Genomic DNA, 53545 nt, shown 5'->3' with positions numbered 1-53545 from the left:
CCCCTGCTTGAGCTAGCGCCCAGCCCCTGGCCTGCTCACAGGTTGCGCTTGATCTCGGCGATGTGCTCCGGGCCGATGCCACAGCAGCCACCGATCAGGCTCGCCCCACGCGCACGCCAGTCGCGGGCCCATACCAGGTAGCCTGGCGGGTCGAGGTCTTCGCGCAGCTCGCTCAGGCCATCGTTGGCGGTCGCTTCTTTCGATTGCGGCGGGAAGGCATTGGCATAGGCACCGATGGCGATATCCGCCTGGCGGGCCTCGATCACCGCGCGCGCCACATCCAGCGCCGCGCCGATGACTTCAGGCTGGCTGCAGTTGAACAGCACCGCCACCACCCCGAGGTCGGCCACCGCATTGATGGCATCGGCCACCGGCTCACCCGAACGCAGGCGCGGCACGCTGTCGACGTCTTCGTCCTGCAAGGTGAACGACACCCAGAACGGCTTGCCGTCCGCTGGCAGATGGCTGTGAATGGCCCGCACTTCGGCAATCGAGCTCTGGGTTTCCGCCAGCCACAGGTCCACATGGGGCGCCAGCCCCTGCAGCAACGGCGTCAGCACCTCAGTCACCCGCTGCGGCTGGAACAGGTCCGGCCGGTAGGAGCCGAACAACGGTGGCAACGAGCCCGCCACCTGCACAGGTTGCGCACTGGCATCGGCCGCCTGACGTGCCAGTTGCCCCGCCACCGTGGCCAGTTCCAGGCCCTCCCGGGCGAAACGCTCTTCACCGATATGGAACGGCACCACCGCATAGTTGTTGCTGGTGATCACCTGTGCACCGGCAGCGATGAACGCCGCATGCACGCCGACTACCGCCCCGGGGGCCTCGCTCAAGGCCAGCGCCGACCACTCGGGCTGGCGGAACGGCGCACCGCTGCGCTGCAATTCCCGCCCCATGCCACCGTCCAGAACCACCAACGCTCGCTGTGTCATATAACGTTCCTAAAGGTGCTTATGAATAAAATTCATTATGTTTGGTTTATTTATAACTATTTAATACCTCTTGTCCCGTTTTGCCAACACTTCAGGTATTTACATGCGCATCCCAGCCCTGCTCGGCGCCAGCCTTCTGTTACTCGCTACCGCCACTCAAACCTTTGCCGGCACCACCCTTGAGCGCGTCGAGTCGAACAAGGAACTGGTAAACGTGCTGATGGAAAGCTACCCACCGTTCTCGTTCCTCAACGAGCAGAACCAGCTCGACGGCTTCGATGTGGACGTGGCCAAGGCGGTGGCGAAGAAGCTTGGCGTCAAGCTGCGCCTTGAAACCCCGTCCTGGGACGTGATCGCCGCCGGCCGCTGGAGCGGCCGCTACGACATCTGCATCTGCTCGATGACCCCGAGCAAGGCCCGCGCCGAAGTGTTCGCCTTCCCGGTGGAATACTACGCTTCGCCCGCCGTCATCGTGGTCAACGCCAAGGATGAGCGCATCCACGGCGCCAAGGACCTGGACGGTCGCAAGGTCGGCCTGACCGCCGCCTCCAGCTACGAAAGCTACCTGAACAAGAACCTGGTGATCGAAGGCGCCGAAGACCGGCACATCGACTACCCGTTCGAGGCCGTGCAGATCGCCCCCTACGACACCGACAACGTCGCCTTTCAGGACCTGGGCCTGGGCGCCGGCGTGCGCCTGGACGCCATCCTCACCAACCTGGTGACCGCCAAGCCGCGCCTGGACCAGGACAACCGCTTCAAGCTGGCCGGCGCCCCGCTGTATGAAGAACCCAACTCGGTAGCCATCGAAAAAGGCGACCCCGAGTGGGACGCCAAGGTGCGCCAGGTGTTCGCCGAGCTGAAGGCTGACGGCACGCTGGCGCAGATCTCGCAGAAATGGATCGGCGCCGACATCAGCAAATGAGCACCTTCCCCCCTGCCCCCAAACCCGTGGCCCGCGCCACGGGCGCACGCCTGTTCGGTTTTCGCACCCGGCTGTACCTGACCTGGCTGGCGCTGTTCGCCCTGTTCGTGGCGTTCTTCCTCAGCTTCGATTTGAAGTTCGCGATCATTGTGGAGAAATTCCCCAACCTCGCCGGCTTCAAGCTCGGGCCCAACGGCTTTTTGCAGGGCGCGGCGCTGACCCTGTTCCTGTGCCTGTGCTCGATGGTGGTGTCGGTGGCGTTCGGCTTTGCCGCAGCACTGGCGCGGCTTTCGAACAGCGCGGTGCTGGTGGGCATCGCCAGCTTCTACACCTCGTTCTTCCGCGGCACCCCGCTGCTGATCCAGATCCTGCTCATCTACCTGGGGCTGCCGCAATTGGGCCTGGTGCCCGGCGCCATCAGCGCCGGCATCATTGCGTTGTCGTTGAACTACGGTGCGTACCTGAGCGAGATCTTCCGCGCCGGCATCCTCGGCGTGGCCCGCGGCCAGCGCGAAGCAGCCCTGGCGCTGGGCATGCGGCCGGTGCAGATCTTCTGCAGCATCGTGCTGCCCCAGGCCATGCGGGTGATCATTCCGCCTACGGCCAACCAGTTCATCTCGATGCTCAAGGACTCGTCGCTGATCTCGGTGATGGGGGTTTGGGAAGTGATGTTCCTGGCGCAGTCGTATGGCCGATCGAGCTATCGGTACCTGGAGATGCTGACCACGGCGGCGGTGATCTACTGGGTGTTGTCGATCCTGCTGGAGCTGGTGCAGGCACGGCTCGAACGGCATTTTGGCAAGGCCTACCAGCGCTGACCTACCCGCAATCCGCACCGTCCCCCCTGTAGGAGCGGATTTATCCGCGATGGGCCGCAAAGCGGCCCCCGCTACAACAACCAAATACCGCACCAATCATCACTCAGCGCCTGGCGGAATACCGTCCTTGTTCTTGTCCTTGAGCCGCGCTTTTTCCTCTTCGGTCGAGTGAGCAGGCACTTCGGATTGTTGTTGCTGATCCTGTTTCTGGTCTGTCATGGCATAGCCCTCAGGAGTGGTCACTAAACTGTGAATGCGCGGACCGGCCAGTGGTTCCTGAATAAACCGCAGCGCTTGTTATTTCATCGCCAACACCGCCGGTAATAGCCGCGTGGGCTTGATGGAATGCTGACGGCGCCAGCAGAAGCCGGGCATCGCTGATGTCACTCGCATAACCGCCAAAGAGGAGCAAGCGCCATGGTGTCCCGTTGGCAACGCAAACAGGCACAGACATGAATTCTGGCTGTTGGCCAGTTCTTTCAGTTATCCTGCGCGGCCAAATTAATTCAAATTGTAAGGGACTACAATGAAACACCTGCGCCAGCTATTGGCGGCAGTGTTGCTCTGCGCAACCGCTTTGCCCGCCATTGCCGCCAGCACGCCCGCGTCTGCGCCAACCACCACCGAACAACCGCAGCAGACCGCCGAACAGTGGCTGGCCACGCTCAAGCCACAGCACGGCAACATCACCCTGCCCAGTGGCATCGCCAGCCTGCAACTCAACAACGAGTTCTACTACCTGTCGCCGGACGATACCGAGCGCCTGCTGACCGAAGGCTGGGGCAACCCACCGGGCTTCAAGACCCTCGGCATGATCATCCCGACCGCCGTCAACCCACTGGCCGACAACGGCTGGGGCGTGATCATCAGCTACAAGAACGACGGCCACATTTCCGACGATGACGCCGCCAAGATCGACTACGCCGAGCTGCTCGAGCAGATGAAGGCCGATGACGAGGAAGACAACAAGGCGCGTCGCAAGCAAGGCTATGCCGGCCTGACACTGCTGGGCTGGGCCGAGCCACCGAGCTACGATCAGGCGACCCACAAGATGTACTGGGCGCGCGAGTTGAAGGCCGAAGACGCCGACCAGACCACGCTAAACTACAGCATCCGCGTGCTGGGCCGCGAAGGCGTGCTGGAACTCAACGCCGTGGCGGCGATGGCCGACCTACAGACCATCAAGCAGGAAACGCCGAAGATCCTCGCCTTCACCAACTTCACCGACGGCAACCGCTACGCCGACTACGACGCCAAGACCGACAAGCTGGCGCCATACGGCCTGGCCGCCCTGGTCGCCGGTGGCATCGCTGCCAAGGCGGGGCTGTTTGCCAAGATTGGGGTTGCCTTGCTGGCGTTCAAGAAGTTTATCGTGCTGGGGTTGGTGGCCATTGCTGGCTTCATTGGCAAGTTGTTCAAGCGCAAGCGGGCCTGATTATGAGCTGGCTCACCTTTGCTGGGTGGGCCATTACCGCGATGGGTGAATCAGCTCCGCTGCGACGTTGGTTGAGAGAGATGTACGAGCCGGTTTATGGGGCTGAGCAGTCACATATTGTTACGCCCTTTGGCTAAATAAATCAGATTTAGCCCCTTCCTTGTAGGACCTTTCCCAAAGATACTGCCGACGCCTGTTTTTCGTTGCATACGCTAATAGTGGACTCTAGTCTCGGGACGTCGTTGTCATGCAACGACCGGGTTTAGCCGCCCGATATCGTCGGACACCACAGCCATGCAAGACCGAGCAATCGGCATTAGCGCCTTTATGGCGGCTGTGCGCGGGGCACCTTCGGGTGCGCCGGGTGCCTGACGTCCCGGTCGGCTAACCCGCGTACAGCTGCCACCTAATCGTTTAGCCGCGGTTGGTGGTTGCTCCATTACGACAGGAGCCACACCATGCTGAAGATCGTTCCCGATCCGCCCCACAATCTCCACTCCCTTGAAGACACGCTGATGATGGCGGCTGACTACGCACTATGTGCCGAAGTAGTTGCCCAGCAGGCGATGTTGATGCAGCCCAAGTCACCCGTGTCGCTGTTGATCATGACCTCAATGCACGAACTCGAAACCCTGCGCAAATTGCTCGAATCAGCGCTGGTTCAAATTCAAAAGCCAGCCGATCCGCAGACGCTGCATTAATCCGCATCATGATTTGCCTGGCCTGACGCTTTCGAAGGCTCGCACCCTCGCACAGCACCACCCCTGAGGTTGTAGACGACCCTTAGGCGTCTGGTGAACCTGCGCGATCCCGGCTTGCCGGCGATAGGGCCAGCCCAGGCAGTTACAACTTCAGGGAGATCAACCAATGGCCACAGAAGAAACCCAATTCACAGTCGGCAAAACCACCTTCTACCAAGGCGAAAACCAGTCCCATCCCCTATTCCGCATCGAACCCGGCATCCCCTGCCAAAGCGCCCGCGAACAGGCCTCTGAACTGATGGGCTACGTCCGCGACCTGACCATCGACGGCCTGATGGAAGACAAACCCCAGCTGCTCTGGGCCTCTCACTACCTCAGCGCCCTGGCAAAAGCCCTGCTCGATGATGCCGAACTGGGCATGATGAAAGACTAAAGTCGTGCCACCCGCCCCTGTGGGAGCCGCGCTTGCCGGCGATGGGCCGCAAAGCGGCCCCAACAATCTAAGCCCCTGCTCCCAACTCCAGGAGAATTAACCAATGCTCCAAATCAACACCCCGAGCAGTTCGAGCGACCAACCTCCGCACCATCGCTTCGGCCCTCCACAACAACTGCTCTCCGCCATCCCTGGATTACCCACCACCCAAGCCAAAGAACAAGCCACGAAACTGTTGGACTGCGCCCGCTACCTCAACCACACCGGCGTCATGCTAGGCGACCATCGAAGGGTCGCTGCCTCCCACTATATCAATATGATGGTTCGCGCCCTTTTTGATGAACTAGAACACAGCCGCCCCCATTCCCGAAGCCAAGCTGATCGGTAGTAACGCCGCCCCAGTTCGGCCACAATCGGCTGCTCAGTTCAAGCTGGGACGCATCGGATGCTCACCACCTTCGCCATCGGCAACTACCGCTCGATCAATCACCTTGTGTTGCCACTAGGCCAACTCAACCTGGTGACGGGTGCCAACGGCAGCGGTAAATCCAATGTCTACAAAGCCCTGCGCCTGCTCGCCGAAACCGCCCAGGGCGGCGTGATCGAAGCACTTGCCCGGAAGGCGGACTGGATTCGACCTGGTGGGCCGGGCCTGAGATGAGTGCGCGCATGAAGCGTGGTGAAGTGCCCATCCAAGGCCAGCATCCGAGCGACGTCAAACGCCTGCGCTTGGGTTTTGCCACCGAGGATTTCGGCTTTGCCATCTCGCTCGGCCTGCCGATTCCCCTGCCCTATCCAACTGCATTCATGCTCGACCCCGAGATCAAGTCTGAAGCCATCTGGGGTGCTGGAGCCTACCGTCCCTCTTCCTTATTGGTAGAGCGCAAGAACGCCATGGTGCGCGCCCGGGAGGGCAACAGCTGGACGGTGCTCGATCAGCATGCCGATAGTTGTGAGAGCTTCTTCAACATCGTCGGACGCCCCCGCCAGGCGCCAGAGATCGGCGAGCTGCGTGCGTTCATCAACAACTGGCGGTTCTACGACCACTTCCGCATCGACCGCGATGCGCCCTGCCGTCAGCCCCAGCTGGGCACCCGCTCGCCAGTGCTGCACCACGATGGCCGCAACCTCGCTTCGGCGCTGCAGACCATCATCGAGATTGGAGAGGTGGAAGACCTCGTGGCCGCGCTGGAGGATGCATTCCCCGGCAGCCGCCTGGAGATCGACGCGCCACCGGGTGGCCTGTTCAGCGTGCGGCTGCACCAGCACGGGCTGCTGCGTCCGCTGGGAGGCGCCGAGTTGTAGGACGGGACCCTGCGCTACCTGTTGCTGTAGGCCGCGCTGCTGACGCCTCGGCCGCCATCGCTGATGGTGCTCAACGAACCGGAGACCAGCCTGCATGCTGATCTGCTCCCGGCGCTGGCGCGGCTGATCATTCGTGCTTCGCAGCGTAGCCAGGTGTGGGTGGTGTCGCATAGCAGGCCGCTGATTGAGGCGTAGACGGCGTGCGAGGGGTGCAATGTGCTGGAGCTGGAGAAGCACCAGGGGCAGACGCAGTTGCGGGGGGTTGGGTTGCTGGATGAGCCGTTGTGGCGGTGGGTGGACTGAGGGTGCGACAACCCCCGGTCTATCCCGTTTCAGTTGCCGGTGCACACGGCGTGCGGCATCCGCTCCGTCAGTTAGATGTGTGCAAATGTAAAAATTGTGATGGCACTATGCCTCGTTAACCGGCAAAATCCACACGTTCCCAACGGATTTGAAGGACCGGTTTCGATGACATGGCCAGTCACGCTGCAAATTGACAGCGCCGCCTACCCGCTGGGCGTGGTGCAACGCGCTGCTTACGCCTTGGCTGACACCGTCGCGATCCAGATCGGTATTGAAGCCAGCAAGATCTGCCTCACGGCTTTCCCCACTACAGCAAAACTGGCACTTCCCCCGCAGCAGGCGCATTCGCTGATCCTCCAGCATCTGAATGACTTCGCCCTGCGCGACCACATCAACCGCGAAACGACGGGGTTACGCGAAGTGCTAGCCCGAGCCGCACTCGCTGGATGCGGGATTTAGCAGTGACACTGATTGCAACCGATGCCAAGCACTACCGCTTGCTGCCCTTCCGATTCATGCGCATGAACACGGGAAATGAACGTGACATTCTGCTCACCGCCGATACCGGGGAGTACTTGCACGTGAACGACGCGCAGTTACAGGCCCTCAGCTACTTCGACGTTGAAGCGGGCACACCGTTTTACAAAGACCTGCTGGCCCGTCACTTCATCTACGAACCAGGCCACCACGATCCGTTTCCGGAAATGGCCGCGCAGTATCGCAGCCGCAAGGACTTTCTATTCCAAGGCCCGGCACTGCACTTGTTCGTGGTCACATTGCGCTGCAACCATACCTGTCAGTACTGCCAAGTGTCGCGGGCCCCGATGGGCGGCTCGGGCCACGACCTCCAGGAGGCAGATGCCAGGGCTGCGGTCGATCGCCTTTTCGAATCGAACGCCCCCGCCCTGACCGTGGAGTTTCAGGGTGGCGAGCCGCTTCTGGCCTTCGAGCGCGTACGCCAGATTGTCGAATGGATAGTTGAACGAAACGTGGTCGAGCAGCGGGACATCCAGTTCGTCATTACTACGACGCTGCATCACCTGACTGAAGAAATCCTCGACGTCGCAAAGCAGCATCGCATCCAGTTTTCGACGTCGCTCGATGGGCCGGCGCCTTTGCACAATGCCAACCGCCCAACACCATCGCGAGATTCCTACGAGCGCACTGTAAAAGGCATCCAATGGGTCCGTGAACGCCTAGGCCATGAGGCGGTGTCGGCATTGACCACACTGACTTCAAGAAGCCTCGAACAGCCTGAAGCGATCATCGACGAGTATGTGAACCAAGGTTTCTCCAGCATCTCACTCCGACCACTGAGCCCTTATGGGTTCGCCACCAAGAGTGCCCATCGCCTTGACTACCCGATCGAGCGATATCTGGCCTTCTACCAGAAAGCACTGGCCTATTTGCTGGACATCAACCAGCAAGGCGTATATTTGTCGGAGAGTTACACGAGCCTGTTGCTCAAGAATATCCTCACACCCTTCTCCTCCGGCTACGTAGACCTCCGCTCTCCTGCCGGCGCGGGTACTGCTGCGCTGGTCTACAACTATGACGGTTACGTCTATCCGTCGGACGAAGCCCGCATGTTGCTGGAGATGGGCGAAGATGGCTTGAGGCTTGGTCGGGTCCAGCAACCTTTACCGGAACTGCTGGCATCGCCCGTCATGGAGGCGTTGCTTAGCAGTGGTGTTGCGGAAGCATTACCCGGCTGCTCGGATTGTGCGCTGGTCCCTTACTGCGGCGCAGACCCCGTCGAGCACTTCGCACGCCTAGGTGACCCGATCGGGCACAGAGCGTTCAGCAGCTTCTGCAAGAAGAACATGGGGCTGCTGAAGCATTTGTTCGGCCTGCTTCGCGATGGCGACGACAACGTGCAGCGGGTGCTGCTGTCCTGGTTGAACAGGCGCGCCTACAGCGATGTTCGCCTTCCGGGTTACAGGGGCTGATGGCGATGCTGCGCAAAGATACCCACTTTGAAATCCAGCACCTGCACGAACCCAGACTACTCAAGGTCATCACTCTGGACGAGTTCATCGAACAGGGCCTGGCAGTGTGTGCCGGCAGTGCCGACTTCAATGACCTGCTACTTTGGCTGCCGAACGAAGAACGCCTAAGGAACCCGCACCTGCTTTCATTGCCAGTGGGTGGATTTCTGACACCGAAGCCGCTGGTTGGCGACTTCGAAAGCGAGAGGCTGCACCTTCACAGTCCCAAAGATGCAGAGGTCGTGCAGCCGGGCGATGTCATCGCCATTACACCAGGCAACACAATGGCGCGCGTGCTCTATCGACGAGGTTCGGACAGCAATCTGCTGTTCATGACCGATCGCTGCAACAGCCTCTGCTTGATGTGCTCGCAGCCGCCCAAGGATATCGATGACCGCTGGCACATCGAGGAAAACCTTCGGTTGATCGACCTGATGGACCCGATTGAGGAGAACCTGGGCATCAGCGGCGGTGAACCAACGCTTTATCGCGACGGCCTGCTCGAAATCCTTGCCAAGTGCAAAGCCGTTTTGCCGCGGAAGTCCGTTCATGTGCTCAGCAATGGGCGCCTGTTCAAGGACCCGAGCTGGATCGAAGCACTCGCTGCCATCGGCCACCCGCAGTTGAGCTGGGGCATCCCGCTGTATGCCGACAATGCCGAGGACCATGACCATGTGGTGCAGGCGCCAGGCGCGTTCAGCGAAACCCTGCAAGGCCTTTACAACCTCGCCCGCGCCAAGCAGATCATCGAGATACGCGTGGTGCTGAACCGCCTGACCACTCCACGCTTACCTGAGCTGGCCCACTACGTGTTCAGAAACCTGCCCTTCGTGCGGCATGTTGCGCTGATGGGTATCGAAAGTACGGGCCTTGCCAGAAAGCACTATGAAGCGCTGTGGATCGACCCACTGGACTATCAGGAATCGTTGAGCCAGGCCACGTTCTTCCTGTTCAACCGCGGTGTGCCGGTCTCGATCTACAACCTGCCCCTGTGCCTGATCCCGGCCCACCTATCGCGCTTCGCCCGCCAGAGCATCTCGGACTGGAAGAACCTGTTCATCGATGCCTGCCAGCAATGCGCCGCCGTGAAACATTGCTCCGGCTTCTTCAAATCCCACACCGACCGCTGGCAAAGCCGCGGCGTAAAACAACTATCGCCCGAGACCTTTAGCGCCTACGCAAGGAGTGCACAGTGAAACTGCTAAACCGCTGGAAAATCCTGATCAGTGGGTTCAGCCTGCTGCCAATGGCAGGTGCCACCTTGGCACAGGCAGGCCACATGCCGCTCGCCGATGCGAACTGGAAGCCTGCTGACAAACTGCAGCCCCCGGTATTTACCAACACGCTCAACGCTTCAGACGCCGTGAACATTTATGCGGCACATCGCTCGCACAGTTCACATAGCTCCCATAGTTCGCACAGTTCTCACTACAGCAGCTCAGGGGGCTACAGCTCGCCTCGTTATTACAGCCCACCTGCTACCACTACCCGCAGTTACACCGCGCCGAGTACCTCAAGCAGCAATAGCCTATATCAATCGTCTGGCACTACCAGCGGTACAAGTGCAAGCAAGTCCACCGCACGTGCAACCAATGAGCAGAAAAGTAATCTGGTCACGCGTGTGCAGACTGCGCTGATGGTGCGCCAGTATTATCAGGGCGCGGTCGATGGGGTAATGGGCAAAGCGACACGTGGGGCGTTGATGGCCTTCCAGATGGACAGTGCACTGACCGTGAATGGCCGGATGGATACGCCAACGCTGAATGCGTTGGGGATCAAAATTCCATAAGCTGCCTTCGGTTGACCAGCAGATGACATCACCTCAGCATCCCGTTCGATTCGCACCCTGGGTGGGTGCCCGATACACCGAAGGCATCCACGGATTGCGCGTGCTGTTGGTATGCGAATCGCACTATGGAAACAAAGAACATGAGCGCCCGACCGTTACCCCGGAAATCATAAAGGCGCTTGCACTGAGGCAGGTGCATCCCCAGGCGACTCGCAAGCTGCGCAAGCATGCGCACTTTGCGAAAATCAGGACCGCGGTCACGAAAGCCAAGCCTGGTGTTGCTAGCCTGGACAGGCAGGCATTTTGGGAAAGCGTCGCCTACTACAACTACTTGCAGGAATTCGTCAGTGCCAATCGTCAGACTCCGCAAGACGGCGCGTGGGAGCGGAGCAGATCTGCCTTCTCGCAGGTAGTGAAGGTGTTGGCACCTCAGTTGATTGTCTGTTTCAGCATCCGCAACGGCAAACGGATCACATCCCTTTCGACAGGGATCCCGGTAGCAGTGGTAAATCATCCCTCGTCACGGTTTGCCTACAGCACTGTAACGCCAGCTATTGCCAAACAGATCGAGGAAGCACTTTTACGAGGTCAGCATGAATCTGGCTTCGTTAACAACCCTATTTATGACGCTTGGCGCAACGCCACGGTGTCTGCCATTCCAACCCCTGGCCCCCATCTTCCCGAGCCCCATGCCAACGAGCTTCATCAGTCACGGAAAGCCGCTATGGCGGCCCTCGACGAACTCCAGTCGCTCTCCCTTCGCTACGAGTGATAGCAGTCCACCCGATCTCGGCATACAGCTACGCTTTGACCTAGATCTACAGGTTACTCCGAATTCTCCTACACACTTTCTCATTTCGTCTGTAGGACGTATGGTGTCGAGCATCTGCAATGAAGGCTAAACGGTGGCTCCCATCAGCCCAGTTCGCCCGCCAACACAGGACGCTCTCGTGACAACCCCCACCGCTTCACCCCAGCTCGTCGACACCACCCGCCTGGCCCAGGCGCTCGAGCAATTTGCCGCCGACCGCAACTGGGCCCAGTTCCACTCGCCCAAGAACCTGGTCATGGCCCTGAGCGGCGAAGTCGGTGAACTCAACGAGATCTTCCAATGGCTCAGCGAGGACGCCTCCAAGTCCGCCGCCCATAACCCGGATACAGCGCAGGCCGTCGAGGAAGAGCTCGCCGACGTGCTCATGTACCTGGTACGCCTGGCCTCGGTCCTGGGCGTGGACCTGGACGCAGCGGCTAAACGCAAATTGCGCCTGAACGGCGAAAAGTACCCGGTAGAAAAAGCCCGCAATACCGCCAAGAAGTACGACCAACTCTGATTGCCAGCTTGAGTAAGGAAGAAGGACCTTGATCGTTTATCAAGCGACCAAATCGCAGTTTCTGCACGACTGCATCAACGACGATATCGAAGACGTGATTCTGGACAGTTACCAGTCCACGACCGGCAAACGGGTCGCCGCCTCAGAGATCAATTCGTGGAAGAATTCCCTTGGCAAAATGGCCAATGTGCTTCAAGCCCCCGGGCTGCCCGACTCAATGGGCGTAGCGATTGAGCTGCACATACCCCAGACCTCCAAGCGAATCGATATAACCCTCACCGGCTTCAACGCCGAGGGCCAGCGCAGCGTTCTATTGGTTGAACTCAAACAATGGAGCCAAGCGAAAGCCACCAGCAAAGATGCGATTGTCCGCACGGTACTGGGTGGCAAAGAACGCGAGACCGTTCATCCATCGTATCAAGCGTGGTCTTACGCCAGCCTGTTGCACGGTTTCAACGAAGCCGTGCATACCGGTGGCATCCAGGTGAAGGCATGCGCCTATCTACATAACTACGTAGCTGATGGCGTACTCAACGCAAAGCATTATCAGGATTACACAAGCAAGGCTCCGCTGTTCATGCGAGGCAAGGAGCAGCTGGAACAGCTGCGCACGTTCATCAAGCAACACATCGCCAGCGGCGATGAGAACAGCACGCTGCATGAACTAGTAAACAGCCCCATCCGTCCGTCCAAAGCGCTGGCAGATTCTCTGAAAGGCCTGCTCAAAGCGCAACCTGAATTCATTCTAATCGACGATCAGAAAGAGATCTTCGAAGCAGCGATGGCCGCAGGCACTGCCGCATCTACTGAAAAGCCGAGGGTAGTGATCATTCAAGGTGGCCCTGGCACCGGGAAGACAGTGGTCGCACTCAACCTGCTGGTGAAGCTCATCGGCCAAGGCCTGTACGGACGGTACGTCTCTAAGAACGCCGCACCTCGCAAAGTCTACGAAAGCAAACTGGCAGGCTCGATCACCCGCAGCCACTTCTCCAACCTGTTCGCTGGGTCGGGCGCCTTTGTCGATACCGCCGCGAATATCAATGACTTCCTGGTCGTCGACGAAGCTCATCGCCTCAACGAGAAAAGTGGCCTCTACGGCAACCTGGGCGAGAACCAGATCAAAGAGCTGGTCAATGCCTCGGCCTGCACCATTTTCTTCATCGACGAAGATCAGCGCGTCACCCTGAGCGACATCGGCAGCCGAGAAGCAATCCGCGCCTTTGCCGAAGCCAAAGGCGCACAGGTCGAGGAGTACACCCTCGCCTCCCAGTTTCGCTGCAACGGCTCGGACGGTTACCTGGCTTGGCTGGACGACGTGCTGCAAGTGCGCCCGACCGCCAACCGGCACCTGGACAGCAGTCTCTACGAGTTCAAGGTATTCGACACCCCCGAAGCCCTTCACGCGGCCATCGAACAGAAAAACAACCACAACAAGGCCCGCGTCGTCGCTGGCTATTGCTGGCCCTGGACCAGCAAGAAAGAACCTGCAGCCCATGACATCGTCATTGGCGACAATTACCGCCGCAAATGGAACCTCGACCAGGACGGCAGCCTGTGGATCATCGCGCAGAACTCGGTCGAGCAGGTCGGCTGCATTCACACCTGCCAAGGGCTGGAAGTCGATTACATTGGAGTGATCATCGGACCGGACCTCGTGATTCGCGATGGCCAGGTGTTGACCGACCCAAGCAAACGCGACAAGCAGGACCGATCCATACGGGGCTACAAGACTCGGATGAAAACGGCACCCGAAGAGACTCGTGAGCTGGTCGACCTCATCATCAAGAACACCTACAGAACCTTAATGACTCGTGGGATGAAGGGCTGCTACATCTACTGCAGCGACGAACAGACTGCGCAGTATTTCCGTAGCCGGGCGAGCCTGATCGACCTAATTGTGCCGAAGGCAGAAACAGAGTTGCTAGCATCCGTATCTTGAGCGGCGGGAATACAGGCCGGCTTGGTGAAAGCCAAACTGCTCAGACCCGATGCTGGATGAAAGCAAAAGTCCCAAGCGTGCTTTCAAGACGAAGCTTCGTGCGCATCCGACCAGATAACAGCCTGCGCCGCGATCACATCCTTTCCGCTGAACGTGAGTGCAGGCCCGCCACGGCGTTGATATCCCAGCTTTAAGGAATCACTGACCTTGTGGCAAAAGGAGGCATCCGGTGATGCTGCGTTGAGAACAGCCTCGAAGTGCTCATTTACCCCCCGTAAGCTCTGCTTCCTCAGCTGCCTCCGCCTTGCCTGAACTTCGTCTCAAGACTTTTCACACAGACCCTAGCGCCCCTCTAATGCTCAACCAGGTGCGTCACGCTCACCATAGCGGCGTCTAGCGTAGGAAATTTCCTTTCTCCAAGTAAGAATTCTCGCTAAAGTTAATGGCGACAGGCCATCACTTAGGACGCGAGATGCAATTCTTCTGGGTAAACCTCGGCGCAACCCATAAAGAGGCCAAGAACGGCCAATTTCTATGGGCACCACTTAGCTCACGATCCAAGACAGGAAAAAAGCAATTCCGGACCCACTGGGATAACGTGGCCAAGGTCCAGACAGGTGATTTGATTTTTTGCTACCACGACAATTACATTCGAGGCATCGCAACAGCTCGGCGCGACTCCTACAGAGCTGAACGACCTCCGCGTCCATCATTCAAAGAATGGCAGAATGAAGGGCATCGCGTAGATATCAGTTACGTCGAGCTGAAGCGCCCAGTACGCAGCGATGACATCGCCGAACTTTACATGATGCGATTTGACTCTCGCACGGAACCTCGACTATTCAATAGCGCGAGCGGCATCAATCAGATCTACATGGCTGCACTGCCTGCTGATGCTGGCCAATTTTTACTGGAACAAGCTGGGATCTTCGCTGAATATGAAGATCGAATGATTGACTCCGGTTCACCTCAGAAAGTGAGCAGTACAACCAGAACAGCACTGATCGAAGCCAGAATTGGTCAGGGCGGATTTCGGTCTGGGTTGCTAGGTCGCTGGGCTGGTAAGTGCGCCCTCACCGGCCTGCAAAACCCAAACCTTCTGGTTGCCTCCCATATCCATGCATGGAGCCTAGCTGATAATACCGCACGTCTAGATACCGAAAATGGTCTGCTGCTGGCTGCACACATCGATCGCCTGTTTGACTCGGGGCTGATTTCGTTTTCGCAAAATGGTGACCTTCTTATCAGCAACATGCTGAAAGAAGAAGAGCGCCACATTTTACGATTAGATGAATTCACAAAGATCGGCCAATTGAGCGATGGAAATCGGAGGTATCTTGCGATGCATCGAGAACGCTTTAGCTTCAGCTGAATAACCGTTAGAGCTTAGTGGTAAACAGAAGGACTTGATAAAAGACATCGCACGGGAGCCAATGGCTCCCAAAGACGCTACCACATTGGCCACCGAATTATTCTCAAGTACGAAATTCCGCAGGCCACAAAAAAGCCCAGTCGTGACCGACTGGGCTTTTTCATTCAATAATGGTCGGGACGGAGTGATTCGAACACTCGACCCCTTGCACCCCATGCAAGTGCGCTACCGGGCTGCGCTACGCCCCGACTGGGCTTGAAGCATGTTCTCAATCTTGCCGAGAACGTTGAAGAATGTACCCTAACCTCCTGATAAATGAAACCTTTTTCTCAAAAAATTTTCCACTCATCAGAAACCAGCCTATTTCTTCAACACCACCAACACATCCTCCAACTCGACAATCATCTGCCGAATCAGCTGCTTGTACTGGCTCGATTCATCCTTCACCTCATCACTGGAGAGCCGCAACCGCGCCCCGCCAATGGTGAACCCCTGGTCATACAGCAGCGCCCGGATCTGGCGAATCATCAGCACATCCTGCCGCTGATAATACCGCCGGTTCCCCCGCCGCTTCACAGGGTTGAGCTGAGGAAACTCCTGCTCCCAATACCGCAGCACGTGTGGCTTCACGGCACACAACTCGCTCACTTCACCAATGGTGAAGTAGCGTTTGCCCGGTATGGGGGGCAGTTCGTCGTTATGGCTTGGTTCCAGCATAGGCCTCAACCCGGGCCTTCAACTTCTGCCCTGGACGAAAGGTGACGACGCGCCGTGCGGTGATCGGGATCTCTTCCCCTGTCTTGGGGTTGCGGCCCGGCCGCTGGCGTTTGTCGCGAAGGTCGAAGTTGCCGAAACCGGACAACTTGACCTGCTCGTTCTCTTCAAGTGCGTGCCGAATTTCTTCAAAAAACAGCTCGACCAGCTCCTTGGCCTCACGCTTGTTAAGCCCCAGCTCCTCGTACAGCCTTTCGGCCATCTCAGCTTTCGTCAGAGCACCCATGCCGTTATTTCCTTAACGTGGTGTTCAACCTTTGTTCGAGCGAGGTGAGGATATTTTGCAGTGCGGCGTTCACCTCATCGTCGTTAAGAGTGCGCGATGGATGCTGCCAGGTCAAGCCGACGGCGAGGCTTTTTCTATCAGGATCAATACCTTTACCCTGGTAGACATCAAACAGCCTGAGGTCTGTGAGCCATTCGCCTGCATTGTCACGAATTACTTCAAGCACCGAGCTAGAAGCTACATCACGTCCTGCGATCAAGGCCAGGTCGCGACGGGTTTCCGGGAACTTGGAGAGTTCGCTGAATTTCGGCAGGCGACCTTCGACCACATCACCCAACACCAGCTCGAAGACGAACACCGGGCGGTCCAGGTCCAGGGCTTTGGCAAGCTCTGGGTGGAGGGCGCCGAGGTAGCCGACGTCCTTGCCGTCGCGCTGGATCACGGCGGTCTGGCCAGGGTGCAGGGCTGGGTGCTTGCCGGCGGCGAAGGTGAAGTCGCTCAGGGCGCCGCTGTAGCCCAGCAGGGCTTCGACGTCGGCCTTGACGTCGAAGAAGTCGATGGTGTCGCGACCGTTGGCCCAGCCTTCTGGCAGGCGGCTGCCGGTGACGACGCCGGCGATCATGGGCTGCTGCTGCAGGTTACCGAGCTGGCCGACGAAGCGCAGGCCGCTTTCGAACAGGCGCACGCGGTCTTGCTGGCGGTTGAGGTTGTGCTGCAGTGCCTTGACCAGGCCCGGCCACAACGAGGCGCGCATGGCGGCCATGTCGTTGGAGATCGGGTTGGCCAGCAGCAGCGGCTCGACGCCTGGGCTGAACAGCTCGAACAGTTTCGGGTCGATGAAGCTGTAGGTGATGGCTTCCTGGTAGCCGCGGGCGACCAGCAGGCGGCGCAGGTTTGGCAGCTCGCCGCGGGTTTCCGGGCGGGCTTGCGGCGCGAGGCGGGCTTGCGGGTAGCGCACTGGCAGGTTGTTGTAACCGTACAGGCGGGCCAGCTCTTCGATCAGGTCGACTTCCAGGCTGATGTCGAAGCGGTGGCTTGGGACGTTGACGGTCCACTGCCCTGCCCCTTCAGCTTTAGTCGCCAGGCCAAGGTTGTTGAGCAACTGCTCGACCTGGGCCGGGTCCATCTCCATGCCGAGCATCTGGGTGATGCGTTCGGCGCGCAGGGTGACCGGGGCGACGTTCGGCAGGTGCTGCTCGCTGACGGCTTCGACCACCGGGCCGGCTTCGCCGCCGACGATGTCGAGGATCAGCTGGGTGGCGCGTTCGATGGCTTCGCGGGCCAGCTGCGAGTCGACGCCGCGCTCGTAACGGTGCGAGGCATCGGTGTGCAGGCCGTAGGAACGGGCTTTACCGGCTACGGAGATCGGCTCGAAGAAGGCGCTTTCGAGGAACAGGTCGCGGGTTTTTTCGGTGTTCACACCGCTGTGCTCGCCACCCATGACGCCGGCGATGGCCAGGGCGCGGGTGTGGTCGGCGATGACCAGGGTGTCGGCACGCAGGGCCACTTCCTGGCCGTCGAGCAGCACCAGCTTCTCGCCCTCTTCAGCCATGCGCACGCGGATGCCGCCGTTGATTTCGGCGAGGTCGAAGGCGTGCATCGGCTGGCCGAGCTCGAGCATCACGTAGTTGGTGATGTCGACGGCGGCGTCGATGCTGCGCACGTCGCTGCGGCGCAGGCGCTCGACCATCCACAGCGGGGTCGGCTTGCTCAGGTCGACGTTGCGGATGACACGGCCCAGGTAGCGTGGGCAGGCCGCCGGGGCGCTGACTTCGACCGGGCGCACTTCGTCATGGGCCGGGGCAACGGCTGGGACCACCGGGCGGGTGACCGGCACGTCGTACAGGGCGCTGACGTCGCGGGCGAGGCCTGCGATGGACAGGCAGTCACCGCGGTTCGGGGTCAGGCCGATCTCGATGCTGGCGTCGTCCAGGCTCAGGTACTGGCGGATGTCTTCGCCCACCGGGGCGTCGGCAGCCAGTTCCAGCAGACCGTCGTTTTCTTCGCTGATCTGCAGCTCGGCGGCCGAGCAGAGCATGCCGAACGACTCGACGCCGCGCAGCTTGGCCTTCTTGATCTTGAAGTCGCCTGGCAGTTCGGCGCCGATCATGGCGAATGGGATCTTGATGCCTGGGCGGGCGTTAGGCGCGCCGCACACGACCTGGAAGGTTTCCTGGCCGTTGCTCACCTGGCACACGCGCAGTTTGTCGGCGTCCGGGTGTTGTTCGGTGGCGAGGATCTCGCCCACGACGATGCCGCTGAACTGGCCGGCAGCGGGGGTAACGCTGTCGACTTCAAGGCCGGCCATGGACAGGCGGGCGACCAGTTCGTCACGGGAGACTTGCGGGTTTACCCAACCGCGCAGCCACTGTTCACTGAATTTCATGCTGTTCTCCTGAAAGTTGCGTCGGGCATTGACTGAGTGACCTGTACGACCAACCCGCACGCCCAACTTCGGCACCAGGCTTCGCACCGCTGCGTTGCCACTCCTCGCCGTAGCTGGCTACGACTCGTCGTGGCGCCTTGCGGTGCAAAGCCTGGCGCACGAATTTGGGCGCGCGCCTTGGCCGCACAGCCCACTAACGGAATTGCGCGAGGAAGCGCAGGTCGTTGTCGAAGAACAGACGCAAATCGTTGACGCCATAGCGCAGCATGGCCAGGCGCTCGGCGCCCATGCCGAAGGCGAAGCCCTGGAATTCTTCAGGGTCGATGCCAGACATGCGCAGCACGTTCGGGTGCACCATGCCGCAGCCCATGACTTCCAGCCAGCCGGTCTGCTTGCACACGCGGCAGCCCTTGCCGGAACACATCACGCACTGGATGTCGACTTCGGCGGACGGCTCGGTGAAGGGGAAGAACGACGGGCGGAAGCGCACGGCCAGTTCTTTCTCGAAGAACACCCGCAGGAATTCTTCGATGGTGCCCTTGAGGTCGGCGAAGTTGATGCCGCGGTCGATCAGCAGGCCTTCGACCTGGTGGAACATCGGCGAGTGGGTGATATCCGAGTCGCAGCGGTACACGCGGCCCGGGCAGACAATGCGGATAGGCGGCTGGGTGGACTCCATGGTCCGCACCTGCACCGGCGAGGTGTGGGTGCGCAGCAGCATGTTGGCATTGAAGTAGAAGGTGTCGTGCATCGCCCGGGCCGGGTGGTGGCCAGGGATGTTGAGCGCTTCGAAGTTGTGGTAGTCGTCTTCGACCTCAGGGCCTTCGGCGATGCCGTAGCCGATGTGGGTGAAGAACTGCTCGATGCGCTCGAGAGTACGGGTGATCGGGTGCAGCCCGCCGGTGGTCTGGCCACGGCCTGGCAGGGTGACGTCGATGCATTCGGCAGCCAGGCGAGCGCTGAGCTCGGCTTCTTCGAAGGCGGCCTTGCGTGCGTTGAGCACGACGGTGACGCGCTCTTTGGCGTCGTTGATCAGCGCGCCGACTTTCGGGCGCTCGTCGGCTGGCAGGTTGCCCAGGGTCTTCATCACCTGGGTCAGTTCGCCCTTCTTGCCGAGGTACTGAACCCGGATCTGTTCCAGGGTATTGATGTCTTCAGCGCGCTCGACGGCCTCTAGGGCTTGGGAGACCAGCGCATCCAGGTTTTCCATGTACAGACTCCAGATACGAAAATAGGGGAAGAGCTTTGAAGGCTCTTCCCCTATCGATGACGTTCAATGCCCGGCGCCGCAAGCGCCGCCGGGTGATTGTCGCGGGTACTTAAGCCAGAACGGCTTTAGCTTTCTCGACAATCGCAGCAAACGCCGCTTTTTCGTTCACTGCCAGATCGGCCAGAACCTTACGGTCGATTTCGATCGAAGCCTTTTTCAGGCCAGCAATCAGACGGCTGTAGGACAGACCGTTGGTGCGGGCACCGGCGTTGATACGAGCGATCCACAGTGCGCGGAACTGACGCTTCTTCTGACGACGGTCACGGTAGGCATATTGACCAGCCTTGATGACAGCCTGCTTGGCAACGCGGAATACGCGCGAGCGTGCACCGTAGTAGCCTTTAGCCAGTTTCAGAATTTTCTTGTGACGCTTACGAGCGATGACGCCACGCTTAACACGAGCCATGAGTAACTTCCTCTATCTAAACCAGAATTAACGTACGCGCAGCATGCGCTCGACTTTTGCCACGTCAGACGGGTGCAGCAGGCTGGCACCGCGCAGTTGACGCTTACGCTTGGTCGACATTTTGGTCAGGATGTGGCTCTTGAAAGCGTGCTTGTGCTTGAAGCCGGAAGCGGTCTTCAGGAAGCGCTTCGCAGCACCGCTCTTGGTTTTCATTTTTGGCATGTTGGAACTCCGCATTCGATAAAATTACACAATAATCATCAGGCCTGCCGTGCCCGGGAGATTACTTCTTCTTTTTGGGGGCGATGACCATCATAAGCTGGCGTCCTTCCATCTTCGGATGCTGCTCAACGGTGCCGTATTCGGCGAGGTCGGTTTCGACCCGCTTCAACAGCTCCATGCCCAGCTCCTGGTGGGCCATCTCACGGCCGCGGAATCTCAGAGAGATCTTGGCCTTGTCCCCATCGGTAAGGAAACGTACCAGGTTGCGTAGTTTTACCTGGTAATCCCCTTCTTCCGTCCCTGGACGAAACTTGATTTCTTTAATCTGGATCTGCTTCTGGTTTTTCTTGGCTTCGTTGGCCTGCTTCTTCTTCTCGAAGAGGTGCTTGCCGTAGTCCATCACCTTGCAGACAGGCGGTACCGCGTCTGCAGAGATTTCCACCAGATCCAGCTTCGCTTCTTCAGCGATACGAAGCGCTTCATCAATCGAGACGATGCCAACCTGCTCGCCATCAGCGCCAATTAACCGAACCTCGCGGGCCGAGATATTCTCGTTGATCGGGGCCTTCGGTACAGCACGCTTATCGTTTCTCATTTCACGCTTAATAGTCATTACTCCGATTCTTGGCGTCCACGCCGGGAAACCGCTTGTGTCAGAAGCTCAACGAACTGGGCGACGGGCATGGAGCCCAGGTCTGCGCCTTCGCGAGTACGCACAGCGACGGTTCGTGTTTCGACTTCACGGTCCCCTATAACCAAAAGGTACGGGACCTTGAGCAAAGTATGCTCGCGGATTTTAAAGCCGATCTTCTCATTTCTCAAGTCCGACTTGGCACGGAAACCGCTACCGTTCAGGGCATTTTCCACTTCAAGGGCGAAATCGGCCTGCTTGTCGGTGATGTTCATGATCACCGCCTGGGTCGGTGCCAGCCACGCCGGGAACACGCCAGCGTAGTGCTCGATCAGCATGCCGATGAAGCGCTCGAACGAGCCGAGGATCGCACGGTGCAGCATGACTGGGCGAACCCGGCTGTTATCTTCGGCGATATAGCTGGCATCCAGGCGCTCTGGCAGGTTCGGGTCGTACTGCAGGGTACCGCACTGCCAGTTACGGCCGAGGCAGTCGCGCAGGGTGAACTCGATCTTCGGGCCGTAGAAGGCGCCCTCGCCCGGCTGGTATTCCCACTCAAGGCCCGACTCGTTCAGGGCGTCGGCCAGTGCGCCTTCGGCACGGTCCCACAGCTCTTCGGAGCCGACACGCTTGGCCGGACGGGTGGACAGCTTCATGGCGATATCGGTGAAGCCGAAGTCCTTGTACACGTCCAGGGTCAGCTTGATGAAGTCGGCGGCTTCTTTCTTCACCTGTTCTTCGGTGCAGAAGATGTGCGCGTCGTCCTGCACGAAGCCACGCACGCGCATGATGCCGTGCAGGGCGCCGGATGGCTCGTTACGATGGCAGGCGCCGAACTCGGCCAGGCGCAGCGGCAGGTCGCGGTAGCTCTTCAGGCCCTGGTTGAACACCTGCACGTGGCACGGGCAGTTCATCGGCTTGACCGCGTAGTCACGGCTTTCCGACGAGGTGGTGAACATGTTTTCGGCGTAGTTCGACCAGTGGCCGGAACGCTCCCAGAGGATGCGGTCGACGACTTGCGGGGTCTTGATTTCCTGGTAGCCGTTGACGCGCTGAACCTGGCGCATGTACTGCTCGAGCACCTGGTACACGGTCCAGCCGTTGGCGTGCCAGAACACCATGCCCGGGGCTTCTTCCTGCAGGTGGAAGAGGTCGAGCTGCTTGCCGATCTTGCGGTGGTCGCGTTTTTCGGCCTCTTCGATGCGCTGGATGTAGGCAGCCAGCTGCTTCTTGTCAGCCCAGGCGGTGCCGTACACGCGCTGCAGCTGCTCGTTCTTGGCATCGCCGCGCCAGTAGGCGCCGGACAGCTTGGTCAGCTTGAAGGCCTTGAGGAAACGCGTGTTCGGCACGTGCGGGCCACGGCACATGTCGACGTATTCTTCGTGGTAGTACAGGCCCATGGCCTGCTCGTCCGGCATGTCTTCGACCAGGCGCAGCTTGTAGTCTTCGCCACGGGCCTTGAACACTTCGATGACTTCGGCGCGCGGGGTCATCTTCTTGACCACGTCGTAGTCTTTTTCGATCAGCTCCATCATGCGCTTTTCGATGGCGGCCATGTCTTCAGGGGTGAAGGGGCGCTCGTAGGCGATGTCGTAATAGAAGCCTTCGTCGATCACCGGGCCGATCACCATCTTGGCGGTCGGGTACAGCTGCTTCACCGCGTGGCCGACCAGGTGGGCGCACGAGTGGCGGATGATCTCCAGTCCCTCTGCATCTTTAGGGGTGATGATCTGCAGGGTGGCATCGTGGTTGATCAGGTCGCAAGCATCGACCAGTTTGCCGTCGACCTTGCCGGCCACGGTGGCCTTGGCCAGGCCGGCGCCGATGGAAGCGGCGACGTCGGCAACGGATACGGCGTGATCAAACGAACGTTGACTGCCATCGGGAAGAGTAATAACGGGCATGGCGCCTCCTCTCCTAGTGGTGACCCCTACCAAAGGTCACGTGGGTTGGGATGAGCCAGTACAAGATCCGACCTGCCTTCCCTTCGGGGAAGCCTGCCTCACAGTGGCAGAAGCCTTTCGGCTTGCCAGGGACGAACCAGAGTGACTGGAAAGAAAAAAGATAGCTGCAAGCTGCACGTTGTCAGCTGCAAGCCGGGCATGCTAGCACGCGGGCTGCACGGCCCGTAGAAATATTTGGAAAATACGCCATTGCGGTGAACTATCGAGGAAAAATTCCTATCAGACCTTGGGAAGCAACCTACTCTTGTTGAGACCTTAACCCAAGGAGTAACTGGTTATGCGAGTACCGTCTCTTCTGGCTCTGGCGGCCGCTGGCGCCCTGCTGCTGCCGATGGCTGCCAACGCTGGCAACTTCCCTGCCGGGAAGGAAGGCCACTACATGACCCAGTGCCAACAGGCGGCCAGCGGCCAGGGCGTCGACGCCGCAGCTGCGAAAAAGCACTGTGAATGTGGTGCCCAGGCCATCAAGAAGAATTTCACCGACGCAGAGATTGCCGACCTGGACAGCACTGACGGCGTCGACGCCAAGCTGATGCAGAAGGCGCAAAGCGTCGTGAAAGAGGCCTGCGCGCCAAAGAGCTGAAACCTTAAAGCCAGAGCAGGCCAGGCATTATTTGCCCTGGATCAATATCCTGCGAAGGTAAAAGGCGCTAGATGCGCAGAATTAGACTATGATGTCCCCCGTGCTCCGTAGCCTCGGCCGCATTGCACCACTGAAAAAACTAAATGTTCTGGAGATTCACCTCATGTCCAATCGCCAACAAGGCACCGTCAAATGGTTCAATGATGAGAAAGGCTACGGCTTCATCACCCCAGCAGGCGGCGGCGACGACCTGTTCGTACACTTCAAAGCCATCGAATCCGACGGCTTCAAGAGCCTGAAAGAAGGCCAGACTGTTTCCTTCGTCGCCGAGCGCGGCCAGAAGGGCATGCAGGCTGCTCAGGTTCGTCCGGAGTAATTCGGGCAGCTGTAAAAAAACCCGCCACATGTGGCGGGTTTTTTTATGGGCGTTTGTCGCTGCCTGCCGGGACAGATTTCCCGTGGAAGCAACTAGAATCCAGCGCGCCCCCTGTGGGAGCGGGCTTGCCCCGCGAAGCAGGCAACGCGGCGCTTGGCACCGGCTCCGCCGGTGTTCGCGGGGCAAGCCCGCTCCCACACAATATTCACAGGGCAGGGAAATGCGCGACCTGCCATGCCAATCAACCGCAGTTGACGCGGGTCACCACACCTTGCTCATCCACGTTCAGGTTCAAGCGTTCGGAGCGGTACTCCAGGGTCACCACGTCGTGCGGCTTGAGCATGCGCGCCATCTGCGAACCACTGGCCTTGCGCGCCTGCTCCAGCAGCTCGGCACTACCGCGCTTGCCAATGGCGAAGTCGGCGCCGCTGGCCTCGCAGCGGCCATCATTGCCTGCCGACGCCTCAGGTGCCTTGCCGCCCCCCGAGTTACCGCCACTGCTGCAACCAGCCAGGACAGCAGCCACCGCCAGGGTTGCCAGGAAAGCACGGGTACGGAACATGAATCCTCCTAAATCGATCTGGGAACTGCCTGATGGGACAGCGCCTTCATTAATTCGTTGCAAAACCGCGCAAGTCTGCCTGAACTCAGCACGCCGAGGGCAAAGGCAATCGTGACCGAATTTTACCGCTCAACCGACGAGGCGCTTGGTGTGCGTTGCAAAGTCATGATTTACTTTAGGAAGTGAAGGCACAGTGCCTTCTTCGAACGCCAGGATCCGGTGTTCGCCCCTCCGCCCCGGGTCTTCCGCGAGAGCCTTTCATGAGCAGCCACAGCATCGACGCCGATATCAAGGTCAAATGGGCCGAGGGCCAGAGCGCCTACAGCCCCAGCACGCCCGAAGAGTTGCTGCTGATCGCCATCGACCTGCTGGTGCGCGACCGCGGCGGTGAAGCGGCGCGCAGTTTCATCGACCAGGTCTTCGAGCGCTACGCGCCGCACGCGGCTATTGCAATCGAGCCAGGCGCGCGCTGAGCAGATCGAAAAAGCCCTGGGCATCCGCCTCGTTGATCCACAGCACATTGGCAGGCTGCTTGAGCACGCCGTACCAATCGGCGATGGTCTGGCCAAAGGTCGGGCCTTCGCGGCTGTCGACGCGCATGTGGATGCGCCGGCCGCTGAACAGCTCAGGCTTGAGCAGATAGGCGATGACACTGGCGTCATGCACCGGGCCACCGGGCATGCCATACACGTCCATGTCATGCTTGATATAAGCCTGGAGGATGTCGACCACCTTCTTGCTGGCCTGGTTGTTCACGGCCGCCAGCTGCTTCAGGCGGGCATCGCTGGTGAGCACCTTGTGGGTGACGTCCAGTGGCAGGTAGGTCAGCTGCACCCCACTGGCCAGCACCACCTCGGCGGCATGCGGGTCGGCGTAGAGGTTGAACTCCGCCACCGGGGTCATGTTGCCGCCGTTGAAGTGGGCGCCGCCCATGATCACCACTTCCTTGATGCCCTTGACGATCTCCGGACGCTGGATCAGCGCCAGGGCCAGGTTGGTCTGCGGGCCGAGCATGGCGACGGTGATGCTGTGGGGCTTGGCGCTGCCCAGGGTGTCGACCAGGTACTGCACGGCATTGCCTTCGGCCAAGGGCTTTTTCGGCTCGTGCACCGGCACACCGGTGAGGCCTTCTTCGCCGTGCACATCGGCGGCGTAGATGGGCGGGCGCACCAGTGGCCGCCCTGCCCCGGCGTATACCGGGATGTCTTCGCGGCCAGCCCATTCGCGGGCCAGGCGGGCGTTGCGCGAGGTCTTTTCCAGGCGCACGTTGCCGGCGACGGTGGTGATGGCGCGGATGTTCAGTTCGTCGGGGGAGGCCATGGCCAGGAACAGTGCGACCACATCATCGGCGCCGGGGTCGGTGTCGATGATCAGGTCACGCGGGGCGGCCTGGAGGGTGGTGGTAGCGGCTGCGGCCATGAGGGTGAGTCCTTGTAGCAAGGGTTTGAGCATGGGGCACTCCTGTTGCCTTGGATACCTGTTTCCAAAGTATTACTGGCCCTTGTGGGAGCGGGCTTACCCGCGAAGAGACACCGCGCTGGATGGCACGGGCTTCGCCCGTGTTCGCGGGTAAACCCGCTCCCACAAGGACCTCGCCAGCTTTCAGAAATTGAACGATTAGAAGGTCACGCCGGAAACCAGGGCGATGTTGCTGTAGGGCTGGCACTCGCCGGTGCGCACGATCGCCCGGGCACTGCGCGACAGCACCTTGAAATCCTCATGGCTCAGCCACTCGCGCTTGCCCAGCTTGCCCTTCAGGCGCTCGATTTCGACCAGCGCCGGCGGCACCACCTTCTGCATCTCTTCAGCCAGCACATGCCGCTCCACCTGCAGCTCGCTCAACACCGCGCGCAGCACGCTGGCAAAATCCGGTATCCCCGCCGTCAACGCCAGATCGATCAGTTCGACCCCAGGCGGCACCGGCAACCCCGCGTCGCCAATCACCAGGATGTCGCCATGGCCCATCCCGGCGATGGTGCGCGACAGAGCGACGTTGAGCAGCGCAGTCTTTTTCATGGCGTCAGCTCCGCAAGATAAGGAATCGACGGTTGGGCACCGGCACGGGTAACGGATAACGCGGCGGCACGCTGGCCGAACGCGATGGCCTCGCCCTCCGCCTTGCCCTGCACCAGCGCAGCGGCAAAACCGCCGATGAAGGTGTCACCCGCCGCCGTGGTATCCAGCGGCTGAACCTGGGGCGCCGGGAAGTGCCGGCTGCCGTCACGGCTGACGAACAAAGCCCCCTGCGCGCCCAACGTGACGATCACCTTGCCGGCACCCAGTTGCAACAAGCGTTCGCCAGCACGGCGAGCGCTGTCCAGATCGTTGACCGGCAGGCCGGTCAGGGCCTCGGCTTCGCTTTCATTGGGCGTGAGGTAATCGATGTGGGCAAACCAGTCCGCCGGCAACGGGCCAGTGGCCGGTGCCGGGTTCAGGACCACCTGCTTGCCCAGTTCGCGCCCCCGGGCCAAGGTCCAGGCCACGGTTTCGGCCGGCACTTCGAGCTGGCAGATGATCACCTCGGCCGCCTGCAGCAAGGCATCGAAACGCTGCACCGACTCAGGCGTCAGCAGCCCGTTGCCGCCGGGGATGATGACGATGCAGTTCTGGCTGGCAGCGTCCACGGTGATCAGCGCCACGCCACTGGACACGCCCGGGCACACGCTGACCCCTTGGCAATCGATGCCTTCCACTTCCAGCGCCTGGCGCAACTGCTGGCCGTAGGCGTCATCCCCGACATTGCCCACCATCGCCACGCTGCCGCCCAGGCGCGCCACTGCCACCGCCTGGTTGGCACCCTTGCCGCCGGGCACGGTGAAAAAGCTCTCCCCCGCCAGTGTTTCACCGGGCCTCGGCAGCCGCTGGGCGCGGGCCACCAGGTCCATGTTGAGGCTGCCGACCACCACTACCTTGGCATTCATGGCGCAATTCCTTAGCGGTAATCGTTGAACAGGTCCGGGCGCGGCCCGGTGGATTCGCGCAGCACGATGCGCGGGGCGACGATGCGCTGTTCGGCCGCATCGCGACGGGGCGTGGCGATACGCGACAGCAGCAAGGCGGCAGCATTTTCGCCAAGCTCGCGAATCGATTGGCCGACCGTGGTCAGCGACGGGTACACATAGCGGCTCAGCTCGATATCGTCGAAGCCGATCACCGACAGCTCGCCCGGCACACTGATGTTGCGCTCGGCAGCGGCGCGCAACACACCGAAACCGATCATGTCGTTGCCGGCGAAGATCGCCGTCGGCCGCTCGCCCTCAAGCAACTGCACGGCGGCGGCATGGCCACCTGGGCTGGTGAAGTCGCAGTGCAATACCCGGCCTGGCAGCACCTGGGCCTCGGCTTCAGCCATCGCCCGGCGGAAGCCGCTCAGGCGCAATTGCGTGACGCCGGTCTCGGCGGGGCCGCCGATATAGGCGATGTCGCGATGGCCCAGCTCCAGCAGATGGCGGGTCGCCAGGTAGGCGCCGCGCTCATGGTCGATGCGCACCAGGTCGGCGTCGACGCCTTCCAGCTCACGGTCGACGATGACCATCGGCGTGCGCACGCCGGCCAGGCTCTGCAGCAGGTCGGCGTCCTCGCCCACCGATGCCACCACCAGGCCATCGATGCGTTTTTCCAACAGCACGCGCAGGTAGCTGCGCTGCTTCTGCGGGTTGTCGTCGGAGTTGCACAGGATCACGCAATAGCCGTTGCGCTCGCAGGCATCCTCGATGCCCCGGGCCAGTTCGGCAAAGTACGGGTTGACGCTGCTGGGAACCAGCAGGCCGATGGTGGCCGTGCTGCGCGCCTTGAGCGAGCGCGCGACGGCGCTGGGCACATAGTCGAGCTCGAGGATGGCCGCCTCGACCTTGAGCCGTACCTGCTCGCTGACAGGGCGGGTCTTGTTCAGGACATGGGATACCGTGGTGTAGGAAATGCCCGCGAGGGCCGCGACGTCTTTGATGGTTGCCATGTTGTCAGTTCCGCCGGCCTGCACGCCGGCTACGATAAGTGTCGAGCACCACGGCGATGACGATCACCGCCCCGGTGATGATGCGCTTGGTGGGTTCCGACGCGCCGATCTGCGCAAGGCCTGCGGCCAGCACAGAAATGATCAGCACGCCGAAGAAAGTACTGATGACCGAGCCGCGCCCGCCCATCAGGCTGGTGCCGCCGATCACCACGGCAGCAATCACCTGCAGCTCAAGGCCAGACCCGGCGTTGGGGTCGGCGGCCTCCAGGCGTGAAATCTGGAACAGCGCGGCCAGGCCGGCGAGCAGGCCCATCAGGGCAAACACCAGCACCTTGTACGGGCGCGGGTCGATGCCGGCCAGGCGCACGGCCTCTTCGTTGGTGCCGATGCCGATCAGGTAGCGGCCAAACACCGTGCGGGTCAGCACCAGTTGCGCCAGCACGATCACCAGCAAGGCGATGATGAAGGCCGGCGAGATGCCAAAGGCGACCGGGTTGGAGAACCAGGCGTAGGCATCGCCGATATAAGCGGTGCGCGAGTCGGTGAACTGGTAGGCCAGGCCGCGGGCCATCTCCAGCACACCGAGCGAAACGATGAACGACGGGATGCGCCAGGCCACGGTGACGCCACCGGTGACGCTGCCAGCCAAGGCGGCGACGGCCATGCCGAGCAAGGCAGCGGGCAGCACGCCCCAGCCCCAGCCGAGGATCGCCACGCTGACCGTGGATGCCGCCAGGGCCAGTACCGAACCGACCGACAGGTCGATGCCGCCGATGATCAGCACGAAGGTCATGCCCACGGCCAGCACCATCAGGTCGGGGATCTGGTTGGCCAGGGTGCTGAAGGTGGCGTACGACCAGAAGTGGCTGCTCAGGAACGAGAACAGCACGATCATCGCCAGCAAGGCGCCGGCCAGGCCCAGGTAGGTGCCCAGGCCAAAGTAGCTGCCGCTGCGGCGCACAGGCGCGCCGCTCGGGGTGTCGAGGGGTGTAGTCTTCATGCATCCATCCTGGGCGCTGCTTCATGCAGCAGGGCGTCACGTTTTTGGTAGCCGGCGAAGGCAGCGGCAAGGAGCTGGTCCTGGCTCCAGTGCTCGCGGTCGAAGGTATCGATCAGGCGGCCGGCAGAGAGCACGGCGATGCGGTCGCAGATCAGCATCAGTTCGCGCAGGTCGCTGGACACCACCACCAAGGCCTTGCCTTGGCGCGCCAGTTCGGCCAGCAGGCCATAGATGTCGAACTTGGCACCGACGTCGATGCCGCGGGTGGGCTCGTCGAACAGCAGCACCTGGCAGTCGCGCTCCAGCCAGCGGCCGATCACCACCTTTTGCTGGTTACCGCCCGACAACTCGCCGACCGCCTGCGCCGGGCTGGCGCTGCGGATGCGCATGGCGCTGATCTGGCGTTCGGCCAGGGCCTGCTCTGCCTCACGGTCGAGCACGCCGGCGCGGGATACGGCGGGCAGGTTGCCGAGGGCGATGTTGGCGCTGATCGACTGGGTCAGCAGCAGGCCTTCGCCTTTGCGGTCCTCGGTGATCAGGGCAATACCCGCTTTTACCGCAGCCTTGGGCGAATCGATGGTCACCGCCTTGAGCGGTTGGCCGATCTCGATGCTGCCGCTGTCGGCGCGGTCGGCGCCATAGATCAGCCGCAGCAGCTCGGTGCGCCCGGCACCGATCAGCCCGGAGATGCCAAAAATCTCCCCTGCCCTGACCTGCAGCGATACATCACGCACCTTGTCGCCGCGGCACAGCTTGTCGACCTTGAGCAATGGCGCGCCGATCGTGCGCCGGCCCAGGTCGATATGCTCGCCCAGTTCGCGCCCCACCATCAGGTTGACCAGCTCGGCGCTGGTGTAGCGCTGGATCGGCTCATCACAGACCAGCTGGCCGTCGCGCAGCACGACGATACGCTGGGCCACCCGTTGCAGCTCCTCAAGGCGGTGGGAGATATAGACGATGGCCACGCCGCGCTGGCGCAGGCGCTCGATCTGGGTGAACAGCAGCTCCACTTCGCGGGCGGTGAGCATCGCCGTGGGTTCGTCGAAGATCAGCACATGGCAGTCGCCGATCAGGTTGCGGGCGATCTCGACCATCTGCTGATGGCCGATACCCAGCTCGCCGACCGGGGTGTCCGGGTCGATGGCATCCAGGCCCACCTGGGCCATGGCGGCCGTGGCCAGCTGGCGCAAGCGCTTGTGGCTGATCCAGCCGAAGCGGCTAGGCAAGTTGTCGAGGAACAGGTTTTCCGCCACGGTCAGGGTCGGCAGCAGGTTGAGCTCCTGCATGACCATACGCACACCAAGGCGCTCGGCCTCGCTGCGGCTGGCCGGCGCGTAGGCCTGGCCGCGATAGGTCATGTGCCCGGTGGTCGGTGTTTCCAGGCCGCAGATGAGCTTGGACAAGGTGCTCTTGCCTGCGCCGTTCTCGCCGGTCAGCGCCAGCACTTCACCGGCGCGCAGGGCCAGGCTCACCCCGCTCAGCACCGGCTGGGCGTAGCTTTTGCCCAGCGCGCTGGCGGCAAGCACCACTTCATTGGCCGCTGCTGACATGGCCACTTCTCCTGCTGGGGTCAGGGCTGGGTGATGAGCTGGACCGGGGTCTGGATGACGTTGTCGGCGTCCACGTTCGGCTTCTCGCCCTTGAGCACCTGCAACGCGGCCTGGATGCCGTACACCGCCTGCTGGCTGGCGGCCTGGTCGAGGGTGGCGAGCACGCGGCCATCCTTGAGCATCGGCTTGATGGCGTTGATGTTGTCGTAGCCCACCACCTGCACCTGGCCGGTCTTGCCAGCGGCGCGCACGGCCGAGACGGCGCCCAGGGCCATGCTGTCGTTGCCGGCGAGCAGCGCCTTGAGGTCCGGGTATTCGTTGAGCATGGAGGCGGCGACGGCGTTGCCCTTGTCGATCTCCCAGTTGCCAGACTGCACCGAGACGATCTTCATCCCTGCGGCATCCATGGCGTCCTTGAAGCCAGCGGTGCGCTGCTGGGCATTGGTGGTGGTCGGCACGCCTTCGATGATGCCAACCTGGTCACCAGCCTTGAGTTTCTGGCTGGCCAGGTAATCACCGACCAGGCGCGCCCCCTTGCGGTTGTCGGGGCCGACGAAGGGCACGCTGATCTGCTTGCTCTTGAGCACGTCCGGATCAAGGCGGTTGTCGATGTTGACCACCACGATCTTGGCGTCCATGGCTCTTTTAAGTACAGGCACCAGGGCCTTGGAGTCAGCCGGGGCGATGACCAAGGCGTTGACGCCGGAGCTGATCATCTGCTCGACGATCTTGATCTGCTCGCCAGTGTCGGTTTCGTTCTTGATGCCGTTGGCGACCAGGTCGAATTCGTTGGCGTGACCTTTCTGGTAGTCCTTGGCGCCGTCTTCCATGGTGCGGAAAAATTCGTTAGCCAGCGATTTCATGACCAGCGCGACTTTGGGCTTTTCTTCGGCTTGGGCAGCCGAAAATGGCAGGGCGAGGGACAGCGAGGAGATGACGGCGAGCGCCAGCAGACGACCGGGGAACGGCAGTTTCATGGGAGATGACTCCGAATCTTGTGTTTTTTATCGGATCGCAAACGTTTGCGTTGAGTAACTATGGAAACAAGACCTGGTTTTGTCAAATCCGTTTCGCTGGCGGGGTCAAGACGCTGCTGGCGCAGATTATCCGGAATTTTTCCGAAAAACCGAACATCTTTTCCTATCCTTGTTCGGGTTTCCGAATGGATTAGGCCCTTGCAGGCGCGGCCTTGCGTCGCGAAACGGCCGCAACGCGGCCCCGGCAATTCAAGCTGCGAAGCTGAAAACCCGTGGGCGCTTCGCACTCCTTTCACGACGCAAGGCCGCTCCTGCACACCTGGCCGTAAGGAGTGGTACGGAATCTGCGTACGTTCTTGCGCGACACAGCAACCATCTCATTAGGAAGAGAGAGAACAATAATCATGAATGCTGCACTCAAGTCCTTCGCCCCGAGCGCCCTGGCGCTGCTGCTGATCCTGCCCACCACGGCCTCGGCAAAGGAAGCCGAAACCCAGCAGAAACTGGCCAACGTGGTCATCCTCGCCACCGGCGGCACCATTGCCGGCGCCGGTGCCAGCGCTGCCAACAGCGCCACCTACCAGGCCGCCAAGCTCGGCGTCGACAAGCTGATTGCCGGTGTGCCGGAACTGGCCGACCTGGCCAATGTGCGCGGCGAACAGGTGATGCAGATCGCCTCCGAGAGCATCACCAACGACGATTTGCTGAAACTGGCCAAGCGCGTCGCCGAGCTGGCCGACAGCAAGGACGTCGACGGCATCGTCATCACCCATGGCACCGACACCCTGGAAGAAACCGCCTACTTCCTCAACCTGGTGGAAAAGACCGACAAGCCGATCGTGGTGGTCGGCTCCATGCGCCCGGGCACGGCGATGTCCGCCGACGGCATGCTCAACCTGTACAACGCCGTGGCGGTGGCCAGCGACAAGCAGTCGCGTGGCAAGGGCGTGCTGGTGACCATGAACGACGAGATCCAGTCGGGGCGCGATGTGAGCAAGTCGGTGAACATCAAGACCGAAGCCTTCAAGAGCGCCTGGGGCCCGATGGGCATGGTGGTGGAAGGCAAGTCGTACTGGTTCCGCCTGCCGGCCAAGCGCCACACCAGCCAATCGGAGTTCGACATCAAGCAGATCAGCAGCCTGCCGCAGGTAGACATTGCCTACAGCTACGGCAACGTGAGCGACACGGCGTACAAGGCCCTGGCGCAGAGCGGCGCGAAAGCGATCATCCATGCCGGTACCGGCAATGGTTCGGTGTCGTCGCGGGTAGTGCCGACGCTGCAGGAACTGCACAAGAATGGCGTGCAGATCATTCGCTCGTCCCACGTCAACCAGGGTGGCTTCGTACTGCGCAATGCCGAGCAGCCGGATGACAAGTATGACTGGGTGGTGGCGCACGACCTGAACCCGCAGAAGGCGCGGATCCTGGCGATGGTGGCGATGACCAAGACCCAGGACAGCAAGGAGCTGCAGCGGATTTTCTGGGAATACTGATACTGGTATGACGTGGCCGGTGCATTGCCTGCACCGGCCCTTTCGCGGCTAAAGCCGCTCCTACAGGCACCGCATAACCTTGTGGGAGCGGCTTCAGCCGCGAAGAATCCAGCAGCGATGGAGTTGCGAAATAATTTGCCTTGAAATACTGTACGCACATACAGCAAAACAAGGAATCGCCTCCGTGGCCAACACCGCCGAAGCAAGCGCAAGCAGCTATCAACAACTGGGCCTGCGCATTCAGAAGATCATCAACAACCCCCTCGCCCAGCGCAGCCGCGCCGCGCTGATCTTTCGCCTGGAGCACGAGTCGCCCGATGACTGGGAAACCCTGCTCGAGGAAATCGCCGAGAACGACAACGTCACCCTCGCCCACCGCGACGACGGCGGCGTGCAGATCTTCTGGACCGTGCCGAAGGAAGACTGAGGCTCAGGCCAGCGCCTGCAGGTAGGCGCTGGCCTCGCGGTAACGGGCCAGCCGTGCCAGGTCGGCAGGGCCAGGGGCGGCAATACGCGAGAGATCGCTGTTGTCGGCCAGGTCGGCCAGCTTGACGGTACGCGCCAGCGGGTCGCTGCCCAGGCGCACGACGAAGTCGTGATAGCTTTCGCCCTTGTTCCGGCTCAGGGCCAGCAAGGCGGCGAGAATCTTCAGGGGAAAGCCCTCTCGGGCCAGATCGGAAAGGGTCAGCGACGTGTCTTCGATCACGTCATGCAGCACTGCGACGATACGCTGCTCTGGCGTACTGACCCGCATCATCACCCGCAACGGGTGGAGGATATAAGCCGCCCCACCCTTGTCATATTGCCCTTCATGCGCCCTGGCGGCCACGGCAATGGCCCGCTCCAGTGTAGACATGAGGCCCTCCCCGTTTGGCTTGTCTCAGGCCAAGCATAGCCGGGGAAGACTACAGATTACAGTTAGCGCTGCGCACCATGCTGGATGACGATCGAATCGGTACCCAGCTTGGCCATCACCTCGGCCTTGCGCGCATCGGCCTCAGCCTTGCTCGGGAACGGCCCCATCAGCACCACCGGTTTGCCGTCGCGGTATTCGACCGAGGACGGGATGCCCTTCTCGATCAGGCGTGCGGTCATGTCGCTCAGCGCCCCCATGTTGGCGCCCTGGATCACTTCGACATCCCAGCCTTCAGGGGCCGGCTGGTCGGCCAGCGCCTCGGCGCGACGCTGCAGGTCGGCACCGCCACAGTATTCGCGGATACGCAGGTTGTTGCCGCCGTCATCGACGATGATTTCATACTGGCCATCGGCACCCTTGATCGCCACGTAACTGCGGTAAGCCTCGTACTGGCCGGCATCGTCCTTGCCACGCACCTGGCCGCAGATGGTGCCCTTGGTGTCGATCCGCACGTTGCCGAACTTGGCGGTCTTGGGGTTGTGCAGGTGCTCGGCAACCTGCTTGTGCACACCTTCGACCTCGTTCTCACAGCCCGCCAGGGCCAGCACTGCCAATACCACTGCCAGTTTGCGCACGCGTGTACCTCCAGATTCGAAGGGGCGGATTCTACCACGGCCGCCCACGGCACCGCCCGCGACCAAAGGTTACACGCTGCTTCGAGGGGGCTTTTTCGAGAAGGGCATGGAAAGCAAAAAGGGCGACCCTTTCGGATCGCCCTTTCTGATGCCCGGAAACCGGGACTTTGTTTGGTAGGCACAATTGGACTCGAACCAACGACCCCCACCATGTCAAGGTGGTGCTCTAACCAACTGAGCTATGTGCCTGTCGTGTGGTGCGCATATTAGTGATCAAATGCGTACCTGTAAAGCGTTTTTTTCAAAAAAATCTAAAACTTTCAGAAACCTACGGGCGCCAGCAACAGCAACCTCGAATGCGCCCATAATGCAAAAAGGGCGACCCTTGCGGATCGCCCTTTTTGCTGCCCGGAGACCGGGACTTTGTTTGGTAGGCACAATTGGACTCGAACCAACGACCCCCACCATGTCAAGGTGGTGCTCTAACCAACTGAGCTATGTGCCTGTCGTGTGGTGCGCATTTTACGCAATCCAAAAACCCTGTCAACACTTTTTTTCGCGCTAACTCACTGAATCTTAAACTGTTTATAGAGAAGGGCGCGCTTCAGGCCAGTAAAGGATTTTCAACGGACGACTAGCGGGTGTTTATTATTATTGATAGCATCGGTACATTCGTTAAAAATATAAAACACGAGGTTCCTGCAGCATGGCTAACACCCCCTACCCCCAGTCCTACTACGCCGCCTCGGCCAACCCGGTGCCGCCACGTCCGGCGCTGCAGGGTGAGGTGGAAACCGATATCTGTATCATCGGCGCCGGCTACACCGGCCTGTCCAGCGCGCTGTTCCTGCTGGAAAACGGCTTCAAGGTGAGCATCGTCGAAGCGGCCAAGGTCGGCTTCGGCGCATCGGGCCGCAACGGTGGCCAGATCGTCAACAGCTACAGCCGCGACATCGACGTCATCGAACGCACCGTCGGCCCCAAGGAAGCACAGCTGCTGGGCAAGATGGCCTTCGAAGGCGGCCGCATCATCCGTGAGCGCGTGGCCAAGTACAACATCCAGTGCGACCTGAAGGACGGCGGCGTGTTCGCCGCACTGACTTCCAAGCAGATGGGCCACCTGGAGTCGCAAAAGCGCCTGTGGGAACGCTTCGGCCACACCCAGCTGGAACTGATGGACCAGAAGCGCATCCGTGAAGTGGTGGCCTGCGACAGCTACGTCGGCGGCATGCTGGACATGAGCGGCGGCCACATCCACCCGCTGAACCTGGCCCTGGGCGAAGCGGCCGCGGTCGAATCGCTGGGCGGCATCATTTATGAGCAGACCCCGGCCATCCGCATCGAGCGTGGTGCCAACCCGGTGGTACATACCCCACAGGGTAAGATCCGCGCCAAGTTCATCATCGTTGCCGGCAACGCCTACCTGGGCAACCTGGTACCGGAGCTGGCTGCCAAGTCGATGCCGTGCGGCACCCAGGTGATCACCACCGAGCCGCTGGGCGAAGAACTGGCCCGCACCCTGCTGCCGCAGGACTACTGCGTGGAAGACTGCAACTACCTGCTCGACTACTACCGCCTGACCAGCGACAAGCGCCTGATCTTCGGTGGTGGCGTGGTGTACGGTGCGCGCGACCCGGCCAACATCGAAGCGATCATTCGCCCGAAGATGCTCAAGGCCTTCCCGCAGCTGAAGAACGTCAAGATCGACTACGCCTGGACCGGCAACTTCCTGCTGACCCTGTCGCGTCTGCCACAGGTCGGCCGTATCGGCGACAACATCTACTACTCGCAAGGTTGCTCGGGCCACGGCGTGACCTACACCCACCTGGCGGGCAAGGTGCTGGCCGAGGCCCTGCGTGGCCAAGCCGAGCGTTTCGACGCCTTCGCCGGCTTGCCGCACTACCCGTTCCCGGGCGGCCAGATGCTGCGTGTACCGTTCAGCGCCATCGGCGCCTGGTACTACAGCCTGCGCGATCGCCTGGGCTTCTGATGTAGGCAGGCCCGGCCTCTTCGCGGGCAAGCCCGCTCCCACAGGATCTGCGCCACACCTGAATGTGGCGCAATCTCTGTGGGAGCGGGCTTGCCCGCGAAAGGGCCGGTGCAGGTAAAACTACTTATTCAGGCTACGCACAGCCTGTTTCGCCGCCACTTCCTGGCCCGCCCGGGCCAGTTCGTCGGCAGCCTGCAGCCAACGCTGGCGGTCCACCTGGGCCGGCAGCTGGCGCGGGGGCTGCACCAGCACCGCCCAACTCCCCTCCTTCGACCACGCCGAGGCAAAGTCGTCGAACGCCATCAGTTGGCGCCGATGCATCCCTGAGCGCAGCAGCACGCGCTTCTTGAAGCTGTCATAGCCGATCAGCACCGCGTAACGCGGCTCGCTCCACCACGCCGAACCTTCCTCGTAACGCAGCAGCACCGGATTGCCAGCGGCCACCTGGGCCAGCAAGGCATCCAGTTGCTTGTCCAACGGGTACACGACCATGCCGTACTCGCGCGCCACGCGCGGGATACTGGTTTCCAGGGCATCGGCGCCCTTGGGCAGATTCAGCGGCTTGTCCAGCAGCCCCGGCGTGATCGGCGCGCCTTGCTGCGAAAGCAGTGCGGCCAGGGCCATCGCCCCGCTGTGGTTGGCATTGCCGCGGTAGAACGGCACGCTGCTGATCTCGACCCGCTGGGGCATGCCCTTGAGGCTTGCAGGGGGTGCGCTGGCGCAGCCGCTCAGGGTTGCAGCCACCAGGCAGGCGGCCAGCAGCTGACGTGGGACAGTTGCCCAGCGCTTGCAGGAATGTTGCTCCATGGACACTCGCTTGTTCCGATGCCAGGCGGGCAGCGCCCGGCTCTGGCAGCGATCATAGGGCGCCACGTTGCGCGGGTATAGTCCGACAAGTGAACGGAACCAATCGGCTTAAGCAATCGACCTTTGGTCAATGGAACGTCACGGCCGGGCAGCTAGACTAAAGCAGTGTCTGGAGGGCTAACCCCAGGTTGGCCCAAGAGAAGGAGGCACACATGAGCCTGACAATGGCAATCCTCATGCTGGTGGGTATGTGGCTGAGCGTCGCAGCCGCCATGCTGTGGGGGGTTCTGCGTATCGTGCGGCGTCATTCCCATCACCACCACCTGCCACCGCCGGCCCAGCAGCCTGTGCGCAGGGCGCGGCGGCATGCCGGGGTGCACTGAGGCAATTTCACCTGAATGCGAACGGGGCGCCAAGCGCCCCGTTGTTTTTCATCAGCCTTCTGCTGCTTCACGCTTGAGCCGCGCTCGGCGAGCCAGGATGTTGAGGATCTCGATCACCGTCGAGAAGGCCATCGCCGCGTACACATAACCCTTCGGTACATGGGCGCCAAAACCTTCGGCGATCAGCGTCATGCCGATCATGATCAGGAAGCCCAGGGCCAGCATCACCACGGTCGGGTTGTCGTTGATGAAGTTGGCCAGCGGGTCGGCGGCCACCATCATGACGATGACTGCGGTGATCACGGCAATGATCATGATCGGCAGGTGCTCGGTCATGCCCACGGCGGTGATGATGCTGTCGACCGAGAAGACGATGTCCAGCAGCAGGATCTGGAAGATCGCCGCAGCAAAGCCCAGGGTGACCGTGGAAGAGACTTTGGCCTCTTCTTTGGCGCCGTGCGGGTCGACGTTCTCGTGGATCTCCTTGGTGGCCTTCCACAGCAGGAACAGGCCGCCGGCAATCAGGATCACGTCCTTCCAGGAGAAGGCATTGCCGAACACTTCGAACACCGGGTCGGTCAACTGCACGATCCAGGCCACGGTGCTGAGCAGCGCCAGGCGCATGACCAGGGCCATGCTGATACCGATACGGCGTGCCTTGGAGCGGTACTCCACAGGCAGCTTGTTAGTCAGGATCGAGATGAAGATCAGGTTGTCGATGCCCAGTACCACTTCCATGGCCACCAGGGTAGCCAGGGCAACCCAGGCGGTAGGGCTAGCGGCGAGTTCCAGCAAGTATTCCATTGTTCAAATCCTGAAGCGGCGGTTGGGGGGTCAGATTTCCTGGGTGTGGGCTTTCTTGTCGGCTTCCTTGGGCTTGTGGCCCTCGTGACCGATGGCATCGCTCAACGCCTGCTGAGCCGCCTTGTTGGTGTCGTCAATGGCCTGCTTGGCCGACTTTGCGGCCTGGTCGAGCATCTGCTGGGCGGACTTCTCGGCCTGGTCGCAACCGGCCAGTGTGAACAGTGCCAGGGCCAGCACCAGCGGAGTGCCAATGGATTTGAGTTGCAGCATGGTGTCCTCGCTTGAAAAATCCCGGCGGCGCGAAGCGCCTGATGGGAACGCATTCTAAAGACGCCAATACCTCAGGAAAATTCGTATTTCCAGTGTGTATACTTCGGTTTTTTCGAATCGGGACCCGCTTGCGTGCTCAACTATCGCCAGCTCCACTACTTTTGGGCCGTGGCCAAGACCGGCAGCATCGCCCGCGCCAGCGAGCAGCTGAACCTGACACCGCAGACCATCAGCGGGCAGATCAGCCTGTTCGAGCAGACCTACGGGCTGGAGCTGTTCCAGCGCGTCGGCCGGCAACTGGAGCTGACCGAAACCGGCCGTCAGGCGCTGGTTTATGCCGAGCAGATGTTCCAGATCGGCAGCGAACTGGAGGCCATGCTCAGGGCCGGCCCGCAGGAGCAGATCCTGTTCCGCGTGGGGGTGGCTGATGTGGTGCCGAAGTCGATCGTCTATCGCCTGCTGGCACCGACCATGGAGCTGGACGAGGCGCTGCGCATCAGTTGCCGCGAAGACAAACTCGAACGGTTGCTGGCGGACCTGGCGATTCAGCGCCTGGACCTGGTGATTTCCGACAGCCCGATGCCCAGCCACCTGGACATCAAGGGCTATAGCCAGAAGCTTGGCGAATGTGGCCTGAGCTTTTTCGCCACCCCGGCCCTGGCCAGGCAGCATGCTGGCCCCTTCCCCGCCTGCCTGCAAGATGCCCCACTGCTGATTCCCGGCCCGGAAACCGTGGTGCGCAGCCGCCTGCTGCGCTGGCTGGGCGAGCAGCAGGTGCAGCCGCAGATTATCGGCGAGTTCGACGACAGTGCGCTGATGCAGGCGTTCGGGCAGTCGGGCAGCGGAGTTTTCGTTGCGCCCAGCGTGATTGCCGAGGAAGTGTGCCGGCAGTATGGCGTCGAGCTGATCGGCCAGACCGAAGCGGTGCATGAGTCGTTCTATGCCATTTCGGTGGAGCGCAAGGTCAAGCATCCGGGGATCGTGGCAATTACCGAGGGGGCGCGGCGGGAGCTGTTCCACTGGTAGTGATGGCGGCTTTTTCGTGGCGGTTCGGCGCGAAAGGGCCGGGCCTGATTGTGCTAGAGTCGCGCCCTTTGAAGATTCCGAGACTGCGCTGCACATGACACCTGTTTTCCACCTCTTGAACCGCACCAGCCTGGTGACCCAGATCGTCATCGGCCTGGTCGCCGGTATCGCCCTGGCCCTGCTGGCCCCTGCCATCGCCCGCGACCTGGCCTTCCTCGGCAAAGTGTTCGTCAGCGCCCTCAAGGCGGTCGCACCGGTATTGGTGTTCATCCTGGTCATGGCCTCGATCGCCAATCACCGCCACGGTCAGGAAACCCATATCCGGCCGATCCTCTGGCTGTACTTGCTGGGCACCTTCGCCGCCGCCGTGGTGGCGGTGGTCGCCAGCATGCTGTTCCCTTCGCATCTGGCCCTGAGCACCGGCGAGGCCACCCTGAGCGCGCCAGGCGGCATCACCGAGGTGATGCAGAACCTGCTGCTGAGCGCAGTCGACAACCCGATCAACGCCTTGATCAACGCCAACTTCATCGGCGTGCTGACCTGGGCCATCGGCCTGGGCGTGGCCTTGCGCCATGCCGGCCAGACTACCCGCACCGTGGTCGAGGACCTGTCCAATGGCGTGACCCTGATCGTGCGTGTGGTCATCCGCTTTGCCCCGCTGGGCATCTTCGGCCTGGTCAGCTCGACCCTGGCCCAGTCCGGCCTGAGCGCCCTGCTCGGCTACCTGCACCTGCTGGGCGTGCTGATCGGCTGCATGCTGTTCGTGGCGCTGGTGATGAACCCGCTGATCGTGTTCTGGAAGATCCGCCGCAACCCTTACCCACTGACGTTGCTGTGCCTGCGCGAAAGCGGCATCACGGCGTTCTTCACCCGCAGTTCGGCGGCCAACATTCCGGTCAACCTGGCGCTGTCGGAGCGCCTGGGCCTGCATGAGGACACCTATTCGGTGTCGATCCCGCTGGGGGCGACCATCAACATGGCAGGCGCGGCGATCACCATCACCGTACTGACCCTGGCGGCAGTGCATACCTTGGGCATTCCGGTCGACTTGCCGACAGCGGTGCTGCTCAGCGTGGTGGCGGCGATCTGCGCCTGTGGCGCTTCGGGCGTGGCTGGCGGGTCGCTGCTGCTGATTCCGCTGGCGTGCAGCCTGTTTGGCATCCCTGGCGAAATTGCCATGCAGGTGGTGGCGGTGGGCTTCATCATTGGCGTGCTGCAGGATTCGGCGGAGACGGCGCTGAATTCCTCCACGGACGTGCTGTTTACCGCGGCGGCTTGCCTGGCGCAGGAGCGGCGCAGCGCTTGAGATTGCCGGGGGCCGCTTTGCGGCCCATTCGCGGGCAAGCCCGCCCACAGGTACTGCACTGGCCCTGAGGTGGGCGTATTACCTGTGGATTGCTTAAGCCAGGCGCTTTACCTACCCTAGTGGCCTTTCCCCAGCAATGAGACAGGGCCATGTCAGAACACGAAACCGCAGGCGAAGGCCGCTTCAGCAGCATCGAGATCCGCATTCTCGGCGCGCTGATCGAGAAGCAGGCCACCAGCCCGGAAAGCTACCCGCTGACCCTCAATGCTCTGGTGCTGGCCTGTAACCAGAAAACCAGCCGGGAACCGGTCATGAACCTCACCCAGGGCCAGGTCGGCCAGGCCCTGCGTGCCCTCGAGGGCCAGGACATGACCCGCCTGCAGATGGGCAGCCGCGCCGACCGCTGGGAACAGCGGGTGGACAAGGCGCTGGAGCTGGTACCGGCGCAGCTGGTGCTGATGGGCCTGATGTTCCTGCGCGGGCCACAGACCCTCAACGAACTGCTGACCCGCAGTAACCGCCTGCACGACTTCGACGACACCGAACAGATCCAGCATCAGCTCGAACGCCTGATTTCGCGCGGCCTGGCACTGCACCTGCCACGCCAGGCCGGGCAACGGGAAGACCGCTATACCCATGCCCTCGGCGACCCGGCGGAAATCGAGGCGATTCTGGCGGCGCGCCAGCAGGAAGGTGGCGCCCGCAGCAGTGGCGCCAGCGTGTCGGAAGAACGTATCGAAGCCCTGGAAGCGCGGATCGCAGCGCTGGAGGCGCGCCTGGCCGAGCTGGAAGGCTGAGCCGCCTACTGTTCAGGGTCGGGGAAGTTGCGACAGCTCTTGCGTTCGGCCAACTCCCGGTCACTGGGGCGCTGGTCGACGAACACGGTGCGGCCGTCGGCGTAGATCTCGAGGTAGCCCCAGTGCAGGTCCTGCTCTTTCTGCCCGGGCTTGGGCGGGACTAGCCACCAGGGTTCGCGGCTGATCAGGGTCATGGTGAAGCTCCAGAGGGTGCCTGCGGTAAGCATAGACACCCTCCGGTTTTGCTTTGCTTGTGCCGGCCCTTTCGCGGCTAAAGCCGCTCCTACAGGGATATCACCGCCCTTGAGGCTTGCGCTGTACCTGTGGGAGCGGCTTTAGCCGCGAAGAGGCCGGTACAGGCTTACGCCGGCGCGGAAGTGCGGATCAGGTGATCGAACGCCGCCAGCGAGGCCTTGGCGCCCTCACCCACCGCGATGACGATCTGCTTGTACGGCACGGTGGTCACGTCACCTGCGGCAAACACACCCGGCACACTGGTCTGGCCCTTGGCGTCGACGATGATCTCGCCACGCGGCGACAGCTCGACAGTGCCCTTGAGCCAATCGGTGTTCGGCAGCAGGCCGATCTGCACGAAGATGCCTTCCAGCGCCAGGTCATGCACCGCGTCAGTGGTGCGGTCCTTGTAACGCAAGCCTGTCACTTTCTCGCCATTGCCAACCACTTCGGTGGTCAGCGCACTGGTGATCACCTTGACGTTCGGCAGGCTGTGCAGCTTGCGCTGCAGCACCGCGTCGGCACGCAACTGGCTGTCGAACTCGATCAGCGTGACCTGGGCGACGATACCGGCCAGGTCGATGGCCGCTTCCACGCCCGAGTTGCCGCCGCCGATCACCGCCACGCGCTTGCCCTTGAACAGCGGGCCATCACAGTGCGGGCAGTAGGCGACGCCACGGGCGCGGTATTCCTGCTCGCCCGGCACGTTCATTTCACGCCAGCGGGCGCCGGTGGCGAGGATCACGGTCTTGGCCTTGAGCGAGGCGCCGCCGGCCAGGCGCACTTCATGCAGGCCGCCATCGGTGGCCGGGATCAGCGCTTCGCCGCGCTGCAGGTTCATGATGTCGACGTCGTACTGCTTGACGTGCTCTTCCAGCGCCGTGGCCAGCTTCGGCCCTTCGGTTTCCTGCACCGAGATGAAGTTCTCGATGGCCAGGGTATCGAGCACCTGGCCACCGAAACGCTCGGCAGCGACGCCGGTGCGGATGCCCTTGCGTGCGGCATAGATGGCCGCTGCAGCACCGGCCGGGCCACCGCCGACCACCAGCACGTCGAAGGCGTCCTTGGCGTTGATCTTCTCAGCCTGGCGTGCGCCGGCATTGGTGTCGATCTTGCCGAGGATTTCTTCCAGGCCCATGCGGCCCTGGCCGAACACTTCGCCGTTCAGGTAGATGCTTGGCACCGCCATGATCTTGCGCGACTCGACTTCATCCTGGAACAGCGCACCGTCGATGGCCACGTGGCGCACGTTGGGGTTGAGCACCGCCATCAGGTTCAGCGCCTGGACCACGTCCGGGCAGTTCTGGCACGACAGCGAGAAGTAGGTTTCAAAGGTGAATTCGCCTTCAAGCGCCTGGATCTGCTCGATCACTTCGGCACTGGCCTTGGACGGGTGGCCGCCAACTTGCAGCAGCGCCAGCACCAGCGAGGTGAATTCGTGGCCCATGGGGATGCCGGCGAAGCGCAGGCTGATGTCGGCACCCGGGCGGTTCAGCGAGAACGAGGGACGACGGGCATCGCTGCCGTCCGCGCTGAAGGTAATGAGGTTCGACAGGCTGGCAATTTCCGCCAGCAGGTCGTGCAATTCGCGGGACTTCGCGCCGTCGTCGAGGGAGGCAACGATCTCGATCGGCTGGGTGACCCGCTCCAGGTAGGTTTTCAGTTGCGATTTAAGCGTGGCGTCCAACATACGGGCGATTCCTTTTTCAAAACTCGGATACAAAAACGCCCAGGCGAGGTCGCCCGGGCGCTTTTTACGGGGCGGTGGGTACTTCAGCTTTGGCGGCTGCTCACCGCCCGCGATTGATGCATGACCTTAGATCTTGCCGACCAGGTCCAGCGATGGCGCCAGAGTGGCTTCGCCTTCTTTCCACTTGGCCGGGCACACTTCGCCTGGGTGAGCGGCAACGTACTGGGCAGCCTTGACCTTGCGCAGCAGTTCGGCTGCGTCGCGGCCAACACCACCGTCGTTCAGTTCGACGATCTTGATCTGGCCTTCCGGGTTGATCACGAAGGTACCGCGATCGGCCAGGCCGGCTTCTTCGATCAGCACGTCGAAGTTGCGCGAGATGACGTGGGTCGGGTCACCGATCAGCGGGTACTGGATCTTGCCGATGGTTTCCGAGGTGTCGTGCCAGGCTTTGTGGGTGAAGTGGGTGTCGGTGGACACGCCGTAGATTTCCACGCCCAGCTTCTGGAACTCGGCGTAGTTGTCGGCGAGGTCACCCAGCTCGGTCGGGCAGACGAAGGTGAAGTCAGCCGGGTAGAAGAACACGACGGACCACTTGCCCTTCAGGTCGGCTTCGCTGACCTGCACGAACTCGCCTTTGTGGTAGGCGGTGGCGTTGAACGGTTTGACCTGGCTGTTGATGATTGGCATGAGAGACGCTCCTTCATGGGGTTGGAATCAGTTGATGGAGAGAATCCTAACCGCTGGTCCCGACAAAGGCTCATTGGCAAAGCTCATGCTGGTGATTGGTTTTGGCTATAACCGCAGATAATTAATAGAAGGGAATGGGCTGAGCAAACGATCTCGTGCCGTTGCAGGAGCGGCCTTGCCGGGACACCGGACCGGCAAGACCGCTCCTGCAACAGGTGCGATCAGCGGGTCACGGTGCGCATGGTGACGAACTCTTCCGCGGCGGTCGGGTGCACGCCGATGGTCTCGTCGAATTGCAGCTTGGTCGCGCCGGCCTTAAGGGCCACACCCAGGCCCTGGATGATCTCGCCGGCATCGGGGCCGACCATGTGGCAGCCCAGCACCTTGTCGGTCTCGGCGTCCACCACCAGCTTCATCAGGGTCTTTTCCTGGATGTCGGTGAGGGTCAGCTTCATGGCGCGGAAGCGGCTTTCGAAGATCTGCACCTTGTGCCCGGCTTCCAGCGCCTGCTCTTCGGTCAGGCCGACGGTACCGATCGGTGGCTGGCTGAACACGGCGGTCGGGATGTTCTGGTAATCCACCGGGCGGTATTGCTCAGGTTTGAACAGGCGCCGCGCCACGGCCATGCCTTCGGCCAGGGCTACCGGGGTGAGCTGCACGCGGCCGATCACGTCGCCAATGGCGAGGATCGATGGTGCGGTGGTCTGGTACTGCTCGTCGACACGAATGAAGCCGCGGGCGTCCAGCTCCACGCCGGTGTTTTCCAGGCCCAGGTTGTCGAGCATCGGGCGGCGACCGGTGGCGTAGAACACGCAATCGGCAAGCAGCTCGCGGCCGTCCTTGAGGGTGGCTTTCAGGCTGCCGTCGTCAAGCTTGTCGATGCGCTGGATGTCGGCGTTGAACTGCAGGTTCAGGCCGCGCTTTTCCAGCTCTTCCTTGAGGTGGGTACGCACCGAGCCGTCGAAGCCGCGCAGGAACAGGTCACCGCGATACAGCAAGGTGGTATCGGCGCCCAGGCCCTGGAAGATGCCGGCGAACTCGACGGCAATGTAGCCACCGCCGACCACCAGCACGCGGCGCGGCAGGTCTTTGAGGTAGAACGCCTCGTTAGAGGTGATGGCCAGTTCCTTGCCCGGAATGTCCGGCACCTGCGGCCAGCCGCCTGTGGCGATCAGGATGTGCTCGGCGCTGTAGCGCTGGCCGTCCACTTCCACTTCGTTGGCGCCGGTGATGCGTGCATGGCCTTGCAGCAAGGTCACGCCGCTGTTCACCAGCAGGTTGCGGTAGATGCCGTTGAGGCGCTCGATCTCGCGGTTCTTGTTGGCGATCAGCGTGCCCCAGTCGAAATGGCCCTCTTCCAGGGTCCAGCCGAAGCCTGCGGCCTGCTCCAGCTCATCGGCGACGTGGGCGCCGTACACCAGCAGCTTCTTCGGCACGCAGCCTACGTTGACGCAGGTGCCACCCAGGTAGCGGCTCTCGGCCACTGCCACTTTTGCACCGAAGCCCGCAGCGAAACGCGCCGCGCGCACACCGCCGGAACCGGCACCAATCACGAACAGATCAAAATCGTAGGCCATGTATTCACTCTCCTAGGCAGGCGCCCAGCATAACGCACTGGGGCCGCTTTGCGCCCCTTCGCGGGCAAGCCCGCCCCCACAGGTATTGCACAGACCCTGTGGGAGCGGGCTTGCCCGCGAAGGGGCACAAAGCGGCCCCAGTCAACAGCGACTTGAATCAGTAAGCCTTGCCGGCCTTGTAGAAGTTTTCGAAGCAGAAGTTGGTCGCCTCGATGTAGCCTTCGGCGCCACCGCAGTCGAAACGCTTGCCCTTGAACTTGTAGGCGATCACGTTGCCTTCGGCAGCCTGTTTCATCAGCGCGTCGGTGATCTGGATCTCGCCACCTTTGCCCGGCTCGGTCTGTTCGATCTTCTCGAAGATGTCCGGGGTCAGGATGTAGCGACCGATGATGGCCAGGTTGGAAGGGGCATCTTCCGGCTTCGGCTTCTCGACCATGGCGTCGACGCGGAAGATGCCGTCCTTGATCTCTTCACCGGCGATGACGCCGTACTTGTTGGTTTCCTGCGGATCGACTTCCTGGATGGCGACGATCGAGCAGCGATACTTCTTGTACAGCGCGACCATCTGCGCGAGCACGCCCTCACCATCGAGGTTGACGCACAGGTCGTCCGCCAGCACCACGGCGAACGGCTCGTCACCGATCAGCGGGCGGCCGGTCAGGATGGCATGGCCCAGGCCTTTCATTTCGGTCTGGCGGGTATAGGAGAACGAGCACTCGTCGAGCAGGCGACGGATGCCGACCAGGTATTTTTCCTTGTCGGTACCCTTGATCTGGTTTTCCAGCTCGTAGCTGATGTCGAAGTGGTCTTCCAGGGCGCGCTTGCCGCGACCGGTGACGATGGAAATCTCGTTCAGACCAGCATCCAATGCTTCTTCAACGCCATACTGGATCAGTGGCTTGTTGACCACCGGCAGCATTTCCTTGGGCATGGCTTTGGTAGCAGGCAGGAAGCGAGTGCCGTAGCCGGCTGCCGGGAACAAGCATTTCTTGATCATAAACATCCTTAAACATAGGCGAGGCCTGTGGAATTCGGCGCAGTCTAATCAGCCGGCATGCAGCTTACAATGCCCTGCCTGTGTCGACTGCTGCCTTCATAGAGATAACCCAGTGTAGATAGTTCCAGAAAGTTCGTGAAATTCCCGTCATCCGGCCCTTCCGGGGCAGCCGCGAAAAGGCCGGCGGAACGTGGTTTCAGCTACCACTACCCTGCCCGATCAACACCCCGTCGACCTGCTGGCCATACAGGTTGACGCCATCGTTGGCATGGAATTTCAGCCGCGTCTTCTCGACGGAGCCTTCCACCAGGCGCGGGTCCTGGGGGCGCTCGTGGCGGTTGACCCAGGCGGCCACGTCCCAGGCCTGCTGATCGCTCAGGCTGCCCGGCTTGCCCAGTGGCATGTTGTGCTTGATGAACGATGCCGCGGTATTGATCCGGTGCATGCCGGCGCCCCAGTTGTAAGAGTCCTTGCCCCACAGTGGCGGCATCACATACTCACCTGCCACCTTCTGCCCTTCGCCGTTGGCTCCGTGGCAGAGGGCGCACTGTTCGCGGTAGACCTGCTGGCCGCGCTTGAAGTCGTAACCGCCTTTTGGCTGTGGCACCTCGGGGTAGCCGCGACCGGCGATTTCCACGCCCGTGGGCGCCTGTGTCGAAAGCCAGTACGAATACACCGCAAGCGCCGTCATCTGCACGCTGTCGGCGGCCGGCGGCTTACCGTTCATGCTGAACTGGAAGCAGCCCTGGATGCGCTCGGCGAAGGTGTTCACCTTGTCGTTCTTCTTGCGGTAGGCCGGGTACATCGGATAGGCGCCCCACAGCGGCGCTGAGTGCGCCAGGCGGCCCTGATCGAGGTGGCAGTTGCTGCAATTCATGCCATTACCCACGGCCTCGGGCATCAGCCGGCGGGTATCGACAAACAGCGCGTGGCCTTCACGGACCATCTTGCCGAAGGCATTGTCCGGCAGTGCGCTTTCGGCCGGCGGTGCGAACTGTGGCGCGGCCTGGGCAGCAGGGACCTTGAGTTGCGACTGGTCTTCCATGGCGATGGGCGCCTGATTGGCCAGGGCATTGCCGATGTACAGCAGCATGAACGTGGGCAACAGGGCTTTCATGGCTTGACCTCCGGGCTGGCGGGCTGTGCGAAGTACTCGGCAATCGCCTTGACTTCGGCGTCGGTCATGGCCTTCGCCACGCCTACCATCAACTGGTTGGGGTCATTGCTGCGGCTACCCTCGCGCCAGCCGTTGAGCTGGGCCATCAGGTAGGCAGCAGGCTGCCCAGCCAGCGGCGGGAAGTGCTCGCCGACCCCACTGCCGCCAGGGCCGTGGCACTGCACGCAACCGGGAATCTGCCGGCTCCAGTCGCCATAGAGGGCCAGGCGTTCGGTGGGGTTGCTGGCGATCTGCTGGCGACGCACGCTCGGGGCAGGATCACCCGGCAGGCCGGCCAGGTAGCGGCTGACAGCCTCGATTTCGTCTTCGCTCAGGGCCTTGGCCAGCGGCGCCATGACCGGATGCTGGCGGCTGCCAGTGCGCCAGTCATGCAGCTGCTTGCTTAGGTAATGGGCCGGCAGGCCGGCCAGACGGGGGAACCCTGCGGCGGCAACCCCCTTGCCGTCCGGGCCATGACAGCCTACGCAGGCCATGGCAGCGGGGTTGGTTCCGCCCTGGGTAAAAATTGTCTTGCCTTCGGCGGCATGCGCCGCAGGCCAGGCGAGGATCAGCAGGCCGCCGATCACGACGCGACTCAACGGTGTCATCACGAATCTCCATTTCTTTTGTTATAAGCTTAGGCTTAAAAAACATAAGCAAACGGATACTAGTCCCGTAAGGGAATTCGCAACAACGCCCAAGCCGACCAGGGGTGGGCAATTGGTCCTCTAACCGCGGATCCGTTGAGCCAGATCAACTGCCGGAGATGCACTCGGTAGCTGCCGTGCGCACATCACCCAGGCGCAACGGGAAGTTGTTCAGCCGCTCATGCAGCTTGATGCTGCTGCCGCTGCCGCGCTTGTTGATATCGACCAAGGCTGCCGGACCGGTGCTTGCCGTGTACTTCTGCGGCACGATCAGGCGCAAGCCGTCACCGCGGGCTTCCTCGACCAAGGGGGCACGGGTCTTGGCCAGGTGGGCCTTGACGCAATCGGCATACTCGCGGGGCGTCTTGCCAGACATCACATCCAGGGTCTCATGGGATTGCTCAAGTTCCGAAACACTGACACAACCGCCCAATGCCAGGAACAACGCCGCCACCATCCACTTCATTTGCCGCACCTCGAAAAACAAGAGAGCGTAGGACAACAGCCAGGCGGTTTTGCTCCCCGCTTTGGCCGTTTTATCTGCCAAGTGCCATCAGGCGCGGCAGCGCAAGCCGACATCGTGGTATCTTTCGCCTTTGCAGAACCAATCCTTGCGGAGCACCCCATGAAATTCGTACACCAGCGCGAGCACCTCAACGAGGACGATATCGTCGTCATCGAGTGCTCCCAGCGCTGCAACATCCGCCTGATGAACGACGCCAATTTCCGCAGCTTCAAGAACGGCGGCCGGCACACCTACCACGGTGGCCACTTCGAGCGCTTCCCGGCCAAGATCACCGTGCCCAGCACCGGTTTCTGGAACATCACCATCGATACCGTGACCAGCCGCCCGATCTCGGTAACACGCAAACCGAACCTGACCCACAAGATCAAGATCATCCGCCGCTCGTCGTCGAAACTCGGATAAGGCCCCACCATGACCCAGAACATCAAATACGTCATCAAGTACAAGCTCGACGGCCAGCGCCGCTGGGACTTCGCGGTGATGGCCGACGCCTCGCACGAACAGGCGCTGGAAGCCCTGCGCAAGATCCACGGCGAAGACGCCGAGAAGATCAGCGACATCCAGGTGAGCAAAGCCCTGTAAGGCAACCGCGGCAAGGAGAAGCGCATGAGCAACTGGCCCGACCGTCGTATCCTCGATCTGCTGGGCATCGAGTTGCCCATTCTGCAGGCGCCAATGGCCGGCGCCAGCGGTTCGGCCATGGCCATTGCCGTGACCAGGGCAGGCGGCTTGGGCGCCCTGCCCTGCGCCATGCTCACCGGCGATCAGGTACGTGGCGAGATAGAAGCATTCCGCGCGGCCTGCCCTGGCCGGCCGCTGAACCTGAACTTCTTCTGCCACCAGCCGCCAGCGCCCGACCCCGCGCGCGACGCCCGCTGGAAGCAGGCACTGAAAGGGTATTACGCCGAAGTCGGCGCCGACTTTGATGCGCCGACGCCGGTGTCCAACCGTGCGCCGTTCGATGAACAGAGCTGCGTGCTGGTCGAGCAGATGCGCCCGGAAGTGGTGAGCTTTCACTTCGGTTTGCCGCACGCTGCACTGCTGCAGCGGGTAAAGGCCTCGGGCGCCAAGGTGCTGTCCAGCGCCACCACGGTGGAAGAAGCTCAGTGGCTGGAAGCCAATGGCTGCGATGCAATCATCGCCATGGGCTATGAAGCCGGCGGCCATCGCGGCATGTTCCTGAGCGACGACATCACCAGCCAGATCGGCACCTTTGCCCTGGTGCCGCAGATTGCCGATGCCGTGGGCCGGCCGGTAATCGCCGCCGGTGGCATTGGCGACCACCGTGGCTTGGTGGCGGCCCTGGCCCTGGGCGCCAGCGCGGTGCAGATCGGCACGGCCTACCTGTTCTGCCCCGAGGCCAAGGTCTCCCCTGCCCACCGCCACGCATTGGACACCGCACCGGCCAGTGACACCGCGCTGACCAACCTGTTTACCGGGCGCCCGGCGCGGGGCATCAACAACCGCATCATGCGCGAGCTGGGGCCGATGAGCGAACTGGCCCCGCGCTTCCCGCTGGCCGGCGGCGCGCTGATGCCACTGCGGGCGATTACCGATGCGCAGGGCAACAGCGATTTCAGCAACCTGTGGTCGGGGCAGGCGTTGCGCTTGGGCAAGCACTTGCCGGCTGAGCAGTTGACCCGGGAGATGGCTGACAGGGCGTTGGCGCTTATTGCTCGGTAATGCTTTGAAACTGCGTCTGCCTCTTCGCGGGCAAGCCCGCTCCCACAGGGAGCGCTACAGCTTCAGTAGCTGTGAAGGACCTGTGGGAACGAGCTTGCCCGCGAAGGGGCCGGCACTGACAACCTATCACCTACAAGCTATAACCCTTCCTGCAGCCCCTTCCGGCAAAAGGTCTATCGCTATATAGTTAACGACATAACGATAACCACCTCCAGGAGCTGTCTTCATGCGTATCCGCCTGCCTCACTTGGCCGCCACCACCCTGGCCACCCTGATCTCCCTCAACAGCGCCTGGGCCGACGAGGTGCAGGTTGCGGTCGCGGCGAACTTCACCGCACCGATCCAGGCCATCGCCAAGGACTTCGAGAAAGACACCGGCCACAAGCTGATCGCCGCCTACGGCGCCACCGGGCAGTTCTACGCACAGATCAAGAACGGCGCGCCATTCGAAGTTTTCCTTGCAGCTGACGACAGCACCCCGGCCAAGCTCGAACAGGAAAAGGATACGGTCCCAGGCTCGCGCTTCACCTACGCCATCGGCACCTTGGCCCTGTGGTCGGCCAAGCCTGGCTATGTGGATGCCAAGGGTGAAGTGCTGAAGAAGAACCAGTTCCAGCACCTGTCCATAGCCAACCCGAAGGCCGCCCCTTACGGCCTGGCCGCCACCCAGGTGCTGGACAAGCTGAAGCTGACCGAGGCCACCAAGCCCAAGATCGTCGAAGGCCAGAACATCGCCCAGGCCTTCCAGTTCGTGTCCACCGGCAACGCCGAGCTGGGCTTCGTCGCCCTGTCGCAGATCTACAAGGACGGCAAGGTCGAAAGCGGATCGGCCTGGATCGTGCCGTCCAACTTGCACGCGCCGATCCGCCAGGACGCAGTGATCCTCAACAAAGGCAAGGACAACCCGGCAGCCAAAGCTCTGGTCGACTACCTCAAAGGCCCGAAAGCCGCTGCGGTGATCAAGTCCTACGGTTATGAAATCTGATGCCACTGGACGCCAGTGACTTCGGCGCGATCTGGCTGACCCTCAAACTGGCCAGCCTGACCACGATTATCCTGCTGATCGTCGGCACGCCCATCGCCTGGTGGCTGGCGCGCACGCGCTCGTGGCTACGCGGGCCGGTGGGCGCGGTCGTTGCGTTGCCACTGGTGCTGCCGCCGACGGTGATCGGCTTCTACCTGCTGATCGCCCTCGGCCCGCACGGTTGGCTCGGCCAGGCTACCCAGGCACTGGGCCTGGGTACGGTGGTGTTCAGCTTCACCGGCCTGGTGATCGGCTCGACGGTGTACTCCATGCCCTTCGTGGTGCAGCCGCTGCAAAACGCCTTCGCCGCCATCGGCCAGCGCCCGCTGGAAGTGGCGGCGACCCTGCGCGCCAGCCCCTGGGACACGTTCGTCCACGTGGTGCTGCCGCTGGCCCGCCCCGGCTTCGTCACCGCCAGCATCCTCGGCTTTGCCCATACCGTGGGTGAGTTCGGCGTGGTGCTGATGATCGGTGGCAATATCCCCGACAAGACCCGTGTGGTCTCGGTGCAGATCTTCGATCACGTCGAGGCCATGGAATATGCGCAAGCCCACTGGCTGGCCGGTGCCATGCTGGTGTTCTCGTTCCTGGTACTGCTCCTGCTGTATGCGGGACGCCGCGGCAAAACGGGCTGGAGCTGAAATGAGCGGATCGATTGTGGCGCGCCTGAAGCTGGCGCGCGACGACTTCACCCTGGACGTCGACCTGAAACTGCCCGGTCGCGGCATCAGCGCGCTGTTCGGCCACTCGGGCTCAGGCAAGACGTCATGCCTGCGCTGCCTGGCCGGGCTGGAGCGTGCG

At 61.7% G+C, this 53545-nt stretch carries 61 protein-coding genes, 3 tRNA genes and 1 pseudogene (1 of these 65 running past the window's edge); 31 read left to right on the top strand and 34 right to left on the bottom strand.

Features of this window, described 5'->3' with window-relative positions; all coding sequences use genetic code 11:
- Positions 1 to 35: 35 nt before the first annotated feature.
- Entirely contained in the window at positions 36 to 932 is an 897-nt protein-coding gene (locus ACIPZ5_RS20710) for a homocysteine S-methyltransferase family protein (RefSeq protein ID WP_400810334.1), read from the bottom strand.
- 103 nt (positions 933 to 1035) lie between these two features.
- On the opposite strand from ACIPZ5_RS20710, the gene ACIPZ5_RS20705 reads away from it, so the two are divergent.
- From ACIPZ5_RS20705 to ACIPZ5_RS20640, 14 genes and pseudogenes are all read left to right on the top strand, one after another.
- Positions 1036 to 1857: an ABC transporter substrate-binding protein gene (locus ACIPZ5_RS20705; protein ID WP_261943522.1), complete on the top strand. Its 822-nt coding sequence runs from the start codon at positions 1036 to 1038 to the stop codon at positions 1855 to 1857.
- On the top strand, positions 1854 to 2675 hold the full coding sequence (locus ACIPZ5_RS20700) for an amino acid ABC transporter permease (RefSeq protein WP_261943521.1): 822 nt from the start codon (positions 1854 to 1856) through the stop codon (positions 2673 to 2675). Before ACIPZ5_RS20705 ends, ACIPZ5_RS20700 begins: the two co-directional genes overlap by 4 nt.
- A 526-nt stretch (positions 2676 to 3201) precedes the next feature.
- A complete protein-coding gene (locus ACIPZ5_RS20695; RefSeq protein WP_400810333.1) occupies positions 3202 to 4110 on the top strand; it encodes a DUF2167 domain-containing protein in 909 nt (302 codons plus the stop codon).
- A gap of 458 nt (positions 4111 to 4568) precedes the next feature.
- Positions 4569 to 4811, top strand: coding sequence for a hypothetical protein (locus ACIPZ5_RS20690; protein WP_060513428.1), 243 nt, complete (start codon positions 4569 to 4571; stop codon positions 4809 to 4811).
- Positions 4812 to 4977: 166 nt separating this feature from the next.
- Positions 4978 to 5244 (top strand): DUF3077 domain-containing protein, encoded by a 267-nt coding sequence (locus ACIPZ5_RS20685; protein ID WP_343596480.1) that lies wholly within the window; start codon positions 4978 to 4980, stop codon positions 5242 to 5244.
- A 103-nt stretch (positions 5245 to 5347) separates the two neighbouring features.
- On the top strand, positions 5348 to 5632 hold the full coding sequence (locus tag ACIPZ5_RS20680) for a DUF3077 domain-containing protein (protein ID WP_400810330.1): 285 nt from the start codon (positions 5348 to 5350) through the stop codon (positions 5630 to 5632).
- A gap of 57 nt (positions 5633 to 5689) precedes the next feature.
- Positions 5690 to 6852: pseudogene (locus tag ACIPZ5_RS20675) on the top strand (AAA family ATPase).
- Positions 6853 to 7017: 165 nt separating this feature from the next.
- Positions 7018 to 7311 (top strand): His-Xaa-Ser system protein HxsD, encoded by a 294-nt coding sequence (gene hxsD, locus ACIPZ5_RS20670; RefSeq protein WP_343596482.1) that lies wholly within the window; start codon positions 7018 to 7020, stop codon positions 7309 to 7311.
- A 2-nt stretch (positions 7312 to 7313) separates the two neighbouring features.
- The gene (gene hxsB, locus ACIPZ5_RS20665; RefSeq protein ID WP_343596484.1) at positions 7314 to 8801 is read left to right on the top strand and encodes a His-Xaa-Ser system radical SAM maturase HxsB; all 1488 of its coding nucleotides are present in this window, start codon (positions 7314 to 7316) and stop codon (positions 8799 to 8801) included.
- The gene (gene hxsC / locus ACIPZ5_RS20660) at positions 8801 to 10036 is read left to right on the top strand and encodes a His-Xaa-Ser system radical SAM maturase HxsC (protein WP_343596486.1); all 1236 of its coding nucleotides are present in this window, start codon (positions 8801 to 8803) and stop codon (positions 10034 to 10036) included. The genes hxsB and hxsC overlap by 1 nt, the downstream gene beginning before the upstream one ends.
- Positions 10033 to 10629, top strand: a complete 597-nt coding sequence (gene hxsA, locus ACIPZ5_RS20655) for a His-Xaa-Ser repeat protein HxsA (protein WP_343596488.1) — start codon at positions 10033 to 10035, stop codon at positions 10627 to 10629. Before hxsC ends, hxsA begins: the two co-directional genes overlap by 4 nt.
- 100 nt (positions 10630 to 10729) lie before the next feature.
- The gene (locus ACIPZ5_RS20650; RefSeq protein ID WP_400810373.1) at positions 10730 to 11401 is read left to right on the top strand and encodes a hypothetical protein; all 672 of its coding nucleotides are present in this window, start codon (positions 10730 to 10732) and stop codon (positions 11399 to 11401) included.
- A gap of 178 nt (positions 11402 to 11579) precedes the next feature.
- Positions 11580 to 11960, top strand: coding sequence for a nucleotide pyrophosphohydrolase (locus tag ACIPZ5_RS20645; RefSeq protein ID WP_085676066.1), 381 nt, complete (start codon positions 11580 to 11582; stop codon positions 11958 to 11960).
- A gap of 28 nt (positions 11961 to 11988) precedes the next feature.
- Entirely contained in the window at positions 11989 to 13899 is a 1911-nt protein-coding gene (locus ACIPZ5_RS20640; RefSeq protein WP_343596493.1) for a DUF2075 domain-containing protein, read from the top strand.
- Between the two features lie 83 nt (positions 13900 to 13982).
- Here the strand turns inward: ACIPZ5_RS20640 and ACIPZ5_RS20635 are convergent, their stop codons facing one another.
- On the bottom strand, positions 13983 to 14192 hold the full coding sequence (locus ACIPZ5_RS20635; protein ID WP_343596776.1) for a DUF1737 domain-containing protein: 210 nt from the start codon (positions 14190 to 14192) through the stop codon (positions 13983 to 13985).
- Between the two features lie 179 nt (positions 14193 to 14371).
- Between ACIPZ5_RS20635 and ACIPZ5_RS20630 the strand changes: the two genes are divergently transcribed.
- On the top strand, positions 14372 to 15271 hold the full coding sequence (locus tag ACIPZ5_RS20630) for an HNH endonuclease (RefSeq protein ID WP_343596496.1): 900 nt from the start codon (positions 14372 to 14374) through the stop codon (positions 15269 to 15271).
- Between the two features lie 171 nt (positions 15272 to 15442).
- Here ACIPZ5_RS20630 and ACIPZ5_RS20625 read toward each other — a convergent pair.
- The 9 genes from ACIPZ5_RS20625 to thrS all read right to left on the bottom strand — a co-directional run bounded on the left by ACIPZ5_RS20625 (position 15443) and on the right by thrS (position 23090).
- Positions 15443 to 15519 (bottom strand) — tRNA-Pro (locus tag ACIPZ5_RS20625).
- Between the two features lie 112 nt (positions 15520 to 15631).
- Complete coding sequence (locus ACIPZ5_RS20620) at positions 15632 to 15988, bottom strand: MerR family transcriptional regulator (RefSeq protein WP_008100384.1); 357 nt, start codon at positions 15986 to 15988, stop codon at positions 15632 to 15634.
- A complete protein-coding gene (ihfA, locus tag ACIPZ5_RS20615) occupies positions 15969 to 16271 on the bottom strand; it encodes an integration host factor subunit alpha (RefSeq protein WP_003250679.1) in 303 nt (100 codons plus the stop codon). Before ihfA ends, ACIPZ5_RS20620 begins: the two co-directional genes overlap by 20 nt.
- A gap of 4 nt (positions 16272 to 16275) precedes the next feature.
- A complete protein-coding gene (pheT, locus tag ACIPZ5_RS20610) occupies positions 16276 to 18657 on the bottom strand; it encodes a phenylalanine--tRNA ligase subunit beta (protein WP_261943509.1) in 2382 nt (793 codons plus the stop codon).
- Positions 18658 to 18850: 193 nt separating this feature from the next.
- Positions 18851 to 19867, bottom strand: a complete 1017-nt coding sequence (gene pheS / locus ACIPZ5_RS20605) for a phenylalanine--tRNA ligase subunit alpha (protein WP_054887103.1) — start codon at positions 19865 to 19867, stop codon at positions 18851 to 18853.
- 109 nt (positions 19868 to 19976) lie between these two features.
- Positions 19977 to 20333 (bottom strand): 50S ribosomal protein L20, encoded by a 357-nt coding sequence (gene rplT / locus ACIPZ5_RS20600; protein ID WP_003250671.1) that lies wholly within the window; start codon positions 20331 to 20333, stop codon positions 19977 to 19979.
- Between the two features lie 27 nt (positions 20334 to 20360).
- Complete coding sequence (rpmI, locus tag ACIPZ5_RS20595; RefSeq protein WP_003250667.1) at positions 20361 to 20555, bottom strand: 50S ribosomal protein L35; 195 nt, start codon at positions 20553 to 20555, stop codon at positions 20361 to 20363.
- A 61-nt stretch (positions 20556 to 20616) separates the two neighbouring features.
- Positions 20617 to 21168, bottom strand: coding sequence for a translation initiation factor IF-3 (infC, locus tag ACIPZ5_RS20590; protein ID WP_176509498.1), 552 nt, complete (start codon positions 21166 to 21168; stop codon positions 20617 to 20619).
- A complete protein-coding gene (thrS, locus tag ACIPZ5_RS20585) occupies positions 21168 to 23090 on the bottom strand; it encodes a threonine--tRNA ligase (protein ID WP_054887102.1) in 1923 nt (640 codons plus the stop codon). Before thrS ends, infC begins: the two co-directional genes overlap by 1 nt.
- A 337-nt stretch (positions 23091 to 23427) precedes the next feature.
- Here thrS and ACIPZ5_RS20580 point away from each other — a divergent pair, with 337 nt between their 5' ends.
- Together ACIPZ5_RS20580 and ACIPZ5_RS20575 are read left to right on the top strand one after the other, a co-directional pair.
- Positions 23428 to 23733, top strand: coding sequence for a hypothetical protein (locus tag ACIPZ5_RS20580; protein ID WP_400810327.1), 306 nt, complete (start codon positions 23428 to 23430; stop codon positions 23731 to 23733).
- Between the two features lie 163 nt (positions 23734 to 23896).
- A complete protein-coding gene (locus ACIPZ5_RS20575) occupies positions 23897 to 24109 on the top strand; it encodes a cold-shock protein (RefSeq protein WP_003250656.1) in 213 nt (70 codons plus the stop codon).
- Between the two features lie 241 nt (positions 24110 to 24350).
- Here ACIPZ5_RS20575 and ACIPZ5_RS20570 read toward each other — a convergent pair whose 3' ends face one another.
- Positions 24351 to 24671 carry an I78 family peptidase inhibitor gene (locus ACIPZ5_RS20570; RefSeq protein ID WP_400810326.1) on the bottom strand — a complete coding sequence of 107 codons (321 nt, stop codon included), beginning with the start codon at positions 24669 to 24671 and terminating at the stop codon, positions 24351 to 24353.
- Between the two features lie 260 nt (positions 24672 to 24931).
- Between ACIPZ5_RS20570 and ACIPZ5_RS20565 the strand changes: the two genes are divergently transcribed.
- Complete coding sequence (locus tag ACIPZ5_RS20565; RefSeq protein ID WP_027920507.1) at positions 24932 to 25144, top strand: hypothetical protein; 213 nt, start codon at positions 24932 to 24934, stop codon at positions 25142 to 25144.
- Here ACIPZ5_RS20565 and ACIPZ5_RS20560 read toward each other — a convergent pair.
- From ACIPZ5_RS20560 to ACIPZ5_RS20530, 7 genes are all read right to left on the bottom strand, one after another.
- Positions 25116 to 26123, bottom strand: a complete 1008-nt coding sequence (locus ACIPZ5_RS20560) for a nucleoside hydrolase (protein ID WP_400810325.1) — start codon at positions 26121 to 26123, stop codon at positions 25116 to 25118. The two genes, ACIPZ5_RS20565 and ACIPZ5_RS20560, sit on opposite strands and share 29 nt — an antisense overlap.
- Before the next feature lie 165 nt (positions 26124 to 26288).
- Positions 26289 to 26687, bottom strand: a complete 399-nt coding sequence (gene rbsD / locus ACIPZ5_RS20555; RefSeq protein ID WP_261943503.1) for a D-ribose pyranase — start codon at positions 26685 to 26687, stop codon at positions 26289 to 26291.
- Positions 26684 to 27592: a ribokinase gene (rbsK, locus tag ACIPZ5_RS20550; RefSeq protein WP_400810324.1), complete on the bottom strand. Its 909-nt coding sequence runs from the start codon at positions 27590 to 27592 to the stop codon at positions 26684 to 26686. Before rbsK ends, rbsD begins: the two co-directional genes overlap by 4 nt.
- Positions 27593 to 27603: 11 nt before the next feature.
- Positions 27604 to 28626 carry a LacI family DNA-binding transcriptional regulator gene (locus ACIPZ5_RS20545; RefSeq protein ID WP_400810323.1) on the bottom strand — a complete coding sequence of 341 codons (1023 nt, stop codon included), beginning with the start codon at positions 28624 to 28626 and terminating at the stop codon, positions 27604 to 27606.
- A 4-nt stretch (positions 28627 to 28630) separates the two neighbouring features.
- A complete protein-coding gene (locus ACIPZ5_RS20540; RefSeq protein WP_261943500.1) occupies positions 28631 to 29626 on the bottom strand; it encodes an ABC transporter permease in 996 nt (331 codons plus the stop codon).
- Positions 29623 to 31176: a sugar ABC transporter ATP-binding protein gene (locus tag ACIPZ5_RS20535; protein ID WP_400810321.1), complete on the bottom strand. Its 1554-nt coding sequence runs from the start codon at positions 31174 to 31176 to the stop codon at positions 29623 to 29625. The genes ACIPZ5_RS20540 and ACIPZ5_RS20535 overlap by 4 nt, the downstream gene beginning before the upstream one ends.
- A gap of 20 nt (positions 31177 to 31196) precedes the next feature.
- Entirely contained in the window at positions 31197 to 32153 is a 957-nt protein-coding gene (locus tag ACIPZ5_RS20530) for a sugar ABC transporter substrate-binding protein (RefSeq protein ID WP_261943498.1), read from the bottom strand.
- 404 nt (positions 32154 to 32557) lie between these two features.
- Between ACIPZ5_RS20530 and ACIPZ5_RS20525 the strand changes: the two genes are divergently transcribed.
- On the top strand, positions 32558 to 33646 hold the full coding sequence (locus ACIPZ5_RS20525) for an asparaginase (RefSeq protein ID WP_261943497.1): 1089 nt from the start codon (positions 32558 to 32560) through the stop codon (positions 33644 to 33646).
- Between the two features lie 184 nt (positions 33647 to 33830).
- On the top strand, positions 33831 to 34073 hold the full coding sequence (locus tag ACIPZ5_RS20520) for a DUF1654 domain-containing protein (protein ID WP_261943496.1): 243 nt from the start codon (positions 33831 to 33833) through the stop codon (positions 34071 to 34073).
- A 3-nt stretch (positions 34074 to 34076) separates the two neighbouring features.
- Here ACIPZ5_RS20520 and ACIPZ5_RS20515 read toward each other — a convergent pair whose 3' ends face one another.
- The 4 genes from ACIPZ5_RS20515 to ACIPZ5_RS20500 form a co-directional block, all read right to left on the bottom strand.
- Positions 34077 to 34502 carry a GTP pyrophosphokinase gene (locus ACIPZ5_RS20515; RefSeq protein WP_313714164.1) on the bottom strand — a complete coding sequence of 142 codons (426 nt, stop codon included), beginning with the start codon at positions 34500 to 34502 and terminating at the stop codon, positions 34077 to 34079.
- 62 nt (positions 34503 to 34564) lie between these two features.
- Positions 34565 to 35137, bottom strand: a complete 573-nt coding sequence (locus tag ACIPZ5_RS20510; protein ID WP_261943494.1) for an SPOR domain-containing protein — start codon at positions 35135 to 35137, stop codon at positions 34565 to 34567.
- A 172-nt stretch (positions 35138 to 35309) separates the two neighbouring features.
- Positions 35310 to 35386 (bottom strand) — tRNA-Val (locus ACIPZ5_RS20505).
- A 179-nt stretch (positions 35387 to 35565) separates the two neighbouring features.
- Positions 35566 to 35642: transfer RNA gene (locus ACIPZ5_RS20500), tRNA-Val, on the bottom strand.
- A 201-nt stretch (positions 35643 to 35843) separates the two neighbouring features.
- Between ACIPZ5_RS20500 and ACIPZ5_RS20495 the strand changes: the two genes are divergently transcribed.
- Positions 35844 to 37127 (top strand): FAD-binding oxidoreductase, encoded by a 1284-nt coding sequence (locus ACIPZ5_RS20495; RefSeq protein ID WP_313713606.1) that lies wholly within the window; start codon positions 35844 to 35846, stop codon positions 37125 to 37127.
- Between the two features lie 120 nt (positions 37128 to 37247).
- On the opposite strand, the gene ACIPZ5_RS20490 is transcribed toward ACIPZ5_RS20495, so the two are convergent.
- Complete coding sequence (locus ACIPZ5_RS20490) at positions 37248 to 37934, bottom strand: peptidase C39 family protein (RefSeq protein ID WP_400810319.1); 687 nt, start codon at positions 37932 to 37934, stop codon at positions 37248 to 37250.
- 212 nt (positions 37935 to 38146) lie between these two features.
- Here ACIPZ5_RS20490 and ACIPZ5_RS20485 point away from each other — a divergent pair, with 212 nt between their 5' ends.
- Entirely contained in the window at positions 38147 to 38317 is a 171-nt protein-coding gene (locus ACIPZ5_RS20485; RefSeq protein WP_400810317.1) for a hypothetical protein, read from the top strand.
- Between the two features lie 51 nt (positions 38318 to 38368).
- Here the strand turns inward: ACIPZ5_RS20485 and ACIPZ5_RS20480 are convergent, their stop codons facing one another.
- Both ACIPZ5_RS20480 and ACIPZ5_RS20475 read right to left on the bottom strand, forming a co-directional pair.
- Positions 38369 to 39121 carry a TerC family protein gene (locus ACIPZ5_RS20480; RefSeq protein WP_016391529.1) on the bottom strand — a complete coding sequence of 251 codons (753 nt, stop codon included), beginning with the start codon at positions 39119 to 39121 and terminating at the stop codon, positions 38369 to 38371.
- Between the two features lie 30 nt (positions 39122 to 39151).
- Positions 39152 to 39391 (bottom strand): hypothetical protein, encoded by a 240-nt coding sequence (locus tag ACIPZ5_RS20475; protein WP_313713609.1) that lies wholly within the window; start codon positions 39389 to 39391, stop codon positions 39152 to 39154.
- Positions 39392 to 39523: 132 nt separating this feature from the next.
- Between ACIPZ5_RS20475 and nhaR the strand changes: the two genes are divergently transcribed.
- The 3 genes from nhaR to ACIPZ5_RS20460 all read left to right on the top strand — a co-directional run bounded on the left by nhaR (position 39524) and on the right by ACIPZ5_RS20460 (position 42520).
- The gene (gene nhaR, locus ACIPZ5_RS20470) at positions 39524 to 40417 is read left to right on the top strand and encodes a transcriptional activator NhaR (RefSeq protein WP_261943489.1); all 894 of its coding nucleotides are present in this window, start codon (positions 39524 to 39526) and stop codon (positions 40415 to 40417) included.
- Between the two features lie 94 nt (positions 40418 to 40511).
- Positions 40512 to 41723 carry a serine/threonine transporter SstT gene (sstT, locus tag ACIPZ5_RS20465; RefSeq protein WP_261943488.1) on the top strand — a complete coding sequence of 404 codons (1212 nt, stop codon included), beginning with the start codon at positions 40512 to 40514 and terminating at the stop codon, positions 41721 to 41723.
- Positions 41724 to 41872: 149 nt separating this feature from the next.
- Positions 41873 to 42520, top strand: coding sequence for a YceH family protein (locus tag ACIPZ5_RS20460; protein WP_261943487.1), 648 nt, complete (start codon positions 41873 to 41875; stop codon positions 42518 to 42520).
- Positions 42521 to 42525: 5 nt separating this feature from the next.
- Here the strand turns inward: ACIPZ5_RS20460 and ACIPZ5_RS20455 are convergent, their stop codons facing one another.
- From ACIPZ5_RS20455 to ACIPZ5_RS20420, 8 genes are all read right to left on the bottom strand, one after another.
- The gene (locus ACIPZ5_RS20455; RefSeq protein WP_085676091.1) at positions 42526 to 42714 is read right to left on the bottom strand and encodes a hypothetical protein; all 189 of its coding nucleotides are present in this window, start codon (positions 42712 to 42714) and stop codon (positions 42526 to 42528) included.
- Positions 42715 to 42881: 167 nt separating this feature from the next.
- Positions 42882 to 44444 carry an alkyl hydroperoxide reductase subunit F gene (ahpF, locus tag ACIPZ5_RS20450; RefSeq protein WP_261943486.1) on the bottom strand — a complete coding sequence of 521 codons (1563 nt, stop codon included), beginning with the start codon at positions 44442 to 44444 and terminating at the stop codon, positions 42882 to 42884.
- 126 nt (positions 44445 to 44570) lie between these two features.
- Positions 44571 to 45134 (bottom strand): alkyl hydroperoxide reductase subunit C, encoded by a 564-nt coding sequence (ahpC, locus tag ACIPZ5_RS20445; RefSeq protein WP_054884952.1) that lies wholly within the window; start codon positions 45132 to 45134, stop codon positions 44571 to 44573.
- 221 nt (positions 45135 to 45355) lie between these two features.
- Complete coding sequence (gene gorA, locus ACIPZ5_RS20440) at positions 45356 to 46711, bottom strand: glutathione-disulfide reductase (protein WP_079228855.1); 1356 nt, start codon at positions 46709 to 46711, stop codon at positions 45356 to 45358.
- A 157-nt stretch (positions 46712 to 46868) separates the two neighbouring features.
- The gene (gene galU / locus ACIPZ5_RS20435; RefSeq protein WP_085676094.1) at positions 46869 to 47708 is read right to left on the bottom strand and encodes a UTP--glucose-1-phosphate uridylyltransferase GalU; all 840 of its coding nucleotides are present in this window, start codon (positions 47706 to 47708) and stop codon (positions 46869 to 46871) included.
- 196 nt (positions 47709 to 47904) lie between these two features.
- The gene (locus tag ACIPZ5_RS20430) at positions 47905 to 48825 is read right to left on the bottom strand and encodes a c-type cytochrome (RefSeq protein WP_400810314.1); all 921 of its coding nucleotides are present in this window, start codon (positions 48823 to 48825) and stop codon (positions 47905 to 47907) included.
- Complete coding sequence (locus tag ACIPZ5_RS20425; protein WP_400810312.1) at positions 48822 to 49472, bottom strand: c-type cytochrome; 651 nt, start codon at positions 49470 to 49472, stop codon at positions 48822 to 48824. The genes ACIPZ5_RS20430 and ACIPZ5_RS20425 overlap by 4 nt, the downstream gene beginning before the upstream one ends.
- A 145-nt stretch (positions 49473 to 49617) precedes the next feature.
- On the bottom strand, positions 49618 to 49977 hold the full coding sequence (locus ACIPZ5_RS20420) for a hypothetical protein (RefSeq protein ID WP_343596599.1): 360 nt from the start codon (positions 49975 to 49977) through the stop codon (positions 49618 to 49620).
- Positions 49978 to 50136: 159 nt separating this feature from the next.
- On the opposite strand from ACIPZ5_RS20420, the gene ACIPZ5_RS20415 reads away from it, so the two are divergent.
- From ACIPZ5_RS20415 to modC, 6 genes are all read left to right on the top strand, one after another.
- The gene (locus ACIPZ5_RS20415; RefSeq protein ID WP_060479928.1) at positions 50137 to 50439 is read left to right on the top strand and encodes a DUF1883 domain-containing protein; all 303 of its coding nucleotides are present in this window, start codon (positions 50137 to 50139) and stop codon (positions 50437 to 50439) included.
- Positions 50440 to 50448: 9 nt separating this feature from the next.
- Complete coding sequence (locus ACIPZ5_RS20410) at positions 50449 to 50619, top strand: hypothetical protein (RefSeq protein WP_261943482.1); 171 nt, start codon at positions 50449 to 50451, stop codon at positions 50617 to 50619.
- A 24-nt stretch (positions 50620 to 50643) separates the two neighbouring features.
- Positions 50644 to 51720: a nitronate monooxygenase family protein gene (locus tag ACIPZ5_RS20405; protein WP_343596602.1), complete on the top strand. Its 1077-nt coding sequence runs from the start codon at positions 50644 to 50646 to the stop codon at positions 51718 to 51720.
- A 226-nt stretch (positions 51721 to 51946) separates the two neighbouring features.
- Positions 51947 to 52705 (top strand): molybdate ABC transporter substrate-binding protein, encoded by a 759-nt coding sequence (modA, locus tag ACIPZ5_RS20400; protein WP_343596604.1) that lies wholly within the window; start codon positions 51947 to 51949, stop codon positions 52703 to 52705.
- Positions 52705 to 53385, top strand: a complete 681-nt coding sequence (gene modB, locus ACIPZ5_RS20395; RefSeq protein WP_343596606.1) for a molybdate ABC transporter permease subunit — start codon at positions 52705 to 52707, stop codon at positions 53383 to 53385. Before modA ends, modB begins: the two co-directional genes overlap by 1 nt.
- A gap of 1 nt (position 53386) precedes the next feature.
- Positions 53387 to 53545: the 5' end (the start) of a molybdenum ABC transporter ATP-binding protein gene (gene modC, locus ACIPZ5_RS20390; RefSeq protein ID WP_400810310.1), read on the top strand. The gene runs 933 nt beyond the window's last position; the window shows 159 of its 1092 coding nt (coding positions 1-159); its start codon is at positions 53387 to 53389; its stop codon lies beyond the right edge, outside the window.

The sequence above is a fragment of the Pseudomonas sp. NPDC089428 genome, from assembly GCF_044749325.1.
Classification (GTDB): Bacteria; Pseudomonadota; Gammaproteobacteria; order Pseudomonadales; family Pseudomonadaceae; genus Aquipseudomonas.
Note: the sequence above shows the minus strand (reverse complement) of the source record. Positions and strands in the feature narration are given on the sequence as shown.

What these genes read in the sequence shown, in the direction of transcription:
- hxsC (WP_343596486.1), top strand. Translation starts at nt 8,801, where the DNA reads ATGGCGATGCTGCGCAAAGATACCCACTTTGAAATCCAGCACCTGCAC.
- rplT (WP_003250671.1), bottom strand. Translation starts at nt 20,333, where the DNA reads ATGGCTCGTGTTAAGCGTGGCGTCATCGCTCGTAAGCGTCACAAGAAA.
- ACIPZ5_RS20410 (WP_261943482.1), top strand. Translation starts at nt 50,449, where the DNA reads ATGACCCAGAACATCAAATACGTCATCAAGTACAAGCTCGACGGCCAG.
- hxsD (WP_343596482.1), top strand. Translation starts at nt 7,018, where the DNA reads ATGACATGGCCAGTCACGCTGCAAATTGACAGCGCCGCCTACCCGCTG.
- ACIPZ5_RS20485 (WP_400810317.1), top strand. Translation starts at nt 38,147, where the DNA reads ATGAGCCTGACAATGGCAATCCTCATGCTGGTGGGTATGTGGCTGAGC.
- ACIPZ5_RS20575 (WP_003250656.1), top strand. Translation starts at nt 23,897, where the DNA reads ATGTCCAATCGCCAACAAGGCACCGTCAAATGGTTCAATGATGAGAAA.
- ACIPZ5_RS20570 (WP_400810326.1), bottom strand. Translation starts at nt 24,671, where the DNA reads ATGTTCCGTACCCGTGCTTTCCTGGCAACCCTGGCGGTGGCTGCTGTC.
- ACIPZ5_RS20420 (WP_343596599.1), bottom strand. Translation starts at nt 49,977, where the DNA reads ATGAAGTGGATGGTGGCGGCGTTGTTCCTGGCATTGGGCGGTTGTGTC.
- ACIPZ5_RS20545 (WP_400810323.1), bottom strand. Translation starts at nt 28,626, where the DNA reads ATGGCAACCATCAAAGACGTCGCGGCCCTCGCGGGCATTTCCTACACC.
- ACIPZ5_RS20630 (WP_343596496.1), top strand. Translation starts at nt 14,372, where the DNA reads ATGCAATTCTTCTGGGTAAACCTCGGCGCAACCCATAAAGAGGCCAAG.
- ACIPZ5_RS20480 (WP_016391529.1), bottom strand. Translation starts at nt 39,121, where the DNA reads ATGGAATACTTGCTGGAACTCGCCGCTAGCCCTACCGCCTGGGTTGCC.
- ahpF (WP_261943486.1), bottom strand. Translation starts at nt 44,444, where the DNA reads ATGTTGGACGCCACGCTTAAATCGCAACTGAAAACCTACCTGGAGCGG.
- ACIPZ5_RS20415 (WP_060479928.1), top strand. Translation starts at nt 50,137, where the DNA reads ATGAAATTCGTACACCAGCGCGAGCACCTCAACGAGGACGATATCGTC.
- ACIPZ5_RS20490 (WP_400810319.1), bottom strand. Translation starts at nt 37,934, where the DNA reads ATGGAGCAACATTCCTGCAAGCGCTGGGCAACTGTCCCACGTCAGCTG.
- rpmI (WP_003250667.1), bottom strand. Translation starts at nt 20,555, where the DNA reads ATGCCAAAAATGAAAACCAAGAGCGGTGCTGCGAAGCGCTTCCTGAAG.
- ACIPZ5_RS20565 (WP_027920507.1), top strand. Translation starts at nt 24,932, where the DNA reads ATGAGCAGCCACAGCATCGACGCCGATATCAAGGTCAAATGGGCCGAG.
- pheS (WP_054887103.1), bottom strand. Translation starts at nt 19,867, where the DNA reads ATGGAAAACCTGGATGCGCTGGTCTCCCAAGCCCTAGAGGCCGTCGAG.
- ihfA (WP_003250679.1), bottom strand. Translation starts at nt 16,271, where the DNA reads ATGGGTGCTCTGACGAAAGCTGAGATGGCCGAAAGGCTGTACGAGGAG.
- thrS (WP_054887102.1), bottom strand. Translation starts at nt 23,090, where the DNA reads ATGCCCGTTATTACTCTTCCCGATGGCAGTCAACGTTCGTTTGATCAC.
- rbsD (WP_261943503.1), bottom strand. Translation starts at nt 26,687, where the DNA reads ATGAAAAAGACTGCGCTGCTCAACGTCGCTCTGTCGCGCACCATCGCC.
- ACIPZ5_RS20695 (WP_400810333.1), top strand. Translation starts at nt 3,202, where the DNA reads ATGAAACACCTGCGCCAGCTATTGGCGGCAGTGTTGCTCTGCGCAACC.
- ACIPZ5_RS20680 (WP_400810330.1), top strand. Translation starts at nt 5,348, where the DNA reads ATGCTCCAAATCAACACCCCGAGCAGTTCGAGCGACCAACCTCCGCAC.
- ACIPZ5_RS20705 (WP_261943522.1), top strand. Translation starts at nt 1,036, where the DNA reads ATGCGCATCCCAGCCCTGCTCGGCGCCAGCCTTCTGTTACTCGCTACC.
- ACIPZ5_RS20710 (WP_400810334.1), bottom strand. Translation starts at nt 932, where the DNA reads ATGACACAGCGAGCGTTGGTGGTTCTGGACGGTGGCATGGGGCGGGAA.
- ACIPZ5_RS20425 (WP_400810312.1), bottom strand. Translation starts at nt 49,472, where the DNA reads ATGACACCGTTGAGTCGCGTCGTGATCGGCGGCCTGCTGATCCTCGCC.
- pheT (WP_261943509.1), bottom strand. Translation starts at nt 18,657, where the DNA reads ATGAAATTCAGTGAACAGTGGCTGCGCGGTTGGGTAAACCCGCAAGTC.
- sstT (WP_261943488.1), top strand. Translation starts at nt 40,512, where the DNA reads ATGACACCTGTTTTCCACCTCTTGAACCGCACCAGCCTGGTGACCCAG.
- ACIPZ5_RS20515 (WP_313714164.1), bottom strand. Translation starts at nt 34,502, where the DNA reads ATGTCTACACTGGAGCGGGCCATTGCCGTGGCCGCCAGGGCGCATGAA.
- galU (WP_085676094.1), bottom strand. Translation starts at nt 47,708, where the DNA reads ATGATCAAGAAATGCTTGTTCCCGGCAGCCGGCTACGGCACTCGCTTC.
- ACIPZ5_RS20460 (WP_261943487.1), top strand. Translation starts at nt 41,873, where the DNA reads ATGTCAGAACACGAAACCGCAGGCGAAGGCCGCTTCAGCAGCATCGAG.
- ACIPZ5_RS20455 (WP_085676091.1), bottom strand. Translation starts at nt 42,714, where the DNA reads ATGACCCTGATCAGCCGCGAACCCTGGTGGCTAGTCCCGCCCAAGCCC.
- ACIPZ5_RS20690 (WP_060513428.1), top strand. Translation starts at nt 4,569, where the DNA reads ATGCTGAAGATCGTTCCCGATCCGCCCCACAATCTCCACTCCCTTGAA.
- infC (WP_176509498.1), bottom strand. Translation starts at nt 21,168, where the DNA reads ATGACTATTAAGCGTGAAATGAGAAACGATAAGCGTGCTGTACCGAAG.
- ACIPZ5_RS20540 (WP_261943500.1), bottom strand. Translation starts at nt 29,626, where the DNA reads ATGAAGACTACACCCCTCGACACCCCGAGCGGCGCGCCTGTGCGCCGC.
- ACIPZ5_RS20535 (WP_400810321.1), bottom strand. Translation starts at nt 31,176, where the DNA reads ATGTCAGCAGCGGCCAATGAAGTGGTGCTTGCCGCCAGCGCGCTGGGC.
- ACIPZ5_RS20405 (WP_343596602.1), top strand. Translation starts at nt 50,644, where the DNA reads ATGAGCAACTGGCCCGACCGTCGTATCCTCGATCTGCTGGGCATCGAG.
- gorA (WP_079228855.1), bottom strand. Translation starts at nt 46,711, where the DNA reads ATGGCCTACGATTTTGATCTGTTCGTGATTGGTGCCGGTTCCGGCGGT.
- modB (WP_343596606.1), top strand. Translation starts at nt 52,705, where the DNA reads ATGCCACTGGACGCCAGTGACTTCGGCGCGATCTGGCTGACCCTCAAA.
- ACIPZ5_RS20560 (WP_400810325.1), bottom strand. Translation starts at nt 26,123, where the DNA reads ATGCTCAAACCCTTGCTACAAGGACTCACCCTCATGGCCGCAGCCGCT.
- rbsK (WP_400810324.1), bottom strand. Translation starts at nt 27,592, where the DNA reads ATGAATGCCAAGGTAGTGGTGGTCGGCAGCCTCAACATGGACCTGGTG.
- ACIPZ5_RS20525 (WP_261943497.1), top strand. Translation starts at nt 32,558, where the DNA reads ATGAATGCTGCACTCAAGTCCTTCGCCCCGAGCGCCCTGGCGCTGCTG.
- ahpC (WP_054884952.1), bottom strand. Translation starts at nt 45,134, where the DNA reads ATGCCAATCATCAACAGCCAGGTCAAACCGTTCAACGCCACCGCCTAC.
- ACIPZ5_RS20495 (WP_313713606.1), top strand. Translation starts at nt 35,844, where the DNA reads ATGGCTAACACCCCCTACCCCCAGTCCTACTACGCCGCCTCGGCCAAC.
- ACIPZ5_RS20430 (WP_400810314.1), bottom strand. Translation starts at nt 48,825, where the DNA reads ATGAAAGCCCTGTTGCCCACGTTCATGCTGCTGTACATCGGCAATGCC.
- ACIPZ5_RS20685 (WP_343596480.1), top strand. Translation starts at nt 4,978, where the DNA reads ATGGCCACAGAAGAAACCCAATTCACAGTCGGCAAAACCACCTTCTAC.
- ACIPZ5_RS20530 (WP_261943498.1), bottom strand. Translation starts at nt 32,153, where the DNA reads ATGAAACTGCCGTTCCCCGGTCGTCTGCTGGCGCTCGCCGTCATCTCC.
- ACIPZ5_RS20620 (WP_008100384.1), bottom strand. Translation starts at nt 15,988, where the DNA reads ATGCTGGAACCAAGCCATAACGACGAACTGCCCCCCATACCGGGCAAA.
- ACIPZ5_RS20700 (WP_261943521.1), top strand. Translation starts at nt 1,854, where the DNA reads ATGAGCACCTTCCCCCCTGCCCCCAAACCCGTGGCCCGCGCCACGGGC.
- ACIPZ5_RS20475 (WP_313713609.1), bottom strand. Translation starts at nt 39,391, where the DNA reads ATGCTGCAACTCAAATCCATTGGCACTCCGCTGGTGCTGGCCCTGGCA.
- modA (WP_343596604.1), top strand. Translation starts at nt 51,947, where the DNA reads ATGCGTATCCGCCTGCCTCACTTGGCCGCCACCACCCTGGCCACCCTG.
- ACIPZ5_RS20580 (WP_400810327.1), top strand. Translation starts at nt 23,428, where the DNA reads ATGCGAGTACCGTCTCTTCTGGCTCTGGCGGCCGCTGGCGCCCTGCTG.